Below are 54,531 nucleotides of genomic sequence, written 5' to 3'. Positions count from 1 at the left end.
ACCTGCAATTCGCGCAAGGTGCGCAGGATGCGGCAGGCAATGGCGCCACGGTTGGCAATCAGGACTTTTTCGAACATGGCATAACCCCCGGAGGCGATAGCGCATCAGCCTCGACCTGGGATGCGGGCCGTCCCGCAGTTTTTCGATAGGCGCCGAGGTCGTCCTCGACGGCAGAAACAGTTCACGTCAGACCACCTCGGCCCCCTGTGGGAGCGGGCTTGCCCGCGATGAGGCCAGCACATCCAATATCGATGTCGACTGACCCGCCGCCATCGCGGGCAAGCCCGCTCCCACAGGGTTTAGTGGTGTTCTTACTTTTTCAGGCACTGGCCGGAGCGGGCCTGGCACAGGGCAAACAACCATTTACGCAACCGCGCTAATGTCAGTTCCATACCAGCAGCTCCGCAGGGGTGGGGTTGTAGGCGTTGCATGGGTTGTTCAGTTGCGGACAGTTGGAGATCAGCACGATCACGTCCATTTCGGCCCGCAAGTCGACGTACTTGCCCGGCGCCGAAATCCCGTCTTCAAACGTCAACCCACCATCGGCCGTGACCGGCACCTTCATGAAGAAGTTGATGTTCGGCCCGATGTCGCCCTTGCCCAGTCGCCCATCGTGGACGCAGGCGCGCAGGTAGTTGTCGCGGCAGCTGTGCATGTAGCGTTTCTCCAGCGCGTAACGCACGGTGTTGCTCTCCTGGGCGCAGGCACCGCCGAGAGTGTCATGGCGCCCGCACGTGTCGGCGACGATGGTCAACATCGGTTTGCCAAGGTTGGAATAGAGCACGCTGCCGGTGCTCAGGTAGACGCTGTTCTGCCGGCGCAAGGTGCGTTGCACGTCGTAGCGTTCCTTCGGATTGGCGACGCTGTAGAACAAGGTATCGACCGCCTGATTGCCCTCCAGGTCGAGGATGCGCAGGGTCTGGCCGGCCTTGACCTCCATCAGCCAGGGTTCGCCGGCGGGGATGGTGGCGCGGTACACCGCAGCTTCTGGTTGCTTATGAGCAGTAGCAATGGCGAGTGACATGGCAGCGATCCTCAAGCGAACAAACGGTCGGTGTTGATGAAACCGCGCTCGTTTTCCGGACGCGAGGTACGGCAGTGTTCGGCGACGCTGGCGTCCGCGTTCATCCAGCTGAGCTTCAGCGGTTTGGGGGCGTATTCCGGCGATGGGTCCATCGGATGCTGCAGAGCGGTGAGCACCACCAGCGTGTCCATCGGTGCGTAGAGCTCGATGTAATCGCCCGCCTTGGAGTTGCCTTCGACGAAGTGGAAACGCCCGGCTTCGTCAACGTTCACGCGGCTGAACAGGTTGAGGGTCATCAGCAGGTCGGACAGGCCCAAACCCCACTTGCCCAGTTCCACCAGCAGGTTGTCGGTGCCGTTGCGGAAGAAGCCGTTGCGCAGTTCCTGATAGCGGCCCGCGCCGTATTTTTCCGCGACTTCTTCAGCGCAGAGCACACCGCCGAGGCTGTCGCTCCAACCGCAAGTGTCAGCGGTGATGGCGGCCAGCACGCGACCCATGTCCGAGTACAGGCAATGGCCGCTGGTGAGCTTGGCGGTGTGTTGGCATTTGAGGCTGTCGGGCAGGTTCAGACGTTCGGTTTTTTCATGGGCGTTGAGCAGCGTCAGGCTGACGTTGGCACCGCCGCGCAGATCGGTCAGGCGCAGCAATTGGCCGCGTTTCAACACGAACGAACGATGGCCGCCACCGGGGAGCATTTCTTCGGCGAAGGGCGGGAACAGTTGGGTCGAATCAGTCATGGGCAAAATCCTCTCAAGCGATGCGAAGCGTGCCCGCCAGCTGAGCCGGCAAGGCGTCGACGGCGGCACGGGTGGTGCGGCGGTCGCTGTTCAAAGGGATGTCGTAGGTGATGCGTGCGCCATAGGCACCGGGGGCGTGCAGGTCGACGCGGACCTTGTCGAACACCAGCAGGCGCGTACCGAGGCTGAAGCCTTCGGACAGGTCATGGGTGACCATGAACACCGTCAGTTGCGTCTCGCGCCACAGCTCCAGCAGCAAGCCGTGCATGTCCTTGCGGATGCCCGGATCGAGCGCGCCGAAGGGTTCGTCGAGCAGCAACACCCGAGGCTTCATGATCAGCGCCTGGGCGATGGCCAGCCGTTGCTGCATGCCGCCGGAAAGCTGCGCCGGGTACTTGTCCAGCGAGTGGCCGAGGCCGACTTTGTGCAGCAGCACCGAAGCTTGTTCGCGAGCCTCTTTTTTTTCACTGCCGAACAAGCGCCCGAGCAGTGGCGAACGTGGCAGTTCGAGGCCGAGGGCGACGTTGTCCAGCACGGTTAAATGCGGGAACACCGAGTAGCGCTGGAACACCACGCCACGGCTTGAATCCGGTTCGCCGGCCAGGGCTTGGCCATCGAGCAGAATCTCGCCGCGACTGGCGCGTTCCTGACCGAGCAACAACCGCAAAAAGGTCGATTTGCCGCAACCGGAAGCGCCGACCAGGGTGCAGAACTCACCCTCGTTGACGTTCAGGTTCAGCCCTTCAAGCACCACCTGATCGGCGTATTGCTGCCAGACGTTTTTCACCGTGATGAAGCTCATGCCCGCGCTCCTTCATACCAAGGGAAAGCACGCTGGGTCAGGCGTTTCAGGCCCCAATCCATCAGCCAGGCGAGCAGGGTGATCCAGACCACGTACGGCAGGATCACGTCCATCGCCAGGTAACGGCGCACCAGGAAGATCCGGTAACCGAGGCCGTCGGTGGAGGCGATGGCTTCAGCGGCGATCAGGAACAACCACGCCGAGCCCAGCATCAACCGCAGCGAGATCAGCAGACGCGGCAGCAATTGCGGCAGCACTACCCGCAGCATCAACGTCCAGGTTGAGGCGCCGAGGGTTTGCGCCTTGATCAGCAATTCGACCGGTATCTCACGGGCGCGCTGTTCCAGATCCCGAGCCAGCGCCGGGGTGATGCCGATCACGATCAGCATCACTTTCGACAATTCCCCCAGCCCGAAGACGATGAACAAAATCGGCAGGATCGCCAGTGGCGGCACCATCGACAGCACCGTCAGCAAGGGCGACAACGGTGCGCCAAACAGCGGCAAGGTGCCGGCGGCGATGCCCAGGCACAGCCCGGCCAACGCGCTGATACCGAGGCCGATAGCCAGGCGCCGCAGGCTCGATGCGGTGTCTTGCCACAGTACGTATTCACCGGTGCGGGTGTCGGCGGTGAAGGCCAGGCGTTTCACCGCGTCGGTCATCTGCACGGCGCTCGGCAGCAGCTTGTCGTTGGGGTTGTCCGTCAGCCGCTCGGCCGAGCCCATGAAGTAGGCGAACAGCACCAGGGCGAACGGCAGGATCACCAACAGCAGGCGACTCGGGCGATCCGGGTGGCGATTGATCAGGCGCATGGCCAAGTCCTCCTGTTACAGCTTGGCGTCAGCGGCCATCTGCACGTAGCTCGGGTCGAAGCGCAGCTTGAGGTTGCTCTTGTCGCCGCTGGTCACGCCGTTGGCGAAGGCCATGCCGACTGCGCTGGTGTCCTTGGCGCCTTCACCGAGCAAGCCGTGCTGGAACGAGAATTCGGCGACCTTGCGCATGGTCTCCGGCAGTTGCTTGCTGGTGGAAAACGCCAGCGCCTCCTGCGGAGTAGCAAATAGCTTGGTGGTGTCGAGTTGCGACTGGAAGCCGGCCAGATCGGTGCCCGAGGCCTTGGCCATGTGTTCGAGTGCGGTTTTGCTGGCGGCGTTTTTCGCGTTCATCAGTTCGACCACTTCGAACCATGCGCCGGTCAGCGCTTTGCCCAGGGCGGGGTTGTCTTTGAGGGTGGCGCTGTTGACCACCATCATGTCCATGATTTCGCCGGGGATCTGGCTGGAGTTGAACACTTCGGTCACGCCGGGTTTGGCCTTGATGTCCGAGAGCATCGGGTTCCAGGTGGTGACGGCGTTGACCTGATCGGTGTTGAAGGCGGCCGAAATGTCGGCGTCGGAGGTGTTGACCACTTTCAGGTCTTTCTCGGTGAGGTCCACCGAATCCAGCGCCCGCGCCAGCAAATAGTGGGAAACCGACAGCTCGACCAGATTGACGTCCATGCCCTTGAGGTCGGTGACTTTCTTGCCGTCACCCTTGAGGACGATGCCGTCGTTGCCGTTGGAGAAGTCGCTGACGATCAGCGCGGTGCTGTCGACGCCACCGGCAGCCGGGATGGTCAGCGCATCCATGTTGGTCATGGTGCAGCCGTCGAACTGGCCGGCGGTGTATTGATTGATCGATTCGACGTAGTCGTTGAGCTGCACTACATCGATCTTGATGCCGTACTTCTTCGCCCATTTGTCTACGATGCCTTGGCTACCGGCGTATTCCCAGGGCATCCAGCCGGCGTAAATGGTCCAGCAGACGCTGAAATGGTCTTTCTGGGCGGCTTGGGAGGAGACGCTCACGAGGGCTGCGAAAGCAGCGGCGAGCAGGGCGGGTAAACGAAGCTGGGACATGGGTGGTTCTCCAGTTGATCAAGGGCGGGCAGGAGTCAACGCGGCACCGCGAACGGTGGCTTGTCTCCCGGGCTTTTGTCCCGCCGTGTAACCTCAACTGGAGGTCGCCAACTCTCGGACCAGCCACTCGCCTTAGCGAGCCGGAACCCTAGTCAGCCATTGCAAATTGTGGTGCCGCGAACCTGTGATGACTCCTGCACGCCTTTACTAAAGCGAGAGCCGTGCCAAGTCGGTTGGAGCGCTCTAGCGTGGGGGATTGCGCGTTGGACGCCGAGGCAGGCAACAGCGCCGTTGCCTTGTGATGGTGCGCCGACGCACCGCAATGGAACGTGTCGGCCATTAATCCGAAGGTTGTCCTGGCTGCGCACTTGGTCGTGGTTTACGAGTCAAAACAGGTGTCAGTCGGCCTGTACCGACTGCGGGTCTTTCAGGAGGCCGCCATGTTTCGTCGACTGTTGTTTGCCGCTGTGCTGGGGCTTGGATTGTCTGGTTGTTATTACTACGCCGGTGGTTACGACGTTGTGTATCCCGAGCCTTATTACTATCCCGGCTATTCGCCTTATTCCTACTATTACGGTCCGCGTTACTACTATGGCCCGCGCTTCTATGGCGGGTATCGCTATTACTATTGGGGCGGCCATTCGCCACGTTATTACGGCGGTGGATATCGGGGTGGCCACCACTAATCAGCGGGTGAATAGATGAAAAACCTTTCATCGGCGACTTGTTTCAATGTGTTTCATAAACGCACCAGATTTCGAATTCGATGTCTGATCTTTCGACAGCCACCGAATAATTGACTGTCGCCTGCCAGCGTCGCTGGTGTGGCTCACTCGCGGTCCAGGAGGCCGCCATGCTCTCTCGAATTCTTCTGATTGCTGTATTGGGATTGTCTATTGGTGCGTGCGTACCCTATTCCGATGGAGGAGCCAGCTACTACAGTTCCGAGGTCTATACCTCGCCAGGGCCAGCCTATTATTCCGGCGGCGGGCCTTACTATTCCAATGGCGGTTATTACTCTCAACCACGCCGCTACTACGCGCCGCCTGCGCGGTATTACCAGCCAACACCGCGCTATTACTACCAGCCGCGGGTTTATCAACCGGCACCGCGTTATTACCAGTCGCAACGAGGCGACTACCGGGCTCATCAGAATCAGGGGTGGGACGGCCGTAACCGCGGCAACTGGAACAACGACAACCGTGGTCACGATGGGCGCAACAATCATGGCGGACGAGGCGACCACGACGGTCGTGGCGATCACGATGGCCGAGGCGGCCGCCGCTAAAATCAGCTAATCAAACGCAGAACCCTCCTGTAGGAGCGAGCTTGCTCGCGATGGAGTGTCAGACGACGCTATGTCAACTGACACACCCTCGCGAGCAAGCTCGCTCCTACAGTTTTTTTGTGTGGACGGTTACAAGTCCGCCAAGGGATGCCGGCCTTCCCAAACCTTCTGGAAATGCGCCTCCACCACCGCATCCGGCACATTATTGATGTCCGGCCAGTGCCAATGGGGTTTCTGGTCCTTGTCGATCAACCGCGCTCGCACACCCTCGCTGAACTCCGGATGACGGCAGCAGTTGAGGCTCATGGTGTATTCCATCTGGAAAACCTGAGCCAGCGACATATGCCGGGCGCGGACGATCTGTTCCCACACCAGATGAGCGGTCAGCGGCGAGCCTTCGCTCATGGTTTTCGCGGCGCGGCTCAAGAGCAGGTCCGTGCTGTCGCGCAACTGGCTGATGGCTTTCCAGGCGCAGCGCACATCGCTGACATCCAGCAACTCGTCGATCTGCTGGCGTCGCGGCAGCCATTGCGCTTGGGGCATCTGAGCGATGGCTTCCTGCTGCAAGGCCTTGAGCAGACTGTTGAGCTGCATCGGTGTCTGTTCCTGCCAGTTCAGTTGCAACAAGCCTTCTATCAGCTCTTCTTGCTGTTCATCGAGCAGGAAACGGTCGGCCAGGTCCAGATCGATCGCATCGCGACCGTTCATATGGGCGCCGGTCAGGCCGAGAAACAATCCAAGCTTGCCGGGCAGTCGCGACAGGAACCAACTGGCCCCGACGTCCGGGTACAGGCCGATGCTGACCTCAGGCATCGCCAATCGGCTGCTCGGCGTGACAATGCGAATGCTCGCCCCTTGCAGCAGCCCCATACCACCGCCGAGCACATAACCATGCCCCCAGCAGATCAGCGGTTTTGGGTAGGTGTGCAGATTGAAGTCCAGGCGATATTCCGCCGCAAAGAAGTGCGCGGCCAGGGGCGGCACCTCGCCGGGATGGGCGCGACAGGCTTCCACCAGGCTGCGGACTTCACCGCCGGCGCAAAAGGCCTTGTTGCCGTTGCCGCGCAACACCACGCAGACGATTTGCGGCTCTTTGGCCCAGGCGTCCAGTTGATCGCGCAGGGCGTTGATCATTGGCAAGGACAGCGCATTCAGGGATTTTTCGGCATCCAGGCTGGCGATGCCGATGCGTGCGCCGTCGGTGCCGGTGAGTTCTTCGAAGTGCAGATTCATCGTGACCTCGATCGGGAATTTGAGCGTTCAGTATGATCGCTATATCGGAAAGTGCCGGATCTGCGTCAGATCAATTGACAAGCGTGATGGGCTTTCCTAGGGTTCGCCCCATTGTTTTTGCCGGATGTAACCATGACTGCTGACGACCGTATCAAACTCGAACCGAGCTGGAAGGAGGCACTGCGTGCCGAATTCGACCAGCCCTACATGGCAGAGTTGCGCGCCTTTCTGCAAGAGGAGCGTGCGGCGGGCAAGGAAATCTATCCGCCAGGCCCGATGATTTTCAACGCGCTCAACTCCACGCCGCTAGACAAAGTCAAGGTTGTCATCCTCGGCCAGGACCCGTATCACGGCCCGGGCCAGGCCCATGGCTTGTGCTTTTCGGTGCAGCCGGGCGTGCCGGCACCGCCGTCGCTGGTGAACATCTATAAAGAGTTGAAACGCGACCTGAACATCGACATCCCGAGCCACGGCTACCTGCAGAGTTGGGCCGAGCAGGGCGTGCTGATGCTCAATACCACCATGACCGTGGAGCGCGCCAACGCCAATGCGCACAAGGACAAGGGCTGGCAGTTTTTCACCGATCGAATCATTCAAGTGGTCAGTGAACAGCAACCGCATCTGGTGTTCATGCTGTGGGGCGCTCATGCGCAGAGCAAACAGAAACTCATCGATGCGACCAAGCATTTGGTCCTGACCTCGGTGCATCCGTCACCGCTGTCTGCTTATCGAGGTTTTCTCGGGTGCGGGCACTTCAGCCGGACCAACAAGTTTCTGGAGCAGAATGGCGAGACGCCGATCGAGTGGCGGTTGCCGCCCGTCTAGGGGGTGACTGCATCGGGCCCCATCGCGGGCAAGCCCGCTCCCACAAGGATCACGCGAACCCTGTGGGAGCGGGCTTGCCCGCGATGGAGGCGACTCGGTCTATCAAGAGGATTCCGAATCCCGGTTCCAATACTTGAACAACGGCTCCGCCAGGAACAACACAAACAACAACCGCATCACCTGCATCGCCGTCACCAGCGGCACCGACAGTTGCAGCGTCTCCGCCGTCAGGCTCATCTCCGCAATCCCGCCGGGCATCATGCCCAGCGTCAGCGAGCGCAGATCCAGATGAGTCAACGCACTCAAGCCCAGAGCCGCCAAGGTCGCGATCAACATGGTCAACACCGTGCCAATCAACGTCCGCCCCATGAACGACGGCGCACGCCGGAAGAACTGCCGGTTGAAATGACAACCCAACCCACTGCCAATCAACCATTGGCCGATCTGGCTGCCGCCGTTCGGCAAACCAATGTGTAGATCCCAACCAATGCTCACCGCCGCACTGACCAGCAACGGCCCGAACAGCCATGGATTGGGTTGACGAAGACGTTCCCACAGCCAGGCAGCCACTGCGCCCGCCGGAAACAGGGCCGCCAGCCACCACCAGTTGACGGCGCTCGGATGAAAAACCGGCGCGCCATTACCCAGCAAATACTTGAACGCCGCCGGCACACACAGCACCACCACCAACACCCGCAAACTCTGCCCCGCCGCCACTCTACTGAGCACCGCACCGTTGCGGGCGCCGAGGTTGACCATCTCCCCGGAACCGCCCGGCATGCTGGAAAAGAACGCCGTGGCGCGATCTTCACCGGTTCGCCGCATCAACCAGACGCCGACCACGGCCGACAGGCTGGTGACCAACGCACCGAAGAAGATCAGGCCAAAGTGGCTCAGGACCTGCTCCATCACCACCGGGGTGAAGTGCAGGCCGATACCGATGCCGACGATCCACTGGCCGCACTTGCGGCCGCCAGGGATTTCCGCCAATTGCCAGGGTGTCAGGCAGCGCACAAGGATGATCGCCAGCAACGAGCCGACCATCCATGGCAGTGGCCAGCCGACCTGGCTGGCAAGGTAGCCGCCCAGCGCGCCAACCAGCGGCGTACCCCACCAGGCGTTGAAAGGTGTTCGATCAGACATCGGCAATAACACGTCGCGCGACCGAGCGCTTGCGCCAGATCCGCACAATCGGCACCAGCAGCATCACCGCGATCAACGCCCAGACACCGACGGTGATCCCGCTCGACCAGAGAATCTCCAGCGAACCATTGGAAATCGACAGGGCCCGACGCAGGTTCTGTTCCATCAAGCCACCGAGGATGAAGCCCAGCAGGACCGGTGACAACGGGAAGTCCAGCTTGCGCAGGATGTAGCCGAAGATGCCGATACCGATCATCAGGAACAGGTCGAAGGTGGTGGCATGCACCGCGAAAACGCCAATGGCGGTAATGATCGCGATCATCGGCACCAGCGCCCAGTTCGGCACGGCGAGGATGCGGGTGAAGATGCGGATCATCGGGATGTTGAGGATCACCAGCATGATGTTGGCGATAAACAACGAAGCGATCAGGCCCCATACGATGTCGGGTTGCTGTTGAAACAGCAGTGGGCCAGGGGTGATGTTGTAAAGCGACAGTGCGCCGATCATCACCGCTGTGGTGCCCGAGCCGGGAACGCCGAGCGTCAGCATCGGCACTAGCGCACCGCAGGCTTCAGCACCGATAGCGGTTTCCGGCGCGGCGAGGCCACGCTTGTCGCCTTGTCCGAATTTGCCGCTGGGGCCGGCGATGCGTTTCTCGGTCATGTAAGCCACGGCGCTGGCCAGCGTCGCACCAGCACCGGGCAACACGCCCATGATGAAACCAAGCACACCGCAACGCATGTTCACCCAGAACACCGAGGCCGCTTCCTTGAAGTTGAACATCATGCGGCCAGTGGCCTTGAACGCTTCCTGGCCACGGTGGGTTTTTTCCAGCAGCAACAGGATTTCGCTGATGGAGAACAGGCCCAGTACCAGCACCACGAATTGAATGCCGTCGGTGAGGTGGATGTTGTCCCCGGTGAAACGGTAGACGCCGCTGTTGGCATCAATGCCGACGGTCGACAGAAACAGCCCGATCAGCGCTGCGATAAAGGTTTTCAACGGTCGATCGCCGGCCATGCCGCCGAGGCAGACAATCGCGAACACCATCAGTACGAAATATTCCGCCGGACCGAAGGCAATCGCCCATTTCGCCAGAATCGGTGCAAACACCACCATCCCGCAGGTGGCGATGAAGGCGCCGATAAACGAACTCCACGCTGACAGTGATAACGCAACGCCCGCCATGCCTTGTCGGGCCATCGGGTAGCCGTCGAGGGTGGTCATCACGGTGGAGGCTTCGCCGGGAATGTTCAGTAGGATCGAACTGATCCGGCCACCGTACTCGCAACCCAGATAAACCGCAGCCAGCAGGATCAACGCCGACTCCGGTGGCAGGCCGAGGGCGAAGGCGATCGGGATCAGCAACGCCACGCCGTTGATCGGGCCCAGGCCGGGGAGCAGGCCGACGACGGTGCCGATCAACGTGCCACAGAGGGCGGTCACTAGGTTGTAAGGGGTCAATGCGACGCCGAAGCCGTGACTCAAATAACCAAGCGTATCCATATCAGTTCTCCAGAACGTCGAGCAGGCCCAGAGGCAGCGGCACGTCCATGACTTTGTCGAACAGCAGGTACAGGCCGATACTCATCAGGCTGATGATCACTGCGCTCGCCAACCAGCGTCCGCCATACAGGCGTGCCATTGGAATGCCGATCAGCATGCTGCTGAGGATGAAGCCCAAGGGTTCGAACAGCCCGGCGAAGATCAGCAGCAATACCACGCACAGGCCGATCTTGGTCAGGGTTTCGCGATCCATCGGTGGGTCTTCATCGGTGTGTTTGATCGGCGAGGGGCGATACACCATGTACACCAGCCCCAAACCCATCAGCCCCAGCATCAACAGGGGGAAGGCCCGTGGTCCGATCGGTTCGTAGGAAAAAGGCGCCTGGTAAGGCCAGGCCATCAGCACCAGGCTGAGGCAGGCCAGCAACAGCACCGAAGCAAAAATGCGTTGTAAGAGCATGGCAAACTCCTGTGCCACGGCCCCGCAAGAAGGGGCCGCGGCCGCTAGACAGAGACGATCACTGAATCAGGCCGAACTCTTTGGCCAGCACTTTGTAGTCCGCGACCTGCTTCTTCACGTAGGTGTCCAGCTCCGGGCCGGTCATGGCGAACGGGAACAGTTCACGTTGATCGCGCAGCTTGGCGAACTCGTCGGAAGCCAGCAACTTGTCGAAGGCGTCTTTCCACCAGGCGTAGTCTTCATCGCTGACTTTTGGCCCGAGGTAGAAGCCGCGAACCACCGGCCAGACGATGTCGTAGCCTTGTTCTTTGGCGGTCGGAATGTCTTTCATTTCCGGCTCGTCGAGGCGCTTGTCGGAGAACACCGCCAGCAAGCGCATGTCGCCGCTCTGGATGTGCGGCATGGAGTCGGAGATGTCGGTGCTGCCGACCTGGATGTGACCGCCGAGCAGGGCGGTGGCGATTTCACCACCGCCCTCGAGGGCGACGTAACGCAGGTCACGCGGGTTGATCCCGGCCGCCTTGGCGATCAGTGCGGTTTGCATCCAGTCCTGGCTGCCGACGGTGCCGCCGGAACCGATCACCACTTTGCTCGGGTCTTTCTTCAACGCTTGAACGAGGTCGTCGAGGTTCTTGTAGGGCGAATCGCTTTTCACTGCGATGGCGCCATAGCTTGTCCCCACAGCGGCCAGCCAACGCACGTTGGTTTCATCGAAACGCCCGAACTTGCCCTGCGCCAGGTTCAGCAGCGAACCGCTGGACCAGGCCACCAATGTGCCGGCGTCGGCCGGACGCTGCGCCACCACCGCGTTGTACGCCACTGCGCCGACACCGCCGGGCATGTAGGTCACGCGCATCGGCTTGGTCAGCAGTTTCTGGTTCACCAGCGCGCTTTGCGCCAGTTTGCAGGTCAGGTCGAAACCACCGCCCGGGGAGGCCGGGGCGATGCATTCCGGGCGTTTGGGCTCGGCCATCAGTTGGCCGGCAAACAGCACGCAGCTGGCGGCAAGGGCGAAACGGCGCAGTGATCGGTTCATGGTGTCTCCACGGGAGTTATTGTTTTTGGGGATGTTTCAGGTGCGACGGTTTCGCGCCGTGCAACCGGTGTCGGCGTTGGCGAGCGTAAACGATGAAAATCGGGGGAAAGGGTGCGGCGGGCAAGCTTGAAGCTGTGTGGACAGCATGGTGCAGTACCTCGTTATTGTTCTTATTGGCGAAAACGCATCAAGGCGTTTTTCGGGAGCTACATTTCAAAGCACGATGGGATGGCTTGCAGACGAAACCATCCGTGGGCCGACTCTAACGGGCGAACCTTTCACTAACCTTTCAGCAGGCTTTCATGGTTTTCGGGCTTCACAGCGGCGGAAGCGGCTGTAAACTCCGCGCCAAAGAATGGCGTCGAACATCCCTGAATGAGGTAAAGATCCATGCGTGTTCTGCTCGTCGAAGACCATCTGCAGCTCGCCGAAAGTGTCGCCCAGGCACTCAAGAGCACCGGGCTGACCGTGGATGTGCTGCACGACGGCGTGGCGGCCGACCTGGCGTTGAGCAGCGAGGAATACGCCATGGCGATCCTCGACGTCGGCCTGCCGCGCATGGATGGTTTCGAAGTGCTGGCGCGCCTGCGGGCCCGGGGCAAGAACCTGCCGGTGTTGATGCTGACCGCCCGCAGCGACGTCAAGGATCGAGTCCACGGCTTGAACCTCGGTGCCGACGACTACCTGGCCAAACCTTTTGAACTGACCGAACTTGAAGCGCGGGTCAAAGCCTTGCTGCGCCGCAGTGTGCTCGGTGGTGAACGCCAGCAGACCTGCGGCGTGCTGTCTTACGATCTGGACACGCGGCGCTTCACCCTCGGCGAAGAATTGCTGACCCTGACCTCCCGTGAGCAGGCGGTGCTTGAAGCCTTGATCGCCCGCCCCGGTCGGGTGATGAGCAAGGAACAACTGGCTTCCCAGGTATTCGGCCTGGACGAGGAAGCCAGCCCCGATGCCATCGAGATCTACGTCCATCGTCTGCGCAAGAAGCTCGACGGCCAACCGGTCGCCATCGTGACGTTCCGCGGTCTCGGTTACTTGCTGGAAAGCCGCGATGCATAAGCCCAGCAGCCTGCGTTGGCGGTTGCTGTGGAACCTCGCGCTGTTGTTGGTGGTGTTGATGCTGGCCAGTGGTTTGAGCGCGTACTGGAACGGTCGCGAAGCCGCCGACACCGCTTACGACCGCACCTTGTTGGCCTCGGCGCGGACCATCGCAGCAGGTGTCTCCCAGCGCGACGGTACGCTGAGTGCCGACGTGCCTTACGTGGCCCTCGATACATTTGCCTACGACAGCGCGGGGCGGATTTTTTACCTGGTCAACGACATCAATCAAAAGCTGATCTCCGGTTACGAAAACCTCCCGCCACCGCCGCCCGGCACGCCACGCACCGATGACTATCCGGCGCTGGCGCGTTTCTACAACGCCAAGTATCAGGGGCAAAACGTGCGCGTGGTGAGCCTGCTCAAGCCCGTGAGCGAGCCGAACATGAATGGCATGGCGGAAATCCGCGTGGCAGAAACCGATGAGGCGCGGGTCAGCATGGCCCGCAGCCTGGCGGCGGATACCTTGCTGCGTTTGGGCATGCTGGCAGTCGGCGCGTTGTTGCTGGTGTGGTTTGCGGTCAGTGCGGCGTTGCGCCCGCTGGAGCGTTTGCGCACGGCGGTGGAAGAGCGGCAATCGGACGATCTGCGGCCGTTGCCGCTAGTGGAGGTGCAGCACGAGTTGTGGCCACTGGTGCGCGCGCTCAATCACTTTACCGAGCGTTTGCGCGAGCAGTTCGAGCGTCAGGCGCAATTCATCGCCGACGCCGCCCATGAACTGCGCACACCGCTGGCGGCGCTCAAGGCGCGACTCGAACTGGGCCTGCGTTCAAGTGAACCGGAAACCTGGCGCAGTACCCTGGAAACCGCCGCCCAAGGCACGGACCGCCTGACGCATCTGGCCAATCAATTGCTGTCGCTCGCCCGGGTCGAAAACGGCGCTCGGGCCATCGCCGAGGGCGGGGCGCAGTTGCTGGATCTGAGTCAGTTGGCCCGGGAACTGGGTATGGCCATGGCGCCACTGGCCCACGCGCGCGGCGTGGCCTTGGCGCTGGAAGCGGATGAGCCGGTGTGGCTGCGCGGTGAGCCGACGCTGTTGAATGAACTGTTGAGCAATCTGGTGGATAACGCGCTGGCCCACACGCGGCCGGGCGGCAATGTGATTCTGCGGGTTTCGGCGCCAGCGGTTTTGGAAGTCGAGGATGATGGGCCAGGGATTCCGGTTGATGAGCGGGAACGGGTATTCGAGCGTTTTTACCGGCGTAACCAGCAGGTGGCGGGGTCGGGTTTGGGCTTGGCGATTGTCGGGGAAATCTGCCGTGCACACCTGGCGCAGATCAGTTTGCATGATGGTGAACACGCGGGGTTGAAGGTGCGGGTGAGTTTTATTGCGGGGTAGTTTTGTATCGTCTGGACTGGCCTCTTCGCGGGCAAGCCTCGCTCCTACAGAGTCGCGTCGACACCGATGGTGCGTATGACGAAAAACCTGTAGGAGCGAGGCTTGCCCGCGAAGCTCTTAATAGAACATCGACCGCGATTCTTCCAGGTCACGGCACATCGACTCGTTCTCCGGGTCGATCCCCAGTTTCTTGAAGGCCGGCACACTGAACGGATCGATGCGCGCTATGGGATGGTCGGTGTCTTTATGGCAATACAAGCTGGCCACCTGCACCAGATCGACATAGTCGACCCGCGCCGACTGGCGCTTGAAGTCCAGATACTGTCCCGGCACCTGCACCAGTTTCTCCGGAAACTCCCAGACCCTGAGCAGCTTGTCGCCCAGCAACGGATGAATCTGGTCGATCACATGGTTGAGGCTGACCGGGTCAGACAGCAACTCATAGTGATCTTCGGCGTAGGTCAGGATCGGCAGCACGCCGATTTGATGCACCAGTCCGCCAAGGGCTGCCTGATCGGGTTTGAGTTGGGTGTAGCTGCGGCACAGTGCATAGCTGACACCGGCGATTTCCAGACTTTTGCGCCAGACTTCGCGCATTTTCTGCTCCACCACCTCGGAGCGGGCATGGAAAATCTGTTCCATGACCAGGCCGATGGCCAGGTTGCTGCTGTAATTGATACCCAGGCGGGTGATCGCCGTGTGCAGGTCAGTGACTTCCTGGGTTGCGCGCAGCAGCGGGCTATTGACCACTTTGATCAGGCGCGCCGACAACGCGGCATCGCGGCCGATCACTTTGCTCAGGGTGCTGATACTGATTTCCGGGTCTTCAGCGGCCTTGCGAATCTGCAGGGCCACTTCCGGTAGTGTTGGCAGAACCAGGTCATCGTTATCGATGGCCTCAACCAAATCCTGTTGGACCTTTTCCGCCAGCTCGCTCATTTCTACTCTCTAGGGTGTTGCAACCAATACGGCAATTAACGCTGGATTTCGCGATCGCGATCCAGTTGGTAAGGCAAGTCGAGCAGGTCCAGGGCGGGACCTTCCAGGGCGCCCACGTGGATGTCGCCGGCTTCTGCTGCTTCGGCTTGCAGCACGGCCAGGAGTTCAATGTTTTGTTCGGTGCGGGCGGCCAGCACCACTTCGCCGATAGAACTTCCGTGAGTCGGGGAAAACAGCGGTGTGCCGGGCTCTGGCAATTCGCTGGCATCCAGTTGCAGGCGATACAGGCGACGCTTGAGTTTGCCCAGGTACTGCATGCGCGCGACGATTTCCTGGCCGGTGTAGCAACCCTTCTTGAAACTCACGCCGCCGACGGCTTGCAGGTTGAGCATCTGTGGGATGAACAGTTCGCGGGTGCTTGGCATCACCTGGCCGATCCCTGCGCGGATCTGGCCCAGCAGCCATTGATTCAGATCGCCTTCAGCGATCAGCGCGGACAGCTTGGCCTTGATGGCGTCTGCTTGATCGGCCGCGACCCACAGTTCGGCGCGGTCCGGCGAGACACGAATGGCAATCAGGCCATCGTTACGCACGACGCTGTCGGTTTCTGCCGGCAGGTCAAGACCGAGGCTGCTCAAGGCGGCATCGCCATGATCGACGCCGAAGCGGACCCAGGCGGCGCTTTCATCGGTCAGTTTGGATTTGGAGAACACGGCGTACTTTTTCAGGTCCGCCAATTGTGGCTCCAGCAGCTCGGTGGCCATGGCCATCAACACGCCGTCACCTTGCAACAGGATGCGGAAGCTCGATTGCATCCGGCCTTTTTGCGTGCAGCGGGCGCCAAGACTGGCCTGGGTGTCGCTCAGGTAATTGAGGTTGCAGGTCAATTGGCCTTGCAGGAATTTACTGGCATCCGCGCCGCGGACCGCGAGAACGCCTTCGTGAGACAGGGTGCAGAAAAAAGCAGAATCGGCCATGGGTCATCGCAGGGTAAAGAGTCTGGAGGACATCATAAGGTGGCGCCCATGAAATGGGTAGTTCACAAAGGATCGGTAATGCCCGACCAAAGCCGAGTGTTCGATGGAGCGGGGGGCTGTATACTTGCCGCCTATTTGAGGAGCGCTCCATGGTCGAAGATGTTGAACTGAATCGCCTCTACTGGCACAGCCGCCGCGGCATGCTTGAGCTTGACGTATTGCTGGTGCCGTTCGTGAAAGAGGTCTATCCGCACCTCAATGATGTCGACCGCGATTGCTACCGCAAGCTGCTCGAATGCGAAGATCAGGACATGTTCGGCTGGTTCATGGAACGCGCCGAATCGGAAGATCCGGAGCTTCAGCGCATGGTTCGCATGATCCTGGATCGTGTCCAGCCCAAGTAACTCGTTCGAATGCCGCTGGCATGCCTCACGGCAGTTGCTGGCGGCGTATCTACTGGCCCAGCTGTTCGCGCTGGGTTCGCTTTGTTTACTCTCAATACCGATCTGGGCCAGCCTGCCCGGCGTTCTGCTGTGTCTTGCGCACGGCTGTTGGGCATTACCGCGGCAGATTCTGCTGACGCACCCGCAGGCATTTCGCGGCTCGCGTCGCGATGCCGATGGCTGGCAGTTGTGGAATCAAGCGACGGGTTGGCAACCGGTGCAGCTGCGTCCGGACAGCCTGGCGCTGCCGTTAGTTGTGGTGCTGCGTTTTCGTTTGCGCGGCGAGCGGCGGGTCCGGGCGATTTGTGTGCCCCGGGATTCGCAGGCGGCGGATGTGCACCGACGCCTGCGGGTTCGGCTCACGTTCAGTCGGCGTAGGTGGGCGGCACCAGAATAGTGTCTAGCGCAACTGGCAGCATATTCGGGTAGTCGAGGGTGTAATGCAGGCCGCGACTTTCCTTGCGTTCCATCGCTGACTGGATCATCAGCTCGGCCACTTGGGCCAGGTTACGCAGCTCGATCAAGTCCCGACTGACCTTGTAGTTGCTGTAGAACTCATCGATTTCGTCCAGCAGCAACCGCACGCGGTGCTGAGCTCGTTGCAGGCGCTTGTTGGTGCGCACGATGCCCACGTAGTCCCACATGAAGCGCCGTAGTTCGTCCCAGTTGTGCGCAATGATCACGTCTTCATCCGAGTCGGTCACCTGGCTCGCATCCCAGACGGGCAGGGCGACAGGAATCGACACCTGAGGCAACTGTTCAAGAATGTCCGCCGCCGCCGAACGCGCGTAAACGAAACATTCCAGCAGCGAGTTGCTGGCCATGCGGTTGGCGCCGTGCAGGCCGGTGAAGCTGGTTTCGCCAATGGCATACAGCCCCGGCACGTCGGTGCGCCCGTGCTGATCGACCATCACCCCACCGCAGGTGTAGTGCGCCGCCGGCACCACCGGAATCGGCTGTTTGGTGATGTCGATGGAGAACTCGAGGCAGCGTTCGTACACCGTCGGGAAGTGCGACTTGATGAACGCTTCGGGCTTGTGGCTGATGTCCAGATAAACGCAATCGACACCCAGGCGTTTCATCTCATGGTCGATGGCCCGGGCGACGATGTCCCGTGGTGCCAGCTCTGCACGCGGGTCGAATCTGTGCATGAAACGCTCACCGTTGGGCAGCTTCAGGTGCGCACCTTCGCCACGCAATGCTTCGGTGACCAGGAAGCTCTTGGCCTGCGGGTGATACAGGCAGGTGGGGTGGAATTGGTTGAACTCCAGATTCGCCACCCGGCAGCCAGAACGCCAGGCCATGGCGATGCCATCACCGCAGGCGCCATCAGGGTTACTGGTATAGAGGTAGACCTTGGCGGCGCCTCCGGACGCGAGGATCACAAAGCGGGCACCGTAGGTGTCGACTTCGCCGCTGGCGCGATTGAGCACATAAGCGCCGAGGCAGCGATCGCCTTCAAGGCCGAGGCGTTTTTCGGTGATCAGATCGACTGCAACCCGCTGTTCCAGCAATTCGATGTTCGGTCTTTGCCTGGCCTGGGCGAGCAGGGTTCGGAAAATCGCTGCGCCCGTGGCGTCGGCGGCGTGGATGATGCGCCGATGGCTGTGGCCGCCTTCGCGGGTCAGGTGGAACTCGAATCCGCCATCTTCGGTGCCGGATTGTTCATCGCGGGTGAAGGGCACGCCTTGGTCGATCAGCCATTGAATCGCTTCTTTACTGTGCTCGACGGTGAAGCGCACGGCGTCTTCATGACACAGGCCACCACCGGCATTAAGCGTGTCATCGACGTGGGATTCCACAGTATCGGTGTCGTCCAGGACGGCAGCGACGCCGCCCTGGGCCCAGAAAGTCGAGCCATTGGCGAGGTCGCCTTTGCTCAATACGGCGATGCGCAAATGACCGGGCAAGGTCAGCGCAAGGCTCAAGCCGGCAGCGCCGCTGCCAATTACCAGAACATCGTGTTGAAACTGTTGGCTCATTTCAGGATTCCGCTCAAAGCGACCCGGGTCGGGGTTGGCGCCAAACACCTGGATCGGCGAGGTCAGGCAGCCACACAGCCCACTAGTATATAGAGGGGGGGAGCGGCACAATAGCCGAGCTCACATGGCATTGTGAAACTACTGTGACTGAAAAGACCGGACGCTTCGTCGGATGTTTTTTCGACCGGTTCGGCGACAAGGGGACTGTATCGTGGATTTAACAGTCTTTTTCTATTCATACACGCACAATGTCGGTTCGGGCAGCTATAAATAATTGGAACTTTTGCCAAAGGGCCAAGATCAATAGACCGTTGCCTGAATCAAGGGACAGTGTCGGCTTCAGTGCGGGATTGCGGTTTGATCCTTGCTGGCGAATCCGATGACAAGATTATTCGCGCAGCCGGGTTAACCCGCGCTGCGCTTTTCGTGCGTGCCAAATCAGAGCCCGCAGGAAACTTGCTTGGAGGGGGAGAACTTTTGCGAAAAGCCCGAGTCTATGTTTGCAAGTCTGGTCGTTTAGTTATGCAAGCCTCCTCCGAGCTTATCGAGGAGTGTTCATGCTAACCCAGGAAGAGGATCAGCAGCTGGTCGAGCGCGTTCAACGCGGCGACAAGCGAGCTTTCGATCTGCTAGTGCTGAAATACCAGCACAAAATTCTCGGGTTGATCGTGCGTTTCGTGCACGACACCCATGAAGCCCAGGATGTGGCACAGGAAGCCTTTATCAAGGCGTACCGTGCACTTGGAAATTTTCGCGGAGATAGTGCGTTTTATACGTGGCTTTACCGCATCGCCATCAACACGGCGAAAAACTATCTGGTTTCACGCGGCCGTCGGCCGCCGGATAGCGATGTCAGTTCCGAGGATGCAGAGTTCTACGATGGCGATCATGGCCTCAAGGATCTCGAGTCGCCAGAACGGGCTTTGCTGCGGGATGAGATCGAAGGCACCGTCCATCGAACCATTCAGCAACTGCCAGAAGATTTGCGTACGGCTTTAACTTTACGTGAATTCGATGGTCTGAGTTACGAGGACATTGCGGCCGTCATGCAATGTCCGGTGGGTACCGTGCGCTCCCGGATCTTCCGCGCTCGGGAAGCCATCGATAAAGCCCTGCAGCCGTTGTTGCAGGAAAACTGAGACAGCGGCGACAGCCAAGAGAGGAACGCCATGAGTCGTGAAGCCCTGCAGGAATCGCTGTCCGCAGTGATGGATAACGAAGCGGACGAATTGGAATTGCGTCGGGTGTTGAATGCCTTCGACGATGTTGAAACCCGTGATACATGGGCTCGTTATCAGATCGCTCGGGCAGTGATGCACAAGGATCTGCTGCTTCCACGCCTGGACATCGCTGCGGCAGTTTCCGCTGCTCTGGCTGACGAGGCTGTACCAGCAAAAGCTTCCCGTGGTCCTTGGCGCAGCCTGGGTCGTCTGGCAGTTGCTGCTTCGGTCACTGTTGCCGTACTGGCAGGTGTACGTCTGTACAACCAGGACGAAATCGCCGGTGTCGAATTGGCACAGCAATCGAGCCAACCAGGTCTGGCTGTTCCTCAAGTTAAAGGCCCAGCTGTATTAGCAGGCTACAATGAGAGTTCGGATGCCACTGGCCCTATGGCCAACGGTGTATTGCAAGGTCAGCCAGGCTGGCACGATCAGCGTATGCCAGGCTACTTGCGCCAACATGCTCAACAGGCTGCACTGAAAGGTACTGAGAGCGCTCTGCCTTACGCTCGTGCAGCAAGCCTGGAAAACCGTTAAGGAGGATCATGCGCGCCATCCCTCTACTTTCGCTTCTGCTCGGTGGCTGGTTTGTTGTTCCAGCCCATGCTGATGAAGCCCAGAACTGGTTGACCCGTCTGGGCCAAGCCGAGCAACAGCAAAGCTTTTACGGCACTTTTGTATACGAGCGTAACGGTAGTTTTTCTACCCATAACATCTGGCACCGCGTCCAGGATGGCAAGGTCCGCGAGCGTTTACTCCAGCTCGACGGCTCGGCACAGGAAGTCGTGCGCATTGATGGGCATACTCAATGCGTCAGCGGCACCCTGATGGCAGGGCTTGGGGATTCTCCCAATTCCGCTGCTCGTGCACTCGATCCACAAAAACTCAAGAATTGGTACGACCTTGCCGTCATCGGCAAGTCGCGTGTGGCCGGGCGTGCGGCAGTGATCGTTTCACTGACGCCGCGTGATCAACACCGCTACGGTTTTGAGCTGCATCTGGATAAAGAAACCGGTTTGCCTCTCAAATCGTTGCTGCTCAATGAGAGAGGGCAGTTGCTGGAGCGATTCCAGTTCACGCAACTGGACACTGCTGATGTCCCAAGCGACAAAGACTTGCAACCCGGTGATGATTGCAAGGCTGTCACCCTGGACGTCGACAAGGCTTCTGCCGCCAAGGTCGCACAGGTCTGGCATTCGGACTGGTTGCCACCCGGCTTCGAGCTGACAAGCAGCAGTGCGCGCAAGGACCCAGAGACCAAAACCCAGGTCAACAGTCTGATGTATGACGATGGGCTGGCGCGTTTCTCGGTGTTCCTGGAGCCGCTCAACGGCGCAACTGTCACCGACACCCGCACCCAGTTGGGGCCAACCGTTGCCGTTTCCCGGCGCTTGACGACTCCGCAAGGCGAGATGATGGTCACGGTGGTCGGCGAGATTCCTATCGGGACCGCAGAACGGATTGCGCTGTCGATGCGCACCGACGCCACTGCAACCAAGTAGTGAGCCGAGATCGAAATGTTTGGTGAGCATTTCAATTTGCAAAACAATCCAAAATTTTTTATAGGTCAGAGCCCCTCGGCTCTGGCCTTGTTTTGTTGTTCCCGGAACAAAAATACCGGCGTATCTTTCCCGGTGTTCCTTGCTCCATATTGCTTAACCACGCTCGTCGTAACGGGAGCCGTATGTCGATACCACGCTTGAAGTCTTATCTGTCCATTTTTGCCACCGTGCTGGTGCTGGGTCAGGCAGTCTCTGCGCAAGCAGTCGAATTGCCTGATTTCACGCAACTGGTCGAGCAGGCCTCGCCCGCGGTGGTGAACATCAGTACCACGCAAAAACTACCGGACCGCAAAGTGTCGAGCCAGGACATGCCTGATCTGGAAGGCTTGCCACCGGCCCTGCGCGAATTCTTCGAACGTGGCTTTCCACAGCCGCGTTCGCCTCGCGGCGATCGCCAGCGTGAAGCCCAGTCCTTGGGCTCGGGTTTCATCATCTCGCCAGATGGCTACATTCTGACCAACAACCACGTGATCGCCGATGCCGACGAAATTCTCGTTCGTCTCGCCGACCGCAGTGAATTGAAAGCCAAGCTGGTTGGCACCGATACACGGTCCGATGTGGCATTGCTGAAAATCGAAGGCAAGGATCTGCCGGTCCTCAAGCTCGGCAAATCCCAGGACCTGAAAGCCGGCCAATGGGTCGTGGCGATCGGTTCGCCGTTCGGTTTCGACCATACCGTGACCCAAGGCATCGTCAGCGCCGTCGGTCGGAGCCTGCCGAACGAAAACTATGTGCCGTTCATCCAGACGGACGTGCCGATCAACCCGGGTAACTCCGGTGGTCCGCTGTTTAACCTGGCGGGCGAAGTGGTGGGGATCAACTCGCAAATCTATACCCGTTCCGGCGGCTTCATGGGCGTGTCTTTCGCGATTCCGATCGACGTGGCCATGGATGTTTCCAATCAGCTGAAAAGCGGCGGCAAAGTCAGTCGTGGCTGGTTGGGTGTCGTCATTCAGGAAGTGAACAAGGATCTGGCCGAGTCGTTCGGTCTTGATAAGCCTGCCGGTGCGCTGGTGGCTCAGATACAGGAGGATGGCCCGGCTGCCAAGGGTGATCTGCAAGTCGGCGACGTGATCCTGAGCATGAATGGCCAACCGATCGTCATGTCCGCCGATCTGCCGCACCTTGTGGGCGCGCTGAAGGCCGGCTCGAAAGCTGATCTGGAAGTGATTCGTGAAGGCAAGCGCAAGAAAGTCGAGTTGACGGTCGGCGCTATTCCAGAAGAAGGCAAAGAGCTGGATGCCCTGGCGAAGTCCGGTGTTGAGCGCAGCAGCAATCGCCTGGGTGTTTCCGTGGCGGAGCTGACCGAAGAGCAGAAGAAAACCTACGACCTCAAGGGCGGCGTGGTCATCAAGGAAGTCCAGGACGGTCCTGCTTCGTTGATCGGCTTGCAGCCGGGCGATGTGATCACTCACTTGAATAATCAGGCGATTGGTTCCACCAAGGAATTCACGGAGATCGCCAAGGCGCTGCCCAAGAACCGCTCGGTGTCAATGCGGGTTCTGCGTCAAAATCGCGCCAGCTTCATCACCTTCAAACTGGCCGAATAAACCGGTTGTTGGCTAAATAAAAAACCGCCTCGAAAGAGGCGGTTTTTTTGTGCCTGCGCAAAAGACTCAGCCCATCATGTCCTTGATCATGCGCTCCTGCTCCATCAACTCACGTTGCCGGGCATCGATGCGCGACGACAGCGGGAAGTTGGTGCCAGCCTTGCGCTTGGCGAAGTCCAGCTGCTGAATGGCCTGACGGTAGTCGCCGACCAGCGCAAAGTATTCGGCACGGGCCTGATGTAAGCCGATGATGTTGCCGGACAAACCGCGTGTCTCGGCCACCATGTACCAGACGTCGGGATCGTCCGGACGGCTCTTGAGCAAATTCTCCAGGGCCTTTTCCGCTTCTGGTGCACGGTTCTGCTTGAGCAGCAGGTCGACCCGTACCTGATTCAGCGGATAGTTGCCCGGATACTGAGTCAGCATCCGGTCGACCCGGGTCTGGGCATCCGGCAGGCGATTGTTGGTAATGTCGAGGTCGATCTGGGCCAGGTTGTAGATGATCTCGTTCGGCGACTTGGCCAGCAGCAGCTTGAGATTTTCCCGTGCTTCGTTGAGCTGACCACCCTTGATCTGGGCAATCGCCAAGCCATAGCGCGCGACATCATTTTTCGGGTTTTCATCAAGCTGCGCGCGAAAGCGCTTGGCGCCCAGCCCAGGGGTTTCTTCGTAGATCAACTGGACCCGCGCACGAATCAGCTGATAACGCATCGTGTCTTCGATGCCGCCCGGTTTGGCTTGCTCGGCGCGGTTGCGGGTGTCGGCGATCCGCGATTCGGTCACTGGGTGAGTCAGCAGGAACTCCGGGGGCTTGGCGTCGAAGCGATATTGACGCGCCAACCGCTCGAACATGGTCGGCATTGAACGCGGGTCGTAACCGGCCTTTTCCAGATTGAGGATGCCGATGCGGTCGGCTTCCTGCTCGTTCTGGCGAGAGAAGCGCCGTTGTTCCTGAATCGCCGCCGCCTGCGTGCCCGCAATGGCCGCGATCCCGGCATCGCCGGCACCGGCGGCGGCAATCACGATCCCGGCCAGCAAGGCGGCCATCATCGGGACTTGCATGCGCTGCTGCGCTTCAACGCCGCGGGCGAAGTGGCGTTGCGACAAGTGAGCCAATTCGTGAGCGAGTACCGAGGCATATTCGCCCTCTGTCTGGGCATTGAGGAACAAACCGCCATTGACCCCGACAATCCCGCCCGGTGCCGCGAAGGCGTTGAGTTGTGGGCTGTTGATCAGGATGAACTCCAGGCGCCGGTCATTGACCTGGCTGGTCTCCACCAGTCGGTAGACGCTGGATTCGACGTAGTCCTTGAGCTGCGGATCGTTGAGCTGGGAAACCTGGCTGCGCAACAACGCCAGCCAGGCCCGGCCCAACTGGTATTCCTGTTGCGGCGAGACGATGGCAGAACTGGCGTCGCCGAGTGACGGCAGGTCGTCGGCGAAGCCCGGTGAGGCGAGCAGGCAAGCGAGCGTCAGCAGGGTAGGGCGCAAAAAAGTCATGCACAAAGCCTTAGTCGACAAAGACCTTACTGTAGCCGGACAGTAAGCTTGGGACCAGATATTCTAAGCCGCTCAACCACCTGACCCGGAGTGACCCGATGACCGACGCTGTAGCCCATGACCTGGAACTGGACGCCAGCGGCCTGAACTGTCCCTTGCCGTTGCTCAAGGCCAAACTGGAACTCAACAAGATGGCCAGCGGCGCGGTGCTCAAGGTGATTGCTACCGATGCGGGGTCACAGCGCGACTTCCGCACCTTTGCCCGTTTGGCCGGTCATACGCTGCTTCGTGAAGAAGATGAAGCGGGCGTTTACCGCTACTGGTTGAAAAAAGCCTGAAATCTGCTGCGTTCGTTTCTAAGGAATATTGATGTTCAAGGTGTTACGCGACTGGATTCAGCGCTACTTTTCCGACGAAGAAGCCGTGGTGCTGGCGGTGCTGCTGTTTCTGGCGTTCACCGCCGTACTGACGCTGGGCGGCATGCTCGCACCGGTACTCGCCGGGATGGTGCTGGCGTATCTGATGCAGGGGCTGGTGGTGACCCTCGAACGTCTGCGCCTACCGGGCGGGGCAGCGGTGGGGTTGGTCTTCGCGTTGTTCATGGGCGTGTTGCTGGTGTTCATCGTAGTCTTGGTGCCGTTGCTCTGGCATCAGCTGATCACGCTGTTCAATGAGTTGCCGGGCATGCTCGCCAAATGGCAGTCACTGCTGTTGCTGCTGCCGGAGCGCTACCCGCATCTGGTGTCGGACGAGCAGGTGCTGCAAGCCATCGAAGTGGCGCGGGGCGAGATTGGCAAGTTCGGCCAGTGGGCGCTGACATTCTCGCTGTCGAGTCTGCCGCTGCTGGTGAACATCATGATCTACCTGGTGCTGGTGCCGATCCTGGTGTTCTTCTTTCTCAAGGACCGGGAGATGATCGGTCAGTGGGTGCGTGGTTACTTGCCGCGTGAGCGGGCGCTGATCACCCGCGTCGCGCACGAGATGAACCGACAGATCGCCAACTACATTCGCGGTAAGGTCATCGAAATCTTTATCTGCGGTGGCGCGACCTACATCGGTTTCGTCGTGTTGGGGCTCAATTACGCGGCGCTGCTGGCATTGCTGGTCGGCGTGTCGGTGGTGGTGCCCTACGTCGGGGCGGTGGTGGTGACTGTGCCGGTGCTGCTGATTGCGCTGTTCCAGTGGGGCTGGAGCGATCAGTTCATCTATTTGATGGCGGTCTACGGAATCATCCAGGTCCTGGACGGCAACGTGCTGGTGCCACTGTTGTTCTCGGAAGCAGTCAACCTGCACCCGGTGGCGATCATCTGTGCGGTGCTGTTGTTTGGCGGGTTGTGGGGCTTTTGGGGGGTGTTCTTTGCGATACCCCTGGCGACGCTGTTCAAGGCGGTGCTGGACGCGTGGCCGCGCAAGGAGCCGGAGGTTGCGCCGCTGCTTTAAGTGCCGACCTTGAGGGCCTCTTCGCTGGCGAGCCAGCTCCTACAGAGAATCACGGGCCCCCTGTAGGAGCTGGCTTGCCAGCGAAGGCGTCCAGACAAACGCCAAAACAATCAGGCCTTGTTCAACGCCTGGGCAGCCGCCAAAACCGCATCCACATGCCCCGGCACCTTCACCCCACGCCATTCCTGACGCAGCACGCCGCCCTTATCGATCAGGAATGTGCTGCGATCAACGCCCATGTATTCCTTGCCATACAGCTTCTTCAGCTTGATCACATCAAACAACTGGCAAAGCGCTTCTTCCTTGTCGCTGATCAGCTCGAAGGTGAAGGCTTGCTTGGCCTTGAAGTTTTCATGGGATTTGAGGCTGTCGCGGGACACACCGAACACTTCGGTGTTGGCCGCTTTAAACGCGTCAAGCTGATCACGAAAACCCTGACCCTGAGTGGTGCAGCCCGGCGTGCTGTCCTTCGGATAGAAGTAAATCACCACCTGCTTGCCTTTGAGGCCCGCGAGGCTGACGGTCTGTCCGTTAGTCGCGGGTGCTTCGAAGTCGGCAACCGGTTGGTCGATGGCAACGGCCATGAAAGCTTCCTTACATTGGGTTTTGTGGGCGCCACGGTTCGATCAGCGCATCCAGGTTCAGCGCGTCGGCGAAGTCCAGGAACTGATCGCGCAGCCAGCTGATCTGCACGCCAGCCGGCAAGGTCACGGTAAACGTGGCATTGAGCATGGTGCCGCCGGTTTGCGGTGCCTGATACGTGTCGCAGGTCAGGTTTTCCAGCTCGACGTTGTGGTCCATGAAGAACTGGCACAGCTCGTTGATGATGTCCGAGCGGTAGGCCGAGCTGACGTAGGCGACGTAAGGCAGGGCCTGGGGACGGTTCTCCAGGGCTGCGCTGCGCACCACGTTGACCGTGAAGGCGTGCTTCTTGGCAAGGCCCGGCAGACTGCCTTCCAGGCGCGCCAGGGCGTCCCAGCTACCGGAGATCTCGAGGATCAACGCACTGCACTCGCCATGACGCGTCAGGCGAGAGGTGACCACGGCGCAGCGGTTTTCATGGCTGGCGCGGCACAGGACGTTAGTCAGCTCCATGGGGTTGGCGCCGAGGGCACTGATGACAAGGAATTGTTCGCGAACTGTGGGGGTGGACATGCAGCATTCCTAAAGCGATGAGCGGTCGATACTTCTACGGGCTTTTTTTACCGGGAACGAGCCTGCGGATGCGAATTCAGAAAGCCCGAGCCGCAAGGTTGCAACGTGCTCCAGAGTGGCAGGAGCGAAGGGTGGCAACGCTGGATCGGGGCTTGTGATGCCGAAAATGGAGGCTGGAACCCGGCGTACGAGCTTATCAGTACCGATCAAAGTCTGAAGGGTAGCGAAAAGCAGCGCCAAGGGGAATGGCAGCAGTGCAGTACTTCGCTTGTACAAGCATCTTGGCGCCAGTACCATTACGGCTCTCTTTTTCCGGCAGGAGCGGTTGCATGATTGCGGGCAGTATGGTGGCACTGGTCACACCCATGGATGCACAAGGTCGTCTCGACTGGGACAGCTTGAGCAAACTGGTGGACTTTCACCTGCAAAACGGCACCCACGCCATCGTGGCGGTCGGCACTACAGGTGAATCGGCCACCCTCGACGTGAACGAACACATCGAAGTGATTCGTTACGTGGTCAAGCAGGTTGCAGGGCGCATCCCGGTGATTGCCGGTACGGGTGCGAACTCGACACGCGAAGCCATCGAACTGACCTCCAATGCGAAGACCGCCGGCGCCGATGCCTGCCTGTTGGTGACGCCGTACTACAACAAGCCGACCCAGGAAGGCTTGTACCAGCACTTCAAGGCCATCGCCGAAGCCGTCGACATCCCGCAGATCCTTTATAACGTGCCTGGCCGGACCGCGTGCGACATGCTGGCCGACACCGTGATCCGCCTGTCGACCGTGAAAAACATCATCGGTATCAAGGAAGCCACCGGCGACCTGTCTCGTGCCAAAGCCATCATCGACGGTGTCAGCAAAGACTTCCTGGTGATCTCCGGTGACGACGCCACCGCAGTCGAACTGATCCTGCTCGGCGGCAAAGGCAACATCTCGGTGACCGCCAACGTTGCTCCGCGTGACATGGCCGACCTGTGCAACGCTGCTCTGCAAGGCGATGCCGTCACGGCCCGCGCCATCCATGAAAAGCTGATGCCACTCAATAAAACCCTATTTATCGAATCCAACCCTATTCCCGTGAAATGGGCACTGCATGAAATGGGCTTGATGCCGGACGGTATCCGTCTGCCGCTCACCTGGCTCAGCGCTGCCTGTCACGAACCGCTGCGGCAGGCCATGCGCCAGTCCGGCGTCCTGGTTTAATTGAGGAAGTACAACGCATGAAGCGAATGGCCGGACTTTCCGCACTTGCCTTGATCATCTCCAGCACCAGTGGCTGTGGATGGGTCTGGGGCCCGGAAGGTTATTTCCGTGACCGTGGTAGCGATTACCTGGAAGCGCAACAGACTGCACCGATGCAACTGCCAACCGATGTCAGCACCGCCAAACGTCTGGATCCGCTGTTGCCGATCCCGCGCAACGTCGCCGATGACACCGTCAAGGGCGAATACGTCGTGCCACGTCCGCAACCGCTTTCGGCCTCTGCCGACGTCAGCGCCTACTCGCTGCAAAAGAGCGGTGATTCGCGCTGGATCGTGGCTCAGAACCCGCCAGCCGAAGTCTGGCCAGTGGCTGTGCAGTTCTTTCAGGACAACGGTTTCCGTCTGGACGAACAGCGCCCGCAAACCGGCGAATTCACCACTACCTGGCAGCATTCCGACGAACTGTCGGCAGCAATGGCCAAGCGCCTGAGCGCCGCCGGTATAAGTGCTGACAACGAAGTCCGCGCTCGTGTGCGTATCGAGCCGGGTGTGCAGCGCAACACCAGCGAAGTCTATGTGGTCACCGCCGAGCGTCCTGCCGGCAGTACCTCCGACGTGGCCTTCACCAACCGTTCGGTCAACACTGGCCTGGACGCGGCACTGGTCGACGACATGCTCGCGAGCATGAGCCGCATCTCGGAGAAGGGCGGTTCGGTCTCCATGCTGGCTTCGCGTGATTCCGATACGCCAAATCGCGTCAGCCTGAGCGAAGACGGCAGCGGCAACCCGGTACTGAACGTCGGTACGGACCTGGACCGTGCGTGGTCGAGCGTCGGTCGTGCGCTGGAACAGGGCGAATGGCGCGTTGAAGACATCAACCGCAGCCTGGGCCTGTACTACATCAACCTGGCGGAAAAAGCCGAGAAGAAAGACGAGAAGCCAGGCTTCTTCAGCAGCCTGTTCGGCAGTGCGCCGAACAAGGAAGAAATTGAAGCCCGCGCCGAGCGTTATCAGGTTCGCCTGAGCAAAGTGGGCGACAGCGTGCAGGTCACCGTCGAGAAAAACATCAACACCGTGGCGCCGGCAGACGTGGCGCGCAAAGTGTTGAGCGTGATTCAAGACAACCTGGGCTGATCTCATGCGTTTTGCCGTTCTCGGCAGCGGTAGCCAAGGGAACGGCACGCTGATAGCCAGCGCTGATACGTATGTGCTGGTGGATTGTGGTTTCTCCCTGCGGGAAACCGAAAAACGCCTGCTGCGCCTGGGGGTAAACCCTGCGCAGTTGAGCGCGATACTCGTGACCCACGAACATGCCGACCACGTGCATGGCGTGGGTTTGCTGTCTCGGCGCTACAATCTGCCTGTCTACCTCAGTCGCGGCACCCTGCGCGGGATGCGCAAACCGATTGAACCCGCAGGCTTTCTGGCCGGCGGCGAGCAACTGCAGATCGGCGACTTGAACATCGGTGTCATTGCCGTGGCCCACGATGCACAGGAACCGACGCAATATGTCTTCAGTGACGGTGAACGGCGCTTCGGCCTGTTGACCGACCTGGGCTCGTATTGCAACAAGGTGCTGGACGGCTATCGGGACCTCGATGCGTTGATGATCGAGTCCAACCATTGCCGTGACATGCTGGCTCGCGGTCACTACCCGTACTTTCTCAAGCAGCGGGTGGGCGGTGAACTGGGACATTTGAACAACCACCAGGCGGCATTCCTGGTGTCCGAGTTGGGCTGGCAAGGCCTGCAACACCTGGTCCTGGCCCATCTGAGCAGCAAGAACAACCTGCCGCAGCTGGCCCGGCAATGTTTTGTCGACACCCTCGGGTGCGACCCGGACTGGCTGCAACTGGCCGATCAAGATTCAGGGCTCGACTGGCGACACATCGCCTAGCCCACCTACTTAGCAAGCGGAGCCCATCATGGAAAAACGTGAAGAACTCTACCGCGGCAAAGCCAAATCGGTTTTCAAGACCGACGACGCTGACCGCTTGATCCTGCTGTTTCGCAACGACACCTCGGCGTTCGACGGCAAGCGCATCGAGCAGCTCGACCGCAAAGGCATGGTGAACAACAAGTTCAACGCCTTCATCATGCAAAAACTCGAAGCAGCCGGCGTGCCGACTCAATTCGACAAACTGCTGGGTGATAACGAATGCCTGGTGAAAAAACTCGACATGATCCCGGTCGAGTGCGTCGTGCGTAATTACGCCGCCGGCAGCCTGGTCAAGCGCCTGGGCGTCGAAGAGGGCATGAAGCTCAACCCTTACACCTTCGAACTGTTCCTGAAGGACGACGCCAAGGGCGACCCGTTCATCAACGAATCCCACGTCGTGGCATTCGGTTGGGGCACCGCCGAGCAACTGGTTCGCATGAAAGAACTGTCGCTCAAGGTGAACGAAGTCCTGAGCAAACTGTTCGACGACGCCGGCCTGCTGCTGGTCGACTTCAAACTCGAATTCGGCGTGTTCTCCGACGGCTCCATCGTCCTGGGCGACGAATTCAGCCCGGACGGCTGCCGCCTGTGGGACAAAGCCACCGGCAAGAAAATGGACAAGGACCGCTTCCGCCAGGGCCTCGGTGACGTCATCGAAGCCTACGAAGAAGTCGCCAATCGTCTGGGTGTACCGCTTTAATCGACGCAAGCATCTGATAGCACGGAAAAATTTCGCTTAGGGGGTTCGCTTCCGGCAAAAGTGTTGTTATGATGCGCGCCGTTGGAGAGATGCCAGAGTGGCCGAATGGGACGGATTCGAAATCCGTTGTACCTTCACCGGTACCTAGGGTTCGAATCCCTATCTCTCCGCCATTACATAGAAAAAGCCCCGTAGCTGAAAAGTTACGGGGCTTTTTTGTTTCTGGGGTTTTTTCTATGTGCCCAAGCGCAGGAACAAAGTGCGCTTTCGCCCAAATCCTGGAACCTAAGAAAGGCTCTTCCGAGTCATTAGCTATCATGCATACAGAGCAAATCACCGGATGACGGGGAAATGCATGAACAGATGGCGGCGGATTTGGTTGATTGTGAAGCTGATGGCAGCCGTTGCGGCGTGCCTGACCGCTTCTATTCAGGCGTTCCTGTACATGATGGAAAGCCCTGATGCAGCACAAATTCACCCTTTAAGCATAGTGGTGGTTGGGCTTATCTTCGGCTTCATCGTTTTTGGAGTCCTTTCACTGATTGACTGGGCTGTACGAAGTGTCGTGCCTCCTTCTGAACCGGTCATCCTCCAACCACAAGCAGAAGTTGATAACGAGGCGGGGCTATCACCGGAACAGCCATTAAGCCTGCCTGCTGATGATTCAACTCAGCAGAAATCAGCGAACTGACATTAGTCAGCTTTTGGAAATGGATTTTTCAGGGTGTATGACCACGCTGTTCAAAACGAAGGCGGCGTAATCACCCAAATCACCACTGCATCCACATCCCCAGGGTTCCCATACCGATGCGGCTCCTGGCTCGAAAAGCTGAAACTATCCCCTTCGCCCAGCTGAAAATGCCGATCCCCCACCCATAGCTCAAAACTCCCCGACAGCAAATACCCAGCCTCTTCACCTTCATGGCTGTAACTCTGCTGACTATAAGTCCCAGGCGGAAACCGCGAATGCAGCATTTCCAACTGCCGATTCGGCTGTGGCGTCAGCAGGTGATCAACAATGCCGTCTTCGTAATGCACGCTCATCCGGCTGTTTTTACGCACCACGATGCCGTCGTCTTCGGGTGCCGTTTGCGCTTCGCTGGCAAAGAACCACTGAATGGTCACGCCCAGGCTACGGGCGATGTTGAACAGTGCGGGAATGGAGGGATACGCCAGGTTGCGTTCGAGTTGGCTGATGTACCCTGCCGTCAGCTCGCTCATCTGCGCCAGTTCCGCCAAGGTCATGCCCCGACGTTTGCGCAGGCCACGGATCCGTGTGCCGAGGAAGTGTTGTTCGGCGGCGCCGGTTGCGGACCGTTCCGTGCTCTTATTGCTCATGGTGATTTCCGAACCGGGTCGAACGTGAATCTCGTAGGAGCGAGCATGCTCGCGATGAATTCAGAAACACCGCGCATACCCGGTAAGCACGCATTATCGTTGACGATCATCGCGAGCAAGCTCGCTCCTACAGGAAAATGGTCCCGGAGTATAAACAGCCTTAAAGCTCCCAGGCGACTTTCAAACCTTCGTAGATGGCTTCTTCGGCGGTGCGTGGCGCGAGGCAGTCGCCGATGCGCCGGAACGCGACCAGGCCTTGCAGTTCGGCGCCCAGGGTGTCGACCGGTTGATGACCTTGGCAGAGCACCAATGTGTCGATGTTTTCGAACAGCATCGGTTCGCCGCTGGCGGTGTGTTGCAGGTAGACGGTGTTGTCGTCGCATCCATACAGGCGGGCGTAGGGCGTGATCGGGATGCCGAGTTTGTGCAGTTCACCGGCCAGTTGGTCGCGCACGTACAGGGGCAGGTTTTCCCCGCAATGGGTGCCGTTGACCGCTAGTTGCACCTGATGCCCGGCACGCACCAGACGTTCGGCGATGCCGGGGCCGATCCAGTCGCAGCGCCAGTCGACGACGACGACCGAACGGCCGATCTGTACCTCATCGCGCAATACCTGCCAGGCGTCCACCACCTGCAATTCACCGCCGCGCTCGAACGCCGGCCAATAAGGTTCTGCGCCGGTGGCGACGATCACCATGTCTGGGCGCTCGCGTTCCACCAACGCCCGATCGACGCGGGTGTTGCGCACGACGCGTACGCCGGCCAGTTCCATTTCGCGTTGCAGGTTGGTGCTGGCGCCGCCGAATTCGGCGCGCTTAGGCAAGAGTTGCGCGAGCAATACCTGGCCGCCGAGTTGCGAACTGGCTTCGTAGAGGGTTACGTCATGCCCACGTTGGGCGGCCACGGCAGCGGCTTTCATCCCGGCCGGGCCGCCGCCGGCAATCATGATGCGTTTGCGGTGGATCGCCGGTTGCCGTTTGCCGAAAATCAGTTCGCGCCCGGTTTCCGGGTGCTGGATGCAGGAAATCGGCAAGCCTTTGTGAAAGTGGCCAATGCATGCCTGATTGCAGGCGATGCAGGCGCGTACGTCTTCGACGTGGCCAGTGTCGGTTTTGTTGGGCATTTGCGGGTCGCAAATCAACGCGCGGGTCATGCCGCAGACATCAGCCTGACCGCGCGCCAGAATCAGTTCGGCTTCTTGCGGCTGGTTGATGCGCCCGGTGACGAACAGTGGAATCGATAGACTGGCTTTGAACGTGCCGGCTTCCCTGGCCAGATAAGCCGCTTCGATCGCCATTGGCGGCACGATGTGCACCGCGCCACCTAATGACGCCGAGGTGCCGGCGACGATGTGCACGTAATCCAGAAGCGGTTGCAGTAACTGCACAGCGGCCAGGGATTCGTTCTCGGTCAGCCCTTCGGGATCGCGTTCATCGGCGGATATGCGCAGGCCGATGATGAAGTGTTCATCGGTGTTGGCGCGCACGGCGGCGATCACTTCGCGCAGGAAGCGCAGGCGCTGCTGCAGTTCGCCGTTATAGCTATCAGTGCGACGGTTGACCCGCGGGTTGATGAATTGAGCCGGCAGGTAACCATGGCTGGCGACCACTTCCACACCATCGATCCCGGCCTGAAACAGGCGCCGGGCAGCGGCACCATAACCGGCGACAATCTCATCGATCATCGCCTGGTCCAGCGCGCGCGGCATCACCCGGAAACGGTCGTTGGGCACCGCTGAAGGCGAGTAGGCAACGGCCAGCAGCCCATCGCTGGACTCCATGATTTCTCGCCCGGGATGGAAAATCTGCGACAGCACCACCGTGCCGTGAGCATGGCAACTCTCAGCGATTTTTCGATAACCCTCGATGCAGGCATCGTCGGTCGCCATCAGCACATGCGAGGTGTACCGCGCGCTGTCATGCACACCGGCCACTTGCAACACGATCAGCCCGACACCGCCTTCGGCTCGCGCGGTGTGATAGGCGATCAGCTGGTCGTTGACCAGGTTGTCGGTGGGCATAGAGGTGTCGTGACCGCTGGACATGATGCGGTTTTTCAGGCGCTTGCCTCGCAGCTGCAAGGGTTCGAACAGGTGCGCAAATGCGGGGGACGAGGTCGGCATGGGACGGGTACTCCAGGCAGGCTGAAGCCGAAAGGCCGGGTTTTCGGCGTTGTTATTATTTGCCTATAGAAATTTACCTTCAGTAAAAAATCAACTTGTTTTTTTACTAAGGCTCGAAGTAGATTCATTTGGCGCCCGCACCTGGGGCGAACCTCACAACAATAAAAAGGGCCACGCGGCGTACAGTCGAGTGGCACCTGCAAGAGGAACCACTGATGAAATCGAATACGCTCAAGCACGGTTTTTATCCCTTGCTGCTGTCTCTGGCCGTCGGCCTTGGCAGCGCGCAGGCAGCGCCAGACATGGTGGTGGTGGGTTACGGCGGTGCCGGACAGAAAGCCCAGGATGTGGCGTTCTTCCAACCGTTCAGCGTCGCGGATCACAGCAAGCTGATCCAGAGTGAATACAACGGCGAGATGGCCCGGATCAAAGTAATGGTCGACACCGGCAATGCCGATTGGGACGTGGTGCAGATCGAAGGCCCGGACCTGATGCGCGGTTGCGACGAAGGCATGTACGAAAAGCTCGACTGGAAAAGTCTGGGTCGTGTCGAGCAGTTGATTCCCGATGCGGCGCAGGCGTGTGGTTCGGCGGCGCTGGTGTGGAGCGTGGCAATAGCCTACGACACGCAGAAGCTTGCGCAGGCCCCGACTTCCTGGGCCGACTTCTGGGATGTGAAGAAAACCCCAGGCAAGCGCGGGCTGCGTAAACGCGCGGTATACAACCTGGAATTCGCTTTGTTGGCTGACGGGGTGAAGGTCGAGGACGTGTATTCGGTGTTGAATACGCCGCAAGGTGTCGACCGGGCTTTCGCCAAGCTCACCGAACTCAAGCCTTACATCCAGTGGTGGGAAGCCGGCGCGCAACCGGCGCAATGGTTGACGGCCGGGGACGTGGTGATGACCTCGACCTACAGCGGGCGTGTGGCTGCCGCTGCACAAAGTGGCAGCCACTTGGGGCTGGTCTGGCCGGGCAGCCTGTATGGCATGGATTACTGGGCGATCATCAAAGGCTCGAAACATGTCGACCAGGCCAAACGCTTTATCGCCTTCGCCAATCAGCCGGATGCCCAGGTCAAGTATGTCGAGCAAATCCCTTATGGCCCGACCAATACCGAAGCGGCGGCCAAGCTGGATAGCAAACTGGCGCAATGGGTGCCCACCGCGCCGCAGAACCTGAAAGGTGCGCTATCGATGGACGTGGCGTTCTGGGTTGATCATGGCGAAGAACTCGAAGAACGGTTCAATGCCTGGGCCAGCAAGTAATCGCAATATCACATTGTCGTTGGATCTCATGCCGCTCCCCCTGTAGGCGCTGGCTTGCCAGCGAAGCGGCCATAACATTCAACCTCGGCCGGACGCTAAAAAGCGTCCAGCCCTTTCGAGATCCCTTTCTGAACGCCGAGTTACTACGTGAGAACAGGCAGTGCCCTGACGTAAGAAAAATAAGCGTATTCACAAGAAAAGTTACCCATCCGAGTCACTCTATTTACCTACCCCCGTATCCATTGGCCGCCGTGCGAATAAAGGGTTTTTCCTCGAAATATCCCCTGACATTGAAAGACCTCGCCGCGAAAAATCCTCATCTACTCTGGTTTCTCAGGTCACTGACCTGTCGTCATCAGCATTCGCAAGGAGCGATCAATGTATTTTGAGATTTACAGGCAAACCCGTGGCACCTCCCAGACTGGCAAGGGGCAATGGCGGTGGCGTTTGAGGGCGGGGAATAATGAAACGATTGCCAGCGGGGAGAGTTACCTCAACAAGGCTGATTGCGTGCATGCCATCAGTCTGATCAAGGGGACTCAGGATCAGACCCCGACTAAGGAAATCTAGGTTGCAGGCAGTGAAGCTGCTCAGTCGGAGCAGCTTCGTTCCAACCGGGGTCTTACAGTTGCCAGTGGCCCGGTTTTCGTTTGATCAGGTCATAGACGTCCTTGCGGGTGGAGTTGTGCAGGGATTTATCCTTGCTGGCCGATGCCAGGAAAGTTTTCACCTCTTCCTTTGCGTGAGGGTAAAGGCCTGCGACGTAGTCGGCTTCATCAAGCTCTAGCCATTGCGAGATCCCCTGTAGGAGCTGGCTTGCCAGCGAAGGCGATGTCCGCCTCACCGCAAATGCCAACGGTTCAACCGCCTTCGCTGGCAAGCAAGCTCCTACAGGTGTGGTTATCAGGTGTGCGCGCGGCTCCCTGAGTCCAGGGCCGTTATGCCTTGATCGTTGGCGAGCTTGGGGTGGATTCGTATCACGCCAGACGCACAGCAAAATCAGGAACGGGATGTAGGACGCAGCGCACGTCTGCCTTCGCGTTAAACGTAAAGTGCATGAGGCATTCGCATAGACGCCGATTGCGACAGCTACCTAAACTGTCAGCAGATTTGGGGAGTAGGGGCAGTAGATGAATCGCAACGAACTACGCAAGGCCGACATCAACCTGATGGTGGTGTTTGAAACGCTGATGCTTGAACGCAACGTCACCCGAGTGGCGGAGAAGCTGTTTCTTGGGCAGCCGACCATCAGTTCGGCACTCAATCGCTTGCGCACGATGTTCAACGATCCGCTGTTCATTCGCGTTGGCCATCGCATGGAGCCGACGGCGCGGGCCGAGGAGATCATTCGGCACCTGTCGCCAGCGCTGGATTCGTTGTCGGTGGCCCTGAGCCTGACCCATGACTTCGACCCCGCCAGCAGCACCATGAGCTTTCGTATCGGGCTGTCGGACGATGTCGAGTTTGGCCTGTTGCCGCCGCTGTTGCGTGCCTTGCGCCAGGAAGCGCCGAAGGTGGTGTTCGTGGTGCAGCATGTCGACTACTGGCGAATTCCCGACTTGCTGGCGTCCGGCGATATCACCGTGGGTATCAGCCAGACTCGCGGCCTGCCGGCCAACGCCAAGCGCAAGCTGCTGCGGCACATCCTGCCCAGCGTGTTGCGTGCCGATGCCTCGGACACGCCGCTGACCCTCGATGAATATTGCTCGCGGCCGCACGTGTTGGTGTCGCACACCGCCAACGTCAGTGGCTACGCTGATGAGTGGCTGGCTGATATCGGCCGGACGCGGCAAGTGGTGCTTTCGGTGCCGCAATACAGTTCGTTGCCAGCCTTGCTCGCCGGAACCGATCTGATCGCCAGCCTGCCGGATTACACGGCCGAAGCGATGGCGGCGTCCGGTCTGCTGTTCAAGGAACCGTTCCCGTTCAAGACGCCGACCCTGGACCTGTCCATGGTCTGGCTCAGTCATGTCGACACCGATCCGGCCGAACGCTGGTTGCGTTCACGTCTGGAGGCGTTCATGAGTGAGCGTCCGGTGCTACCGTAGGGCAGCGCCGTGTTATACCTACGACCTTTTCAGCCACTTTCAGGAGCAATGCCATGCCTCACCTGCACATGGAATACACCAACAACCTGCCGGATTTGAATGCCGACGTAGCACTGATCCGGCTCAATAATACGCTGGTGGCTTCCGGTCAGTTTGCTGCGGAGTACGACATCAAGAGTCGAGCGGTGAAAGTCGAGACGTTCAAGGTCGGTACTGCGTTGGGTGAGCGGGCGTTCGTGCATGTGAAACTGGCGCTGTTGAGCGGTCGCTCGGCGGAAATCAAGAAGCAGTTGTCCGAAAGCCTGCTGGCGGTGGTACGTGACCTGTGCGAGTGGCCGACTGGCGTTGAGGTGCAACTGGCCGTGGAAATCCTCGACATCGATCGAGATTCCTACGCCAAGGTTGCCATCAACAACTGAGTTTCAGGTCAGTTCCTGCTCGGTGCAGGCCTTGACCACTTGCTCACGCAGCCAGGTGTTGGCGCTGTCCTGATCGACGCTTTGGCTCCATTGCATGTCGAGGGTGAAACCCGGCAAGCCGTTGGGCGCTTCGCAGTGATTGAAGATCGCCTCGTTGGCCAGCAATTGCTGGATGCGCCGGGGTAAGGTCAGGATGAAGTCAGTGCCGGTGATCATCTTCAGCGCCGCGCTGTAGCTGTTGGCGCGCGCAACGATCTGGCGTTTTTGCGCCTGTTGCGCCAGCCAGCCGTCGACCATATTGGTGGTGGACGTCCAGGGTGTCGGGAACACATGCCGGCGTTCGACGAAGGCTTGCAGGCTTAAACGCGGCTGCAGCGGTGTGGCGCGTTTGTCGAACACACAGACCAGATCATCCTCCAGCAGCAACCGCGACTTGAAGTCGCCGTGACTGCGATGAAAGTTGGGACCGAAACAAATCACCAGGTCGAGGCTGCCGTTGCGCAATTCTTCGGCCGGAATATCGGTTTCGAACTTGTGCATGTTGATCATCACCGACAGATCGGCGCAATTGAAGCGCTTCAACAGGCGCGGCAAGATCAACTGCTCGAAGTATTCCGGAGCACAGATATTGAACGTGACGGGCTGCAAGGTCGGATCGAATGCCGGCGCGCCGGCGTGACACAGATTGATGCTTTCAAGGATTTTCAGCACGTGGGTGTACATGGTGCCGGCTTTGTAGGTCGGGCGCATACCCGCGCGGGTGTTGATGAACAACTCGTCTTCAAAACTGGTGCGCAGTTTTTTCAGGCAGTAACTCACGGTGGACTGGCTGACGCAGAGCGTCTCGGACACACCGGTGACGCTGCTTTGCTCATACACGGCGATGAACACCATGAGGTCCTGCATATCGAGCTTTCTTAGCAAATTACTGTTCAGCATCCGTTCCGTTCTCGCTGCGTTCCTTGCGCTGATTGTGCGCAATGTTGTGCGAATGATCCTAACGGAACGATGGTGCCAGGAGAATGCCTTGCAGGCATTCAGTCCTGAGCGGTTGCAAACACCGCGCGCCGGCTAGACATCAGCAAGGCCAGCATACCGATGCCTACCAACAATGCACCGATGATTTCCAGCGGTAGCGGCGACTGACGCAACCAGATCCAGTGAAACAAGGTGATGAACAGCGTGCTCAAGTAGATGTAGGAAATTACCGAGGAAGGGGCGATCACGCCGATAGCGCGATGCAGCAACCAGAAAGTTGCCAGCGTGGCGAACACGGCCAGGTAGACCAGCCAGCAGAAATCCTTCAGGGTCAGCAAAGACGCCGATCGCCAGCCGCCGCTGAACCCACAGAACATCAGCAGAAACAGCGCACCGAACAGCATGTTCCAGAAGGTCATGGCCACCGGGCCACGGCCCTTGAGGCTGTTGGCCTTGAGCCGATGACTCAGGGGCGAATAAAGCGCCATCGCCAGGCAACCGACGCCATATACCGACACGGCGTAGAGCGATGGCAACTCGCCCGGTCCTGCGCCTTTCAGAACCAGCAACACCGCCCCGGCAGCGGCAATCAGCATTGGCAGCGCCCGCTGTTTCAGGCTGCTGTCGGGCATCAGGAGCGCTTCGAAAAGCAGTGTCAGCAAGGGCACCAAGGTGAACATCGTCCCGGTGTTGACCGCCGAGGTGTAGCGCAGCGCTTCGAACAGCGAACCGAAATACACCGCCAGAAACAAACCGAGCGCAGCATGGCCGAGCAGTCCCCGAGCAGTCATCGCGGTATCGCCCTTGAACAGCAGCAGCGGCAAAAACACCAAGGCGCAAAACAGCAGGCGCAAACCGGTCAGCAAGATCGGGTCGATGGCCTGGCTCACCTGCGCTGCTGCTGGAAATGAGGCGGCGATCAACAGCGCCCAGAGCAACATGCCAAGGTGCGCGGCGGCAAAACCGGTGTATTTCATGGTTGGGTTTCCGGGTTATTGAATGTGTCTGGCGTAGTGCCGGGGATCGAAGCGCAGCACCATCAGGATCATCAGCGCCATCACGCCGGTGAGTGACCACCAGGCCCATTCGAAGCTGCCAAGCTGATCGCGGATCATCCCGGCAATCAGCGGCGAGAGGCCGGCGATCAGATAACCGATGCCTTGCACGAAAGCGGTGAGGCCACCGGCGCGCTGGGGATTGTCCAGATGATCCAGGGACACGATCAGGCTCATTGGGAACAGACCGCCAATGCCCAATCCCAACAGGCACGGCCACAGCAGGCTCAGGTGTTGCGGGCTGAGTATCAAACCGCAGAAACCGGCCATGATCAGCGTCAGCAACACCACCAGCACCCAGCGTCGGTCACGGCTGCGATTAGCGATGGCTGGCGTCAGCAGGCCGGACAACACTTCCATGGCCGTCAAGAAGCCCAGCAACAAACCGGCGTTCTGTTCGCTCCAGCCCTTTTCCACATAGTACGGCGCCAACCAGGCCAGCACGCAGGTGTAGGACGCCGTGCCCAGGCCGAAGAAGATCGCGAGTAACCAGGCGCGGGAATTGCTGAAGAAGGATTCGTTGCGTACCGACCTCGAGATCGGTGTCGGCGTCCCCGCGCGCTGAGCGCACCAGAACAGCAACGCCACCACGGCAAGCGCCGCCCAGATCGCCAACCCCACGCGCCAACTGCCGGTGCGAGTCATCACCAGCGGCGCGAAGGAGGCAGCGATCGCCGCGCCGCCCATAATCGACGTGACGTAGAGCCCCATGCACACGGAAACGTTGTCGCTGAAGCGGGATTTGATCAGCGCCGGCATCAACGCCTGGATCAACGCAATCCCGATCCCCGCCAGGACGGCGCTGAGGATCAGTTCGGCCGCCGAATCGAGGAACAGGCGCGATACCGTCGCCAGGCCGATGATCAGCAACGACAGCACCACGGTGCGCTGTTCGCCGAGGCGCTGACTGACGCTGAGGCCGAAGAACATCGCCAATCCCATCGCCATCACCGGCAGCATGGTCAGCAACGAAGCCAGGCTGAAACTCAGCGCAATGTCACCACGAATCGCCGACAGCAATGGCCCGACAGCGGCCATGGACGGGCGCAGATTCAGGGCGACGAGCATGATGCTGAACATCAACCAGAGGGCAGGGCGGGTGGTTGCGCGAACGTTTTCCATCTATCGGACCTTGAATGTTAAGGAGCCGATTAGGCGCGCGAGGGCTGCAGGCCGCAAACCAGAAAGTCCAGAGAGGTATTTAGAAATTAAATACCTCGGCCGCGACACCCCAAAACAGTAGGAGCTGGCTTGCCAGCGAAGGCGGTTTCACAGTCAGCGACTATGTCGACCGTCAGTACGCTATCGCGGGCAAGCCCGCTCCCACAGGGGGATGCAGTGTTTGGTAGATTTAAGCGCTCAGCTAATGTTTAGCCAACCCACACCCAAAGTTCTTCAAATCCTGATTTAACCACTTAACCACCCGTGTGACGCTGCTGCTCATCTGTTCTCTGCGGTTTTATCTATGGACGATTGTCCAGTCGCACTCCCCTCCGAATTAGCCTTTTGGGCGCTGTGGCACTGCCGTCACGCGCGCCCACCGGATGCCTGCATTTCCCGTTGAATGTTCTTACAGATCCCGCGCTGTGCGTCGGATCAAAGCGGCGGCGCCTGTGCGCTTGCCTCACGCGGAAATAAGAGAATTCCCATGAGTTTTGCCACGACCTCCTTCGCCACGAAGCAAGAAGCCCTGACCTTTCTGGAACAGAATCCGGATATCGAGATGTTCGAGTTGTTCATTCTCGACAACAACGGCGTGCCTCGGGGCAAGTTGCTGCATCGCGATGAGTTGTTGGCGGTGTACGAAAGCGGACGGCCATTGCCGAGTACGATTCTGGGCCTGACCATCAATGGCGATGACGTGGAAAATTCCGGGCTGGTCTGGGATGTGGGTGATATCGACTGCCGGGCCTACCCGATCAGCGGCAGTTTGACGCGCATGCCATGGCGCTTGATTCCTACCGCGGCGGTGCAAGTCAGCATGCACCCCAAGGAAGGCATGCCCGCGACCATCGCCGATCCACGGCATCTGTTGGCGAAAGTCATTGAAGGCTTGCAGGCCGATGGCTATTACCCGGTCATGGCGGCGGAATTGGAGTTTTACCTGCTGGATCAGCAGCGCGACAGCAACGGTCGACCGCAGCCGGCACGGGATGTCGATGGTGGGCGACCGCGAGGCACTCAGGTCTACGGCTTGCGTGAGCTGGAGCAGATCGAACCGTTCCTGGCCGATCTCTACAGCGCCTGCAAACTCCAGGGCATTCCGGCGCGCACGGCGATTTCCGAATACGCGCCGGGGCAAGTGGAAATTACCCTCGAACATCGCACCGATGCCCTACAGGCAATGGACGAAGCGGTGCGCTACAAGCGGCTGGTCAAGGGCGTGGCGCATAAGCACGGGATGACGGCGTGCTTCATGGCCAAACCTTTCGACGACCTGGCCGGCACCGGGATGCACATGCACGTCAGCCTGGCAGACAAGGACGGCAACAACCTGTTTGCCAGCGAAGCCGCGGACGGCACGCCACTGCTCCGGCAGGCGGTCGGCGGCATGCTCAGCACCTTGCTCGACTCGTTGCTGCTGTTCTGTCCGAACGCCAACTCGTACCGCCGCTTCCAGACCAACAGCTACGCACCGCTGGCGGCCACCTGGGGTGTCGACAACCGCACCGTGAGTTTGCGCGTGCCGGGCGGGCCGGCGTTTTCCCGGCATATCGAACATCGCATCTGTGGCGCCGACGCCAATCCGTATCTGGCGGCCGCGGCGATCCTGGCCGGGATTCATCGCGGAATACGCGAACAACTCGACCCAGGCGCGCCGGTGGAGGGCAATGGTTACGCCCAGGCCACGGAACTGCTGCCGACTGACTGGCTGACCACGTTGCGGGCGCTGGAAGGTTCGAGCTGGGCGCGTGACGCGTTAGGCGGTGAATTCCTTGGTGTGTACCTGGCGGTAAAACGTGCCGAGTACCGACAATTCATGGGCGAAGTGGGTGAACAGGATTGGCGTTGGTACCTGAACCAGGCCTGAACCATTCTCAAATACTACGGAAGTTTTGGCTTAATGCCATGAGCCAACTAATCGTTGGCTTCTTTTTCACAAAAAATTGATGGTTGGCTGCCTACCATTAGTGCTGTCGCGGTAAATGAAATTTTCACATTTATCGATGGCACTTCTTTTCAGGAACAGCCGATCACCATGTTGAAGATTAAAGCCGTGCGCCCCGAGTGGGTGACACTGATTACCAGCGCCTTTTTATTAGTCGGTTTCAATTTCGTGCTCTGGCAGCACCTGTTTGAAATTACGGCGTCTGACGGCAAAGGCCTGGTCATGCGCGTGGCGTTCGGGGTTATGATCCTGGCGGCTTTCAACATCGTACTGACGCTTCTGGCTTTCCGGCCCGTGATGAAACCGGTCCTGACATTGATTTTTATGGTCAGTGCCGGCGTGGCGTATTTCATGAGTCAATACGGTGTTTTGATTGACACCGGCATGTTGCGTAACTTTGCACAAACCAATGCCACGGAAGTGCGTGACTTACTCTCGATCAAGTTGCTTGTTTATATTGTTGTACTCGGTGTTTTGCCGTCGTTGTTGTTGTGGAAAACGCCGGTTAGTTACCGTCGCTGGCACCGTGAATTACTCAGTAAAGCGCTCGTGACTGTTGCCTCGGTTGCGGTCATTGGTGGTGTCGCACTGGTTAACTATCAAGGCTTGTCTTCGTTGTTTCGCAACCACCATGAGTTGCGCCTGATGGTGGTGCCGAGCAACTACATCGGCGCCTCGGCCGGCTTTCTGCGTGAACAGGTCGCCTCTGCGCGGCAACCCTTTGTCGCCATTGGCGTAGATGCCCAGCGAAACCCCGCCTGGCAAACCCACGGCCGTAAATCCCTGACAGTGCTGGTGGTGGGCGAAAGTGCCCGTGCCGAGAACTTCGGCATTCTCGGTTACAACCGGGATACCACGCCCAAACTGGATAAAGAAGCCGGCCTGATCGCGTTTACCGATGTGCATTCCTGCGGCACCGAAACGGCGGTATCGGTGCCGTGCATGTTCTCCAACATGGGGCGCAAGGATTACAACGCCAGCAAGGCAAAGAATGAAGAAGGGCTGCTGGACGTGCTCAAGCGCGCCGGTCTGGAGGTGATCTGGCGTGACAACCAGTCGGGCTGCAAAGGCACTTGCGATCGGGTCACCCTCGACGACGTCAGTAACCTGAAGGACCCGGTGTTGTGCGCCAACAGCGAATGCCGCGACGAAATTCTCCTGCAAGGTTTGCAGCACTTCATCGACACCCTCGATAAAGACACGGTACTGGTGCTGCACCAGATGGGCAGTCACGGTCCGGAGTATTTCAAGCGCTACCCGAAAGAGTACGAGCGCTTTACCCCGGTCTGTGAAAGTAATGCGCTGAACAATTGCAGTCGCGAAAGTATCGTCAACGGTTACGACAACACCTTGGTGTACACCGACCATGTACTGTCGACCCTGATCGATCTGTTGCGCAGTAACCAGGACAAAGTCGATACCGCGATGCTCTATCTGTCGGACCACGGCGAATCCCTGGGCGAGTACAACTTGTTCCTCCACGGCACGCCTTACATGCTGGCGCCGGAACAACAGAAACATGTGGCGATGCTGGCGTGGTTCTCCGACAGCTATCAAAAGTCGTTCTCGGTGGACACGCATTGCCTGCAACTGAGTCGTGACAAGCCCTTGAGCCAGGACAACCTGTTCCATTCGATGCTCGGTTTGCTGGAGGTCAACAGCAAGGTCTATAACCAGGATCTGGATATGTTCGCCGGTTGCCGCGGTGCCGTGATCGATGGCGTGCTGGCCAAAGAGTGAATGCTTCGACCTTTTTTTCACGCACCGGCCGCTAACCTGCGGCCGGTAATGTTTCTACCAAGAGCCCTTGCACATGTCCGCTCAACCGCCATCCGCCATCGAACTTGAGTTCGCCCGGCGCTACGATCAGGAACACGCCCGCGTCTGTCTGCAGCCGCAACCGCGTGGCCTGGCTGGGCGCCTGACGTTCTGGCGTGACGAGCAACTGGTGCGCAACGCGCTCAAGGTGGCTGGCGAGCCGGGGCTGATTCTCGATGTTGCGTGCGGTGTCGGGCGCTTTTGGCCGGTACTGGCCGAGCATGCGAACCGGGTGATTCTCGCGGCCGATCCGTCCCAGGACATGCTCAATCACGCCCAGACCCACCATCCGCAGAACCTGTTGAAGCGGGTCAAGACCTTTCAGAGCTCCGCATTCACCATCGGCTTGTCGGCCAACGCCGTGGACTGCATTTTTTGCATGCAACTGTTTCAACACATCGCCAGCCCCGAGCATCGTCTGGCGATGCTGGGCGAATTCCGCCGGGTCAGTCGCGATACGGTGATTGTCGCGGCACGGGTCGATGCCCATTTCAAGCGGCGGCGCACCCATGCAGACGGCGTTGCACCCCGCCAGTTGGCCAGCAAGGCCGAAGTGGAAGCCGAATTCAAGCAAGCGGGTTTACGGATTCTCAGCCATCAGGATTTCCTGCCGGGTTGCGCGCGGATGCGCGTCTATGTACTGCGTAAGGCCAGCTAACCTCCCTTTGTCAGACATTTCTTGCTATCTGGCCGGCATTTTCGCTAAAGCTCTTGTTCAGTGAATGCGCGGAAATCGCCGGGGGCGATATATACTGCGCGCCATTCTTCAAGGGAGAGCCGTGTGGCCATCGATATTCACTGGATTCGCGACAACGATAGCCTCGGTCAGTTTTGCGCCGAGTGGCAGCAGCTGCCCTACGTTGCCCTCGACACCGAATTCATGCGGGTCGACACCTTTTATCCGATTGCAGGTTTGCTGCAGATCGGCGATGGCGTACGCGCTTACCTGATTGATCCGCTGACCATCGATAACTGGCAGCCGTTGTCCGCGCTGCTGGAAAACCCGGCCGTGGTCAAAGTCGTGCATGCGTGCAGCGAAGACCTCGAAGTCTTGCTGCGCCTGACCGGCAGCCTGCCGGCGCCGTTGTTCGACACCCAATTGGCCGCGGCTTACCTGAACCTCGGTTTCTCCATGGGCTATTCGCGACTGGTGCAGGAAGTGCTCGGTATCGACCTGCCGAAGGGCGAGACCCGCTCCGACTGGCTGCAACGTCCGCTGTCCGACACCCAGATCAGTTACGCCGCCGAAGATGCCTTGCACCTGGCGGAAGTTTTCGTACAGTTGCGTCCGAAGCTGTCTGACGACAAATACGACTGGGTCCTGGAAGACGGCGCCGAGCTGGTGGCCAACCTGCGTCGCGAGGTCGACCCGTACGAGGTTTATCGCGACGCCAAACTGGCCTGGAAGCTGTCCCGCGCTCAACTCGCCGTGCTGCGCGAACTCTGCGCCTGGCGCGAGCGCGAGGCCCGTGCCCGCGATCTGCCGCGTAATCGCATCGTCCGTGAGCATTCCCTGTGGCCGCTGGCGCGGACGCAGCCGGACAACCTCGGCGCGTTGGCGAAAATCGAAGACATGCACCCGCGTACCGTGCGTCAGGACGGCGAATTTCTGCTTGATCTGATCAAGCGCTCTGGCAGTGTGTCGCCAGATCAATGGCCGCCAGCCGTGCCTGAGCCCTTGCCGGTCGATGCCGCCACGCTGGTCAAGCAACTGCGGGCGATCGGCCAGGCCGAAGCCGAGCGCCTGAACATCGCGCCGGAGCTGATGCTGCGCAAGAAAACCCTGGAAGCGCTGCTCAAGAGCGGCTACCCCAACGGTCCTTACCAATTGCCTGATTCGCTGCGTGGCTGGCGCCGCGAATTGATGGGCCAGGCGCTGCTCGACAGCCTGGCCACCGCCGGAGAACAGCCTTGAAACGTATTTGCTCCATCTACCGAAGCCTGAAGAAAAACGAGATGTACCTCTATGTGCTCAAAAGCGATGCACTGGAGCGCGTCCCGGAAAGTCTGATGGCGGCCTTCGGCAAACCTCATCACGCTTTCGACCTGGTGCTGACACCCGAGCGCAAACTGTCGCGCGAGGACATCACCGTGGTCCTGGAAAACCTGGAAAAGCAGGGCTACCACTTGCAAATGCCGCCGGCCGAAGACGAGTACATCGAGCATTTGCCGGAAGAATTGCTGCGCCGCAACGACCCGATGTGATCGCTAGTCAGGTTCTGTTCAGAGCCTTTGTGAAACACTGGAATGATATTTGGCGATGGCTGCGACGACGGAGCGATACTCCGTCGGTGGCCGTCTGCACTGCTTTTGAAAGGTTTGAGCCATGCGCGTTCTGATTGCTGAACACGACCACCCTGTGTACGCCCAACTGTTGCGTCAGGCAGCGCCTGAGCTGGAAGTGCTGACCAGCGGTGATTCCGCCGAACTGGCCAGCCGGCCGCTGGTTGTCCGATCGGGCTTGGTCAGCCGGACCTGCTGGCGACCCTGCGGCGTCGGGGCCCCGGGCCGCAGTGGCTGCAACCGACCGGGGCCGGCATCACGCCGCTGCGGGCCGATGGCTTGCCACGCCACTATCGCTTGACCCGTGCGGTGGGGATTTTCGGTCAGGTCATGGCCGAATACGTGCTGACCTACATGCTCGGCCACGAACGCGAAGTGCTGCCACGCCTGGTCAGCCAGGTCGAGCGCAAGTGGGACAGTCGCCAGGGCCAAAGCCTGGCGGGGCGCAAGGTGTTGATCGTCGGCACCGGTGATATCGGTCAGACCGTGGCGCAGTTCCTGGTGCCGTTTGGCGTCGAGTTGTACGGCATCGCCAGCGAAGCCCGCGAGCAGGCGCCGTTTGTCGAAGTCGGAGCACTGGCCGATCTGCCGCGTTTGGTGGCTGAAGTGGATTACGTGATCAATCTGCTGCCCAATACGCCGAACACCCATGACTTGTACGACGCAGCGCTGTTCAAGCAGTTCAAGCCGACCGGGTTGTTCATCAACGTCGGGCGCGGTGTGGCGGTGGTCGATGCGGACTTGGTGGAGGCCTTGAAAGAAGGGCATCTGGCGGGCGCCGTGATCGACGTCTGCCGTCAGGAACCGTTGCCGCAACGTCATCCGTTCTGGACCGCCTGGGGCTTGCTGCTGACCGGTCACAGCTCGGCACCGACTTCGCCGACGATGATGGTGAACCTGTTTGTCGAGAACCTGCGGGCGTATCAGGCGGGTGAGGCGTTGCGCGGAGAAGTGGATTTCAATCGCGGCTACTGAGCCCCACCACACCCCTGTAGGAGCAGAGCTTGCTCGCGAAGGCGGTCTCACAGCCAATGTTGATGTTGGATGTGATGGCCTCTTCGCGAGCAAGCTCTGCTCCTACAGGAGATTTTTTGATTTGTGGTTTAGAGGGTGAAATCGCCTTCAGCCGCCAACTCGCTCAACGGACGACGCGGGCTTGGCTCTTCACGCGCTTGCAGGTAATCCGCCAGCGTCGACTTGTCGCCCAGCTTGCCGATCGCTACTGCTGCGTGCAAAGCATAGCCTTCAGGAACATTCAGCTCCTTGCGGGTCAGCTCCTGATCGAAACCGGCCATGCCGTGGGTGTGCCAGCCGCTGATGCTCGCTTGCAGCGCCAGGTGGCCCCAGGCCGAACCGGTATCGAACGTATGCCACAGGGCCGGGGTTTCTTCCGTGGCGCCAGGCACCGCAAAAGTGGTTTTCGATACCACAATCACCAGCGCCGAGGCGTGTTGCGCCCAGCTGCGGTTGAATTCATTCAACAGGCCCAGGTAACGCTCCCAGTTCGGCGTGTCGCGACGCGCGTAGAGAAACCGCCAAGGTTGCGAGTTGTAGGCCGATGGCGCCCAGCGTGCGGCTTCGAAGAAGCTCAGCAGGGTTTCTTCGGGAATGGTTTCACCGGTGAAGGCGCGGGGCGACCAGCGATCGGTGAACTGAGGGTGGATGGCATAGTCGGCAACGCGTGGATTAGCACTCATCAATCGATTCCTTGCTACGTTTGAAAGGGAAGGGCGTTTGAAACCTGCGGGCGCAGTTGAGCTGAGCGATGAGGTTTTTCAAGAGCCGTGGCAATTCACCTGAATGCAACGCGGTTGAGCGTTAATGGCACGCAGGCTTGGCTCCTTGTGACTTGCAAAGCTACTTGGCGGCGCAAGAACTGACAAGTGCCGTTCTACCGGCAGTCGCCAATGCTTGGCCCACGGGGCTGCGGGCACTAGACTGGCGGCCTTTTCACCACCTGATGTCGATGTTGAACCATGGTCGCCAAAGCCGAACCGTTCTGGATGCGCAAAACCCTCGATCAACTCGATCCTGAGGAATGGGAATCGCTGTGCGACGGCTGTGGCCTGTGCTGCCTGCAAAAGCTCGAAGATGAAGACGACAACAGCGTCTATTACACGCGTATCGCCTGCAAACTGCTGGACCTGAATACCTGCCAGTGCAGTGATTACCCCAACCGTCGTGACTTCGTACCGGACTGCATCCAGCTCACACCGGGCAAGGCCGATGAGTTCAAATGGCTGCCGCCGACCTGCGGTTATCGACTGGTCAGCGAAGGTAAGGACTTGCCGCTCTGGCACCATCTGGTGTGCGGTGATCGCGAGGCGGTGCATCACGAACGTATTTCCCAGTCCGGACGCATGCTCGCCGAAGGCAGTGTGTCGGAAGACGATTGGGAAGATCATCTGATTTTCCGGGCGGGTTAAACGCCCGACGATTTAACGTTTCACGAAGGAGTGTGTATGGCTGTGGGATTGCGGCTGGCGTTGGCCGTTGGGTTGTTGGCCTTGAATTCGTCCGTGTGGGCGGCGAAGAAAGTCGACCTGGATTACCACGTGCGCCTGTTGCCGCAAAGCGATCAGGCGGAAGTGCGCCTGACCCTGGCCCAGGGCTCGGCGGTGCGCAGCCTGGATTTCGACCTCGGCGACGGCAGCCACTACAGCGACTTCAAGGCCGACGGCGAATGGCAGCTCACGCCGGGCAAAGCGACCCGAGGTGTCTGGCGTCCGGCCGCCGACAAGGCCAGCCTGACCTACCGCGTGCGCATCAGCCACGGGCGCAAGAGCGGCAGTTTCGACACGCGCATGACCCCGACCTGGGCGTTGATGCGCGGCGACGATCTGGTGCCGGCGGCCAAACTCGATCAACAGGACGGCGTCGAGTTGGTGTCACGGCTTGAATTCGAATTGCCCAACGGCTGGAAAAGCGTCGAAACCGCCTGGCCACGGATCGGCAAGAACAAGTTTCGCATCGACAACGTTTCCCGACTGTTCGACCGGCCTACGGGCTGGATGCTCGCCGGCCACCTCGGCACCCGACGCACGCGTCTCGGGGAAACCGAAGTCACCGTCGCCTCGCCTCAGGGCCAAGGCATGCGGCGCATGGATGTGCTGACGCTGCTGACGTTCGTCTGGCCGCACGTTCAAGAGGTGTTCCCCCGTCATCCGGCCAAACTGCTGATTGTCGGCGCCAACGATCCGATGTGGCGCGGTAGCCTGGCGGCGCGCGAATCGATCTATCTGAACACGCGTTTGCCGTTGGTCAGTGAAAGCGGCAGCAGTGTGTTGGTGCGCGAATTGGCCCAGGTGTTCGGGCGGATCAACGACCAGCAGCGCAGTGACTGGATCAGCGAAGGGTTTGCCGAGTATTACGCCATCGAACTGGTGCGCCGCGCGGGCGGCATGAGTGATGAGCGCTATGAAAACCTGCACGGCAAGCTGGTCAAGGACAGCCAGAAAGTCACGACCTTGCGTGGCGAACAGGTCAGCCCGGCGCAGGTAGCGAAAGCGGTGGTGTTGCTACAGGAACTGGATCGCGAGATTCGCCTGAAGACCCGCAACAAGCGTTCGCTGGATGATGTGTTGCGTGGGGCGATGCATCTGGAAAGTATCGATACCAAGGAATTCGTGCAGCTCGCGGACAGCGTTATTGGTGAGTCTTCCAAAGTGTTGGATACCGAGTTGCTTCAGTAATACCGCTTTCGCGGGCAAGCCTCGCTCCTACAGTCAATGTGTCGTTTCGAAATCGACACATGACCTGTAGGAGCGAGGCTTGCCCGCGAAGAGGTCTTCGGATCAAACCCCGGTCTTGGGCGACGTCAAAGAATCATTGCCCGTCACGGTCGCCGTATTGGTCGCCGCCTCGGCATTCGCCTTCAACTTGCTCAACTCTTCCCCTGCGCGCTGAATCTTCGCCCGCACGTTGTTCATGTCCTGACGGCTTTTCTCCAGCAGGCTCTTGGCCGAGCTGTGCCCGGTAATACCGCGGGCCAGCGCTACGCCGCCGATCGCCACTTGAATCAGGCCGAACACACCGCCACGGCGCAAGCCTTTGCCGACCATGACCACACCACCGGCGAGGGAGCCGAAGCGCTCCCAGCCGTGAACGTTCTGGTCTGGAAGAGTCTGGAACGGGGTGGATTCGATGCGTTCTACGCGTTTGAGTTCGCTCATGATCTGTCTCCTGGCGGGAAGCGCTGCTTCAAGAATAGATAATTAAGCTGACTGCCGAGGCGGGCGGCTTGTTCCATCGGATGTGCAGTGATTCAGCGGAATTTCGCTCCGGAACGGGTGTTGAGCCCTTTGGACATGCGGTCGTAGAGCACGACGTTGACGGTGGCGGCCAGGTTCATGCAGCCGGTGGTCGGGATGTAGACCACGTCTTCGCACCAGTCGCGGATCTCTTTGTCCAGCGAGCCGTCTTCCGGGCCGAAGATGTACAGCGCGCGATCCGGGTGGGTGTACTCCGGCAACGAGCGGGCGCCGTCGACCAGTTCCACGGCCACCGGGACGCAACCCAGGGGCAGGATTTTCTTCAGGTCGTCGATACCGATCAGCGGAATGTCGTAGTGGACACGCTTGGTGTCAGTGACGAAGTCGGCGGCGCGTTCATAGCGCTTGCCGGTGTAGAACACCGACGCCACGCCATAACAGCCAGCGGCGCGCATCACCGAACCGACGTTTTCCGGTGATTTGGGGTTATACAAACCAATGCAGCTGTACCGTTTATCTGCCACGAGCGAGGTGCCTTCGGGGAAAAAACGGCGATTATACGGGGATTGGGGGAGGGCGGTCAGATTGTAGATTGGTGGTGTCTGAGCAATTGCTATCGCGGGCAAGCCTGGCTCCCACAGTGATTGCGGTGATCACAAATATTGTGTTCGCCGCAGAACCCTGTGGGAGCGGGCTTGCCCGCGATGAGGCCAGTCCAGCGACTGAAGATCTTCAGTCGTCCTTCTTCATCAACCCCGCCAACGCCGCAAACGGATTATGCGTCGCCTTGGCAATTTTCGGGCTGCTGAGCGAACCCTCGTCAAAATATTGCTGATCGGTATAGCGCGAGTGTTCGTTGTCGTGGCAATACAGGCACAACAATTCCCAGTTCGAGCCGTCCTGCGGGTTGTTGTCGTGGTTGTGGTCGCGGTGGTGCACGGTCAGCTCGCTCAGGCGCTTGCCGGAAAACTCACGGGCGCAGCGGCCGCACACGTGCGGGTACATCTTCAGGGCCTTGTCGCGGTAACCCATTTCCTTGTCGCGCTGATTGTCGGCGAGGATGCGGTCCAGTTTCGACGTGTTGGTCGGGGGCGTTGACGAACTCATGGGTTCACCTTTGTAAAAGACTAATGACGGTTATGAGGCAAGTTTAGCTCAGCCCTTGAGCTTCTCGGCAATCCAGATGGTGTGGCGAGTGCCTTTGTTGCCATGGGCGAAGACCTGGACTTCCTCGGCCTTGAAACCGGCCTTTTTCAGCTTGTCGGAAAACTGCCGGTCGGCGCTGGCCGACCACACCGCCCGCACGCCCTTGGGCCGCAAGGCCTTGGCGCAGGCACTTAGCCCACCGGCGGAGTAGAGCCAGCTATTGGCCTTTTGGGTCAGGCCTTCGGGGCCGTTGTCGACGTCGAGCATGATCGCGTCGAAACCTTGCGGCTCGGCTTGCAGGACATTGGCGACGTCTTCCATGCGGATCACCGTGCGCTTGTCGAGCAACGGGTTCCCGGATTTTTCGCCCAACGGCCCGCGGTTCCACTCCACCACGCCGGGCACCAGTTCGGCGACCACCACTTCAGCGGTCTTGCCCAGATGCTTGAGGGCCGAGGCGAGGGTGAAGCCCATGCCCAGGCCTCCGATCAGCACCCGCGAGTTCGGCCGACCGGCCACCTTGCGACAGGGAATCTCGGCCAGGGCATCTTCGGAGCCGTGCATGCGGGTGTTCATCAACTGCCCGCCGTCGCCACCCTGAATCTTGATGACGAAGTCCTCGCCGTATTCGAACAGGCACAGGGCACCGCCGTTTTCAGGAATGGGAGCGGTGTCGAGCAGAACGAAACGTTTCATGGAGCTCTCTTGAGAAGAATGGGCATAAGGGAGGGCAAACAGACGCAGTTGGGAGTAGCCTGCAAACAGACAACAAGGCTAACGGAGCCATTGATGAAGCGCACCATTCTAACGGTCATTGCCTTGGCCGCGCTCTCGATAACTGCAGTGCAGGCCCAGGAGCTGCAAACCATCCCGACCAGTCCCCAGCCGATGCCCGGTTCGCCCGGCACCGCGACACCCACACCGTACCCACAAATCAGCCCCGCGCCATTGCCCAAGGCCGGCGCCGGCAGTGGTGGTCCGCCGTTGGTGCCGATCGAAATGCCCAGCCCACCGACCAAGGACCAGCCGGTGCCGGGAATTGAGCCGAGCAGCACGAAAAACAAATCGCCAGGCGGCTAAACCTGCTGCAAGAGCAGTTGCCCATCGGCCATGCGCAAGCGCCTGGAGAGGGAAACGGCGAGGGCGCGGATGATCTTGGCGGCGATTTTCGGCGCGTCGTTGAGCATTTTTTCCAGTGAATCCTTGCCCAGGTTGAGCAACTGGCAGTGGCTGGCGGCCACGCAACTGGCCGAGCGCCGTTCGCCGTCGAGCACGGCCATTTCGCCGAACGCGCGACCGCTGCGCAGGGTCGCCATGGTGACCAATTGCCCGTCACTGTTGGTTTTCTGCACCGCCACCTGGCCGGTGTGGATGATACACATGAAGCTGCCGGCATCGCCCTCGTGAAATATCTCTTCGCCCTGAGCGATGGTGCTGATGCTGAAGTAGCCGGACGCCGCGGCAAAGTCGGCGGGCAGCAATTGATTGAACAGGCCGCAGTCCATCAGCCAGTCGCGAATTTCGTTGTTCAGTAGGGTCGGTTCTGACATGTCGTGCGGTCTTTTTTGTTTGGTTTGTTGCAGGCTCAAATTTGAATCACTACAGATCCCTGTGGGAGATTCTATGGTTGAGGGGAAGCCCTCAACCAGCTTTGGGTTGGTATTCGCCCTGTCCTTTCAGTAGAGCGAATACGATCCGAGCAAGCTTGCGAGCCAGTATCACCAATGCCTGAGTG

General features: G+C 59.6%; 59 protein-coding genes, 1 tRNA gene, 1 pseudogene and 1 riboswitch (1 of these 62 only partly in view). Of the genes and pseudogenes, 32 read left to right on the top strand and 29 right to left on the bottom strand.

The features are described from left to right. The 6 genes from uca to AEQ67_RS26335 all read right to left on the bottom strand — a co-directional run. Positions 1-77, bottom strand: the 5' portion of a protein-coding gene (uca, locus tag AEQ67_RS26360; protein ID WP_059406698.1) for an urea carboxylase. 3,556 nt of this gene lie to the left of the window's left edge; 77 of the gene's 3,633 nt are visible here — the first part of the coding sequence; it begins with the start codon at positions 75-77; its stop codon lies off the left edge, out of view. Positions 78-382: 305 nt separating this feature from the next. Next, positions 383-1,024, bottom strand: coding sequence for an urea amidolyase associated protein UAAP2 (locus AEQ67_RS26355; protein ID WP_059406697.1), 642 nt, complete (start codon positions 1,022-1,024; stop codon positions 383-385). 11 nt (positions 1,025-1,035) lie between these two features. Next, complete coding sequence (locus AEQ67_RS26350; protein WP_059406696.1) at positions 1,036-1,761, bottom strand: urea amidolyase associated protein UAAP1; 726 nt, start codon at positions 1,759-1,761, stop codon at positions 1,036-1,038. A gap of 13 nt (positions 1,762-1,774) precedes the next feature. Next, the gene (locus AEQ67_RS26345) at positions 1,775-2,563 is read right to left on the bottom strand and encodes an ABC transporter ATP-binding protein (RefSeq protein WP_059406695.1); all 789 of its coding nucleotides are present in this window, start codon (positions 2,561-2,563) and stop codon (positions 1,775-1,777) included. After that, positions 2,560-3,375: an ABC transporter permease gene (locus AEQ67_RS26340; protein ID WP_059406694.1), complete on the bottom strand. Its 816-nt coding sequence runs from the start codon at positions 3,373-3,375 to the stop codon at positions 2,560-2,562. Before AEQ67_RS26340 ends, AEQ67_RS26345 begins: the two co-directional genes overlap by 4 nt. 15 nt (positions 3,376-3,390) lie before the next feature. Further along, the gene (locus AEQ67_RS26335) at positions 3,391-4,458 is read right to left on the bottom strand and encodes a putative urea ABC transporter substrate-binding protein (protein ID WP_059406693.1); all 1,068 of its coding nucleotides are present in this window, start codon (positions 4,456-4,458) and stop codon (positions 3,391-3,393) included. A 62-nt stretch (positions 4,459-4,520) separates the two neighbouring features. Then, positions 4,521-4,621: riboswitch (guanidine-I (ykkC/yxkD leader) on the bottom strand. Between the two features lie 277 nt (positions 4,622-4,898). On the opposite strand from AEQ67_RS26335, the gene AEQ67_RS26330 reads away from it, so the two are divergent. Both AEQ67_RS26330 and AEQ67_RS26325 read left to right on the top strand, forming a co-directional pair. After that, positions 4,899-5,144: a hypothetical protein gene (locus AEQ67_RS26330; protein ID WP_059406764.1), complete on the top strand. Its 246-nt coding sequence runs from the start codon at positions 4,899-4,901 to the stop codon at positions 5,142-5,144. A gap of 167 nt (positions 5,145-5,311) precedes the next feature. Further along, positions 5,312-5,746 carry a hypothetical protein gene (locus AEQ67_RS26325; protein ID WP_082377960.1) on the top strand — a complete coding sequence of 145 codons (435 nt, stop codon included), beginning with the start codon at positions 5,312-5,314 and terminating at the stop codon, positions 5,744-5,746. 129 nt (positions 5,747-5,875) lie between these two features. On the opposite strand, the gene AEQ67_RS26320 is transcribed toward AEQ67_RS26325, so the two are convergent. Further along, complete coding sequence (locus tag AEQ67_RS26320) at positions 5,876-6,979, bottom strand: enoyl-CoA hydratase/isomerase family protein (RefSeq protein ID WP_059406691.1); 1,104 nt, start codon at positions 6,977-6,979, stop codon at positions 5,876-5,878. A gap of 132 nt (positions 6,980-7,111) precedes the next feature. Between AEQ67_RS26320 and ung the strand changes: the two genes are divergently transcribed. Beyond that, a complete protein-coding gene (ung, locus tag AEQ67_RS26315; RefSeq protein ID WP_059406690.1) occupies positions 7,112-7,804 on the top strand; it encodes a uracil-DNA glycosylase in 693 nt (230 codons plus the stop codon). 102 nt (positions 7,805-7,906) lie between these two features. Here the strand turns inward: ung and AEQ67_RS26310 are convergent, their stop codons facing one another. From AEQ67_RS26310 to AEQ67_RS26295, 4 genes are read right to left on the bottom strand one after another with little or no spacing between them, the layout of a single operon-like run. Continuing rightward, entirely contained in the window at positions 7,907-8,947 is a 1,041-nt protein-coding gene (locus AEQ67_RS26310) for an AbrB family transcriptional regulator (protein WP_059406689.1), read from the bottom strand. Then, positions 8,940-10,454 carry a tripartite tricarboxylate transporter permease gene (locus AEQ67_RS26305; protein ID WP_059406688.1) on the bottom strand — a complete coding sequence of 505 codons (1,515 nt, stop codon included), beginning with the start codon at positions 10,452-10,454 and terminating at the stop codon, positions 8,940-8,942. Before AEQ67_RS26305 ends, AEQ67_RS26310 begins: the two co-directional genes overlap by 8 nt. Before the next feature lies 1 nt (position 10,455). After that, positions 10,456-10,914, bottom strand: coding sequence for a tripartite tricarboxylate transporter TctB family protein (locus AEQ67_RS26300; RefSeq protein WP_059406687.1), 459 nt, complete (start codon positions 10,912-10,914; stop codon positions 10,456-10,458). A 58-nt stretch (positions 10,915-10,972) separates the two neighbouring features. Then, complete coding sequence (locus AEQ67_RS26295) at positions 10,973-11,950, bottom strand: Bug family tripartite tricarboxylate transporter substrate binding protein (RefSeq protein ID WP_059406686.1); 978 nt, start codon at positions 11,948-11,950, stop codon at positions 10,973-10,975. A 390-nt stretch (positions 11,951-12,340) separates the two neighbouring features. Here AEQ67_RS26295 and AEQ67_RS26290 point away from each other — a divergent pair, with 390 nt between their 5' ends. Beyond that, positions 12,341-13,012, top strand: a complete 672-nt coding sequence (locus tag AEQ67_RS26290) for a response regulator (protein ID WP_059406685.1) — start codon at positions 12,341-12,343, stop codon at positions 13,010-13,012. After that, complete coding sequence (locus AEQ67_RS26285) at positions 13,005-14,390, top strand: sensor histidine kinase (protein WP_059406684.1); 1,386 nt, start codon at positions 13,005-13,007, stop codon at positions 14,388-14,390. Before AEQ67_RS26290 ends, AEQ67_RS26285 begins: the two co-directional genes overlap by 8 nt. A gap of 117 nt (positions 14,391-14,507) precedes the next feature. On the opposite strand, the gene AEQ67_RS26280 is transcribed toward AEQ67_RS26285, so the two are convergent. Both AEQ67_RS26280 and ygfZ read right to left on the bottom strand, forming a co-directional pair. After that, positions 14,508-15,329 carry an HDOD domain-containing protein gene (locus AEQ67_RS26280; RefSeq protein ID WP_059406683.1) on the bottom strand — a complete coding sequence of 274 codons (822 nt, stop codon included), beginning with the start codon at positions 15,327-15,329 and terminating at the stop codon, positions 14,508-14,510. Between the two features lie 35 nt (positions 15,330-15,364). Beyond that, positions 15,365-16,306, bottom strand: coding sequence for a CAF17-like 4Fe-4S cluster assembly/insertion protein YgfZ (gene ygfZ / locus AEQ67_RS26275; protein WP_059406682.1), 942 nt, complete (start codon positions 16,304-16,306; stop codon positions 15,365-15,367). Between the two features lie 149 nt (positions 16,307-16,455). Here ygfZ and AEQ67_RS26270 point away from each other — a divergent pair, with 149 nt between their 5' ends. Next, the gene (locus tag AEQ67_RS26270; RefSeq protein ID WP_007944081.1) at positions 16,456-16,710 is read left to right on the top strand and encodes an FAD assembly factor SdhE; all 255 of its coding nucleotides are present in this window, start codon (positions 16,456-16,458) and stop codon (positions 16,708-16,710) included. Further along, a complete protein-coding gene (locus AEQ67_RS34310) occupies positions 16,694-17,146 on the top strand; it encodes a protein YgfX (RefSeq protein WP_082377959.1) in 453 nt (150 codons plus the stop codon). The genes AEQ67_RS26270 and AEQ67_RS34310 overlap by 17 nt, the downstream gene beginning before the upstream one ends. Here AEQ67_RS34310 and nadB read toward each other — a convergent pair. Continuing rightward, entirely contained in the window at positions 17,115-18,731 is a 1,617-nt protein-coding gene (gene nadB / locus AEQ67_RS26265) for an L-aspartate oxidase (protein WP_059406681.1), read from the bottom strand. The genes AEQ67_RS34310 and nadB overlap by 32 nt on opposite strands. A gap of 557 nt (positions 18,732-19,288) precedes the next feature. Between nadB and rpoE the strand changes: the two genes are divergently transcribed. From rpoE to AEQ67_RS26245, 4 genes are all read left to right on the top strand, one after another. Further along, complete coding sequence (gene rpoE, locus AEQ67_RS26260; protein ID WP_007944079.1) at positions 19,289-19,870, top strand: RNA polymerase sigma factor RpoE; 582 nt, start codon at positions 19,289-19,291, stop codon at positions 19,868-19,870. A 30-nt stretch (positions 19,871-19,900) separates the two neighbouring features. Then, positions 19,901-20,488 (top strand): sigma-E factor negative regulatory protein, encoded by a 588-nt coding sequence (locus AEQ67_RS26255; protein WP_059406680.1) that lies wholly within the window; start codon positions 19,901-19,903, stop codon positions 20,486-20,488. Positions 20,489-20,496: 8 nt separating this feature from the next. Next, a complete protein-coding gene (locus tag AEQ67_RS26250) occupies positions 20,497-21,453 on the top strand; it encodes a MucB/RseB C-terminal domain-containing protein (protein ID WP_059406679.1) in 957 nt (318 codons plus the stop codon). Positions 21,454-21,635: 182 nt separating this feature from the next. Then, entirely contained in the window at positions 21,636-23,063 is a 1,428-nt protein-coding gene (locus AEQ67_RS26245) for a DegQ family serine endoprotease (protein ID WP_059406678.1), read from the top strand. 66 nt (positions 23,064-23,129) lie between these two features. Here the strand turns inward: AEQ67_RS26245 and AEQ67_RS26240 are convergent, their stop codons facing one another. Next, positions 23,130-24,563: a M48 family metalloprotease gene (locus AEQ67_RS26240; protein ID WP_059406677.1), complete on the bottom strand. Its 1,434-nt coding sequence runs from the start codon at positions 24,561-24,563 to the stop codon at positions 23,130-23,132. 98 nt (positions 24,564-24,661) lie between these two features. Here AEQ67_RS26240 and AEQ67_RS26235 point away from each other — a divergent pair, with 98 nt between their 5' ends. After that, complete coding sequence (locus tag AEQ67_RS26235; protein ID WP_059406676.1) at positions 24,662-24,901, top strand: sulfurtransferase TusA family protein; 240 nt, start codon at positions 24,662-24,664, stop codon at positions 24,899-24,901. 31 nt (positions 24,902-24,932) lie between these two features. Then, complete coding sequence (locus AEQ67_RS26230) at positions 24,933-26,003, top strand: AI-2E family transporter (RefSeq protein ID WP_059406675.1); 1,071 nt, start codon at positions 24,933-24,935, stop codon at positions 26,001-26,003. A gap of 110 nt (positions 26,004-26,113) precedes the next feature. Here AEQ67_RS26230 and AEQ67_RS26225 read toward each other — a convergent pair whose 3' ends face one another. Further along, positions 26,114-26,587, bottom strand: a complete 474-nt coding sequence (locus AEQ67_RS26225; protein WP_059406674.1) for a peroxiredoxin — start codon at positions 26,585-26,587, stop codon at positions 26,114-26,116. Positions 26,588-26,597: 10 nt separating this feature from the next. Beyond that, a complete protein-coding gene (locus AEQ67_RS26220; RefSeq protein ID WP_010462255.1) occupies positions 26,598-27,158 on the bottom strand; it encodes a glycine cleavage system protein R in 561 nt (186 codons plus the stop codon). A gap of 329 nt (positions 27,159-27,487) precedes the next feature. On the opposite strand from AEQ67_RS26220, the gene dapA reads away from it, so the two are divergent. The 6 genes from dapA to AEQ67_RS26190 all read left to right on the top strand — a co-directional run bounded on the left by dapA (position 27,488) and on the right by AEQ67_RS26190 (position 31,695). After that, positions 27,488-28,366, top strand: coding sequence for a 4-hydroxy-tetrahydrodipicolinate synthase (dapA, locus tag AEQ67_RS26215; protein ID WP_059406673.1), 879 nt, complete (start codon positions 27,488-27,490; stop codon positions 28,364-28,366). A 17-nt stretch (positions 28,367-28,383) separates the two neighbouring features. Then, positions 28,384-29,499 carry an outer membrane protein assembly factor BamC gene (gene bamC / locus AEQ67_RS26210; RefSeq protein ID WP_059406672.1) on the top strand — a complete coding sequence of 372 codons (1,116 nt, stop codon included), beginning with the start codon at positions 28,384-28,386 and terminating at the stop codon, positions 29,497-29,499. A 4-nt stretch (positions 29,500-29,503) separates the two neighbouring features. Further along, positions 29,504-30,262, top strand: a complete 759-nt coding sequence (locus AEQ67_RS26205) for an MBL fold metallo-hydrolase (protein WP_059406671.1) — start codon at positions 29,504-29,506, stop codon at positions 30,260-30,262. Between the two features lie 28 nt (positions 30,263-30,290). Continuing rightward, on the top strand, positions 30,291-31,004 hold the full coding sequence (purC, locus tag AEQ67_RS26200) for a phosphoribosylaminoimidazolesuccinocarboxamide synthase (RefSeq protein WP_008034929.1): 714 nt from the start codon (positions 30,291-30,293) through the stop codon (positions 31,002-31,004). Positions 31,005-31,087: 83 nt separating this feature from the next. Next, a tRNA-Ser gene (locus AEQ67_RS26195) sits at positions 31,088-31,177 on the top strand. Positions 31,178-31,359: 182 nt separating this feature from the next. Beyond that, on the top strand, positions 31,360-31,695 hold the full coding sequence (locus AEQ67_RS26190; RefSeq protein WP_059406763.1) for a hypothetical protein: 336 nt from the start codon (positions 31,360-31,362) through the stop codon (positions 31,693-31,695). A gap of 50 nt (positions 31,696-31,745) precedes the next feature. Here the strand turns inward: AEQ67_RS26190 and AEQ67_RS26185 are convergent, their stop codons facing one another. Both AEQ67_RS26185 and AEQ67_RS26180 read right to left on the bottom strand, forming a co-directional pair. Beyond that, a complete protein-coding gene (locus tag AEQ67_RS26185; protein WP_059406670.1) occupies positions 31,746-32,342 on the bottom strand; it encodes a cupin domain-containing protein in 597 nt (198 codons plus the stop codon). A gap of 160 nt (positions 32,343-32,502) precedes the next feature. Beyond that, a complete protein-coding gene (locus AEQ67_RS26180) occupies positions 32,503-34,464 on the bottom strand; it encodes an oxidoreductase (RefSeq protein ID WP_059406669.1) in 1,962 nt (653 codons plus the stop codon). 215 nt (positions 34,465-34,679) lie between these two features. Between AEQ67_RS26180 and AEQ67_RS26175 the strand changes: the two genes are divergently transcribed. Next, on the top strand, positions 34,680-35,729 hold the full coding sequence (locus AEQ67_RS26175; protein ID WP_059406668.1) for an ABC transporter substrate-binding protein: 1,050 nt from the start codon (positions 34,680-34,682) through the stop codon (positions 35,727-35,729). Between the two features lie 378 nt (positions 35,730-36,107). Then, positions 36,108-36,299 (top strand): YegP family protein, encoded by a 192-nt coding sequence (locus AEQ67_RS26170; RefSeq protein WP_059406667.1) that lies wholly within the window; start codon positions 36,108-36,110, stop codon positions 36,297-36,299. Between the two features lie 52 nt (positions 36,300-36,351). Here the strand turns inward: AEQ67_RS26170 and AEQ67_RS34300 are convergent, their stop codons facing one another. Beyond that, positions 36,352-36,609 (bottom strand): hypothetical protein, encoded by a 258-nt coding sequence (locus AEQ67_RS34300; protein WP_236710406.1) that lies wholly within the window; start codon positions 36,607-36,609, stop codon positions 36,352-36,354. Between the two features lie 250 nt (positions 36,610-36,859). On the opposite strand from AEQ67_RS34300, the gene AEQ67_RS26160 reads away from it, so the two are divergent. After that, a complete protein-coding gene (locus tag AEQ67_RS26160; RefSeq protein ID WP_059406665.1) occupies positions 36,860-37,777 on the top strand; it encodes a LysR substrate-binding domain-containing protein in 918 nt (305 codons plus the stop codon). Between the two features lie 53 nt (positions 37,778-37,830). After that, positions 37,831-38,196, top strand: a complete 366-nt coding sequence (locus AEQ67_RS26155) for a 5-carboxymethyl-2-hydroxymuconate Delta-isomerase (RefSeq protein ID WP_059406664.1) — start codon at positions 37,831-37,833, stop codon at positions 38,194-38,196. Positions 38,197-38,199: 3 nt separating this feature from the next. Here AEQ67_RS26155 and AEQ67_RS26150 read toward each other — a convergent pair whose 3' ends face one another. From AEQ67_RS26150 to AEQ67_RS26140, 3 genes are all read right to left on the bottom strand, one after another. Beyond that, positions 38,200-39,135 (bottom strand): LysR family transcriptional regulator, encoded by a 936-nt coding sequence (locus AEQ67_RS26150; RefSeq protein WP_059406663.1) that lies wholly within the window; start codon positions 39,133-39,135, stop codon positions 38,200-38,202. 98 nt (positions 39,136-39,233) lie between these two features. Further along, positions 39,234-40,151, bottom strand: a complete 918-nt coding sequence (locus tag AEQ67_RS26145) for a DMT family transporter (protein ID WP_059406662.1) — start codon at positions 40,149-40,151, stop codon at positions 39,234-39,236. Between the two features lie 15 nt (positions 40,152-40,166). Next, positions 40,167-41,351, bottom strand: coding sequence for a cyanate transporter (locus AEQ67_RS26140; protein WP_059406661.1), 1,185 nt, complete (start codon positions 41,349-41,351; stop codon positions 40,167-40,169). Positions 41,352-41,877: 526 nt separating this feature from the next. Here AEQ67_RS26140 and AEQ67_RS26135 point away from each other — a divergent pair. From AEQ67_RS26135 to AEQ67_RS26110, 6 genes and pseudogenes are all read left to right on the top strand, one after another. Beyond that, the gene (locus AEQ67_RS26135) at positions 41,878-43,260 is read left to right on the top strand and encodes a glutamine synthetase family protein (protein WP_059406660.1); all 1,383 of its coding nucleotides are present in this window, start codon (positions 41,878-41,880) and stop codon (positions 43,258-43,260) included. A 168-nt stretch (positions 43,261-43,428) separates the two neighbouring features. Continuing rightward, positions 43,429-45,078, top strand: a complete 1,650-nt coding sequence (locus AEQ67_RS26130) for a phosphoethanolamine transferase (protein WP_059406762.1) — start codon at positions 43,429-43,431, stop codon at positions 45,076-45,078. Positions 45,079-45,151: 73 nt separating this feature from the next. Further along, entirely contained in the window at positions 45,152-45,814 is a 663-nt protein-coding gene (locus AEQ67_RS26125) for a class I SAM-dependent methyltransferase (RefSeq protein WP_059406659.1), read from the top strand. Between the two features lie 123 nt (positions 45,815-45,937). Continuing rightward, positions 45,938-47,071, top strand: a complete 1,134-nt coding sequence (rnd, locus tag AEQ67_RS26120) for a ribonuclease D (protein WP_059406658.1) — start codon at positions 45,938-45,940, stop codon at positions 47,069-47,071. After that, entirely contained in the window at positions 47,068-47,361 is a 294-nt protein-coding gene (locus AEQ67_RS26115; RefSeq protein ID WP_007898694.1) for a YcgL domain-containing protein, read from the top strand. The genes rnd and AEQ67_RS26115 overlap by 4 nt, the downstream gene beginning before the upstream one ends. Before the next feature lie 121 nt (positions 47,362-47,482). Further along, positions 47,483-48,414: pseudogene (locus AEQ67_RS26110) on the top strand (D-2-hydroxyacid dehydrogenase). Positions 48,415-48,542: 128 nt separating this feature from the next. Here AEQ67_RS26110 and AEQ67_RS26105 read toward each other — a convergent pair. Beyond that, on the bottom strand, positions 48,543-49,136 hold the full coding sequence (locus AEQ67_RS26105; protein ID WP_059406657.1) for a nitroreductase family protein: 594 nt from the start codon (positions 49,134-49,136) through the stop codon (positions 48,543-48,545). 279 nt (positions 49,137-49,415) lie between these two features. On the opposite strand from AEQ67_RS26105, the gene AEQ67_RS26100 reads away from it, so the two are divergent. Beyond that, on the top strand, positions 49,416-49,865 hold the full coding sequence (locus tag AEQ67_RS26100) for a YcgN family cysteine cluster protein (protein ID WP_059406656.1): 450 nt from the start codon (positions 49,416-49,418) through the stop codon (positions 49,863-49,865). Between the two features lie 36 nt (positions 49,866-49,901). After that, on the top strand, positions 49,902-51,131 hold the full coding sequence (locus AEQ67_RS26095) for a hypothetical protein (protein ID WP_059406655.1): 1,230 nt from the start codon (positions 49,902-49,904) through the stop codon (positions 51,129-51,131). A gap of 102 nt (positions 51,132-51,233) precedes the next feature. On the opposite strand, the gene AEQ67_RS26090 is transcribed toward AEQ67_RS26095, so the two are convergent. The 4 genes from AEQ67_RS26090 to AEQ67_RS26075 all read right to left on the bottom strand — a co-directional run bounded on the left by AEQ67_RS26090 (position 51,234) and on the right by AEQ67_RS26075 (position 53,492). Then, on the bottom strand, positions 51,234-51,611 hold the full coding sequence (locus tag AEQ67_RS26090; protein WP_059406654.1) for a YgaP family membrane protein: 378 nt from the start codon (positions 51,609-51,611) through the stop codon (positions 51,234-51,236). A 92-nt stretch (positions 51,612-51,703) separates the two neighbouring features. Beyond that, positions 51,704-52,174 (bottom strand): RNA methyltransferase, encoded by a 471-nt coding sequence (locus tag AEQ67_RS26085; RefSeq protein ID WP_007944014.1) that lies wholly within the window; start codon positions 52,172-52,174, stop codon positions 51,704-51,706. Positions 52,175-52,382: 208 nt separating this feature from the next. Next, the gene (locus AEQ67_RS26080) at positions 52,383-52,757 is read right to left on the bottom strand and encodes a YajD family HNH nuclease (RefSeq protein ID WP_059406653.1); all 375 of its coding nucleotides are present in this window, start codon (positions 52,755-52,757) and stop codon (positions 52,383-52,385) included. Positions 52,758-52,805: 48 nt separating this feature from the next. Then, positions 52,806-53,492, bottom strand: coding sequence for a hypothetical protein (locus AEQ67_RS26075; RefSeq protein ID WP_059406652.1), 687 nt, complete (start codon positions 53,490-53,492; stop codon positions 52,806-52,808). 93 nt (positions 53,493-53,585) lie between these two features. Between AEQ67_RS26075 and AEQ67_RS26070 the strand changes: the two genes are divergently transcribed. Further along, positions 53,586-53,876 carry a hypothetical protein gene (locus tag AEQ67_RS26070; RefSeq protein ID WP_059406651.1) on the top strand — a complete coding sequence of 97 codons (291 nt, stop codon included), beginning with the start codon at positions 53,586-53,588 and terminating at the stop codon, positions 53,874-53,876. Here AEQ67_RS26070 and AEQ67_RS26065 read toward each other — a convergent pair. Next, on the bottom strand, positions 53,873-54,346 hold the full coding sequence (locus AEQ67_RS26065) for a cyclic nucleotide-binding domain-containing protein (protein WP_059406650.1): 474 nt from the start codon (positions 54,344-54,346) through the stop codon (positions 53,873-53,875). The two genes, AEQ67_RS26070 and AEQ67_RS26065, sit on opposite strands and share 4 nt — an antisense overlap. Between the last annotated feature and the right edge of the window lie 185 nt (positions 54,347-54,531).

The organism is Pseudomonas sp. RIT-PI-q (assembly GCF_001297125.1).
GTDB lineage: Bacteria > Pseudomonadota > Gammaproteobacteria > Pseudomonadales > Pseudomonadaceae > Aquipseudomonas.
Note: the sequence above shows the minus strand (reverse complement) of the source record. Positions and strands in the feature narration are given on the sequence as shown.

Excerpts from the sequence above, each read along its gene's own strand:
- AEQ67_RS26100 (WP_059406656.1), top strand. The coding sequence starts at position 49,416 with ATGGTCGCCAAAGCCGAACCGTTCTGGATGCGCAAAACCCTCGATCAA.
- AEQ67_RS26285 (WP_059406684.1), top strand. The coding sequence starts at position 13,005 with ATGCATAAGCCCAGCAGCCTGCGTTGGCGGTTGCTGTGGAACCTCGCG.
- AEQ67_RS26280 (WP_059406683.1), bottom strand. The coding sequence starts at position 15,329 with ATGAGCGAGCTGGCGGAAAAGGTCCAACAGGATTTGGTTGAGGCCATC.
- AEQ67_RS26325 (WP_082377960.1), top strand. The coding sequence starts at position 5,312 with ATGCTCTCTCGAATTCTTCTGATTGCTGTATTGGGATTGTCTATTGGT.
- AEQ67_RS26090 (WP_059406654.1), bottom strand. The coding sequence starts at position 51,611 with ATGAGCGAACTCAAACGCGTAGAACGCATCGAATCCACCCCGTTCCAG.
- AEQ67_RS26335 (WP_059406693.1), bottom strand. The coding sequence starts at position 4,458 with ATGTCCCAGCTTCGTTTACCCGCCCTGCTCGCCGCTGCTTTCGCAGCC.
- AEQ67_RS26170 (WP_059406667.1), top strand. The coding sequence starts at position 36,108 with ATGTATTTTGAGATTTACAGGCAAACCCGTGGCACCTCCCAGACTGGC.
- nadB (WP_059406681.1), bottom strand. The coding sequence starts at position 18,731 with ATGAGCCAACAGTTTCAACACGATGTTCTGGTAATTGGCAGCGGCGCT.
- AEQ67_RS26245 (WP_059406678.1), top strand. The coding sequence starts at position 21,636 with ATGTCGATACCACGCTTGAAGTCTTATCTGTCCATTTTTGCCACCGTG.
- AEQ67_RS26160 (WP_059406665.1), top strand. The coding sequence starts at position 36,860 with ATGAATCGCAACGAACTACGCAAGGCCGACATCAACCTGATGGTGGTG.
- AEQ67_RS26290 (WP_059406685.1), top strand. The coding sequence starts at position 12,341 with ATGCGTGTTCTGCTCGTCGAAGACCATCTGCAGCTCGCCGAAAGTGTC.
- AEQ67_RS26155 (WP_059406664.1), top strand. The coding sequence starts at position 37,831 with ATGCCTCACCTGCACATGGAATACACCAACAACCTGCCGGATTTGAAT.
- AEQ67_RS26080 (WP_059406653.1), bottom strand. The coding sequence starts at position 52,757 with ATGAGTTCGTCAACGCCCCCGACCAACACGTCGAAACTGGACCGCATC.
- AEQ67_RS26300 (WP_059406687.1), bottom strand. The coding sequence starts at position 10,914 with ATGCTCTTACAACGCATTTTTGCTTCGGTGCTGTTGCTGGCCTGCCTC.
- AEQ67_RS26345 (WP_059406695.1), bottom strand. The coding sequence starts at position 2,563 with ATGAGCTTCATCACGGTGAAAAACGTCTGGCAGCAATACGCCGATCAG.
- AEQ67_RS26070 (WP_059406651.1), top strand. The coding sequence starts at position 53,586 with ATGAAGCGCACCATTCTAACGGTCATTGCCTTGGCCGCGCTCTCGATA.
- AEQ67_RS26075 (WP_059406652.1), bottom strand. The coding sequence starts at position 53,492 with ATGAAACGTTTCGTTCTGCTCGACACCGCTCCCATTCCTGAAAACGGC.
- AEQ67_RS26255 (WP_059406680.1), top strand. The coding sequence starts at position 19,901 with ATGAGTCGTGAAGCCCTGCAGGAATCGCTGTCCGCAGTGATGGATAAC.
- AEQ67_RS26175 (WP_059406668.1), top strand. The coding sequence starts at position 34,680 with ATGAAATCGAATACGCTCAAGCACGGTTTTTATCCCTTGCTGCTGTCT.
- dapA (WP_059406673.1), top strand. The coding sequence starts at position 27,488 with ATGATTGCGGGCAGTATGGTGGCACTGGTCACACCCATGGATGCACAA.
- AEQ67_RS26140 (WP_059406661.1), bottom strand. The coding sequence starts at position 41,351 with ATGGAAAACGTTCGCGCAACCACCCGCCCTGCCCTCTGGTTGATGTTC.
- bamC (WP_059406672.1), top strand. The coding sequence starts at position 28,384 with ATGAAGCGAATGGCCGGACTTTCCGCACTTGCCTTGATCATCTCCAGC.
- AEQ67_RS26125 (WP_059406659.1), top strand. The coding sequence starts at position 45,152 with ATGTCCGCTCAACCGCCATCCGCCATCGAACTTGAGTTCGCCCGGCGC.
- AEQ67_RS26355 (WP_059406697.1), bottom strand. The coding sequence starts at position 1,024 with ATGTCACTCGCCATTGCTACTGCTCATAAGCAACCAGAAGCTGCGGTG.
- AEQ67_RS26320 (WP_059406691.1), bottom strand. The coding sequence starts at position 6,979 with ATGAATCTGCACTTCGAAGAACTCACCGGCACCGACGGCGCACGCATC.
- ung (WP_059406690.1), top strand. The coding sequence starts at position 7,112 with ATGACTGCTGACGACCGTATCAAACTCGAACCGAGCTGGAAGGAGGCA.
- AEQ67_RS26330 (WP_059406764.1), top strand. The coding sequence starts at position 4,899 with ATGTTTCGTCGACTGTTGTTTGCCGCTGTGCTGGGGCTTGGATTGTCT.
- AEQ67_RS26350 (WP_059406696.1), bottom strand. The coding sequence starts at position 1,761 with ATGACTGATTCGACCCAACTGTTCCCGCCCTTCGCCGAAGAAATGCTC.
- AEQ67_RS26065 (WP_059406650.1), bottom strand. The coding sequence starts at position 54,346 with ATGTCAGAACCGACCCTACTGAACAACGAAATTCGCGACTGGCTGATG.
- AEQ67_RS26145 (WP_059406662.1), bottom strand. The coding sequence starts at position 40,151 with ATGAAATACACCGGTTTTGCCGCCGCGCACCTTGGCATGTTGCTCTGG.
- AEQ67_RS26205 (WP_059406671.1), top strand. The coding sequence starts at position 29,504 with ATGCGTTTTGCCGTTCTCGGCAGCGGTAGCCAAGGGAACGGCACGCTG.
- AEQ67_RS26180 (WP_059406669.1), bottom strand. The coding sequence starts at position 34,464 with ATGCCGACCTCGTCCCCCGCATTTGCGCACCTGTTCGAACCCTTGCAG.
- AEQ67_RS26150 (WP_059406663.1), bottom strand. The coding sequence starts at position 39,135 with ATGCTGAACAGTAATTTGCTAAGAAAGCTCGATATGCAGGACCTCATG.
- AEQ67_RS26095 (WP_059406655.1), top strand. The coding sequence starts at position 49,902 with ATGGCTGTGGGATTGCGGCTGGCGTTGGCCGTTGGGTTGTTGGCCTTG.
- AEQ67_RS26240 (WP_059406677.1), bottom strand. The coding sequence starts at position 24,563 with ATGACTTTTTTGCGCCCTACCCTGCTGACGCTCGCTTGCCTGCTCGCC.
- rpoE (WP_007944079.1), top strand. The coding sequence starts at position 19,289 with ATGCTAACCCAGGAAGAGGATCAGCAGCTGGTCGAGCGCGTTCAACGC.
- AEQ67_RS26295 (WP_059406686.1), bottom strand. The coding sequence starts at position 11,950 with ATGAACCGATCACTGCGCCGTTTCGCCCTTGCCGCCAGCTGCGTGCTG.
- AEQ67_RS26190 (WP_059406763.1), top strand. The coding sequence starts at position 31,360 with ATGAACAGATGGCGGCGGATTTGGTTGATTGTGAAGCTGATGGCAGCC.
- AEQ67_RS26230 (WP_059406675.1), top strand. The coding sequence starts at position 24,933 with ATGTTCAAGGTGTTACGCGACTGGATTCAGCGCTACTTTTCCGACGAA.
- AEQ67_RS26270 (WP_007944081.1), top strand. The coding sequence starts at position 16,456 with ATGGTCGAAGATGTTGAACTGAATCGCCTCTACTGGCACAGCCGCCGC.
- AEQ67_RS26305 (WP_059406688.1), bottom strand. The coding sequence starts at position 10,454 with ATGGATACGCTTGGTTATTTGAGTCACGGCTTCGGCGTCGCATTGACC.
- ygfZ (WP_059406682.1), bottom strand. The coding sequence starts at position 16,306 with ATGGCCGATTCTGCTTTTTTCTGCACCCTGTCTCACGAAGGCGTTCTC.
- AEQ67_RS26225 (WP_059406674.1), bottom strand. The coding sequence starts at position 26,587 with ATGGCCGTTGCCATCGACCAACCGGTTGCCGACTTCGAAGCACCCGCG.
- AEQ67_RS26310 (WP_059406689.1), bottom strand. The coding sequence starts at position 8,947 with ATGTCTGATCGAACACCTTTCAACGCCTGGTGGGGTACGCCGCTGGTT.
- AEQ67_RS26185 (WP_059406670.1), bottom strand. The coding sequence starts at position 32,342 with ATGAGCAATAAGAGCACGGAACGGTCCGCAACCGGCGCCGCCGAACAA.
- AEQ67_RS26235 (WP_059406676.1), top strand. The coding sequence starts at position 24,662 with ATGACCGACGCTGTAGCCCATGACCTGGAACTGGACGCCAGCGGCCTG.
- AEQ67_RS26135 (WP_059406660.1), top strand. The coding sequence starts at position 41,878 with ATGAGTTTTGCCACGACCTCCTTCGCCACGAAGCAAGAAGCCCTGACC.
- purC (WP_008034929.1), top strand. The coding sequence starts at position 30,291 with ATGGAAAAACGTGAAGAACTCTACCGCGGCAAAGCCAAATCGGTTTTC.
- AEQ67_RS26250 (WP_059406679.1), top strand. The coding sequence starts at position 20,497 with ATGCGCGCCATCCCTCTACTTTCGCTTCTGCTCGGTGGCTGGTTTGTT.
- AEQ67_RS26220 (WP_010462255.1), bottom strand. The coding sequence starts at position 27,158 with ATGTCCACCCCCACAGTTCGCGAACAATTCCTTGTCATCAGTGCCCTC.
- AEQ67_RS26340 (WP_059406694.1), bottom strand. The coding sequence starts at position 3,375 with ATGCGCCTGATCAATCGCCACCCGGATCGCCCGAGTCGCCTGCTGTTG.
- AEQ67_RS26105 (WP_059406657.1), bottom strand. The coding sequence starts at position 49,136 with ATGAGTGCTAATCCACGCGTTGCCGACTATGCCATCCACCCTCAGTTC.
- AEQ67_RS26130 (WP_059406762.1), top strand. The coding sequence starts at position 43,429 with ATGTTGAAGATTAAAGCCGTGCGCCCCGAGTGGGTGACACTGATTACC.